Here is a 57,671-nt window from a genome sequence, read left to right as displayed (position 1 = left end):
GTAATCTTGAAAAATTATGCCGATTCTTTGGCGCAGTGTGCGCAAATCACTGCGACTAATGCCGTTTAAATCGCACAGGCAAACATTAAGTTCGCCACTTTTGATATCCATATCGCCGTAAAATGACTTCAAAAGCGTGCTTTTGCCACTTCCACTTTTGCCGGTGATTACGACAAAATCCCTTGCGCCTATGCCAAAGCTAGCATTTTTTATGACCTCACCGCTATCATATCCCAGTGTAAGCCCCTCGGCGGTGATTATGTTATTATCAGCTCCTATGCCTGCCATAACTCAAAAATCTCCATTATTTTTTTGTGTGCTTTGTAATTTTCGCTTGTGGCTAGCGGAGTTTTTAAAAAATAGTCCGTCTTTGCCCCGATGCGAATAAAGCATTGTTGCGGGAAGTCAAACGCCCCAAACGAGGTCAAAATCAAAACCTCATCGCTATCATCAAATTTGTAAATTCTCTCAAAATGCACGAAATATCCCTCGCCTTTGATAGTTAAATTTTTGAAATTTACCTCTATTTTTTGCGGGTTAAAATTTGAGAAATTCATATCAAATTTCGCTGGTTCTTCGCCGTTTTCATCGCTATTAGTAAAAATCAAATCAAAGATATTTTTATCCATTTTGCGCCAGCGATCCTCGTATTTCGAGCTCACGCTTAAATCTCTGTTTTTGAAATGCTCTATCGCGCCACGCCCTAAATTTTGCGCTACGCCAAATTTATCCAGCGCATATTCAAAATACATATCGCTATCTGTGCGAAGCTCAAATTTCGCCCCTTTTTTGAGAGTTCGCACGCATTGATGAACAAACTCATCGCTAATGACTCTGCGGTGCGGGGCATCGTCCCACGGAACAGGAAAGTGCAAAAATATGCGAGAGAGCAAATTTGCTGGCATTAGCGAGAGCAAAATTCGCGCGTCAGTGTTTATCAAAGCGACATTTTCCAAACCCTCTTTAATCGCTAGTTTTGCGACCTGCTCGATACTAGGTTTGTAAATTTCGATTCCAATTACCAGTGTTTGCGGATTTGTGCGAGCCTGATATAGCAGATGTCTGCCCGAGCCAAAGCCGATTTCGACGAAAATTTGGCTAAATTTCGTGGTTTTGAGTAAATTTAGCATTTCATCTTCATCTAGCACGAGCGGAGTTTTTTGGGTTAGGGATTTGCTTTTAAAGGCAAATGCACTAAAAATCACACCGCTTGCGAATTCTTTCTCGTAAATTTCAAGTGCGCGTTGCAAAATACCAATTTTGGCTGGTTTGGTGGTTTTTTCGCCTTTGACTACGACTTTGTCTTTGGCGTATTTAAGAGTGACGAAAAATTCGTTATCAAAGCACCTTGTGCGCACGAGAGTGCAACTCTCATCGCTAGCAGACTCCAAAAGCTCCACGCCCTCCTTGCTAAATGGAAGGCGCGGTAGTTCTACGCTTTTTGCAATAAAATTTGGCAATTTATTCCGCCATTTGACTTACTTGGATTGGCGCGCTTGGGATCGAGAGCATACCGGTTTGCGATTTTGCGATTATGCGGTATTCATATCCTGCGGTGTAATTTACATAATCAATATACTCTGCGCTAAGTCTGCCCGCGATATCTTTGACGCCACTCCACGAATCAGCGCCTTTTACCCTGCGCTCGATAGTGTAGCTTGCCACGCGCAAATCAGGGTGCGGACGCCAGATGATTTTCACGCGATCTGGCAGTGCGTAAGCCTGCGCAAACGGCACAGAATCAATCGTCTTTGTCGTGCTTACAATCGCGGCAGGCGAGCTCTCTCCCACGCCATTTATGCCATAAGCGCGCACAGTGTATTTATACGATGTGTTTGGCTCTAAGCGAGTATCGGCAAAGTGCGTAGTGTATGGATCGGCTAGGGTTGCGATTTTTTTCGCTTCGCCACCGCCCATATCAGCACGATAAACCACAAATCCTAAAAGATTAGGATATGAGCCGTAATTTGGCCACTCTAAGCCGATTTCGTTCGTGCCAGAGATACTTTTAATCCCCTCGACGCGTGGCAAGCTTGCGTCATTTCCGCCCGGCACACTATGAGAGGAGCAACCAGCCGCTAGTATCGCTAAACTCGCGCAAAATGCTACTTGGTAAAATTTTTTCATAAATTTCATCCTTTTTATCGTGATTTTGTATCAAATTATCAAACTCCACTGGCAAAGGCGCCGTAATCTGCATACGCTCGCCACTTCGCGGGTGCGTGAAATACAGCACATAAGCGTGAAGTAAAATTCTTGCTATTTTATCTTTTTCGCTCTTAAATCCGTATAAATAATCGCCGATAATATGGCGATTAATCGAGCCCAAATGCACGCGAATTTGATGCGTGCGCCCAGTAAAAAGCTTGGCTGCGATTAGGTTGATTTTGCCAAATTTATCGCTGCTACTCTGGCTAAATTTCGCCTGCCCCCAATCATCGCTAAAAATCGTATAAAACGCGCTTTTTGCCTCGCGACCGCCTGGAATTATCGCCTTTTTTAGGCGGTTGTTTGGGTTGCGATCAATCGGGCGATCTATCACGCAAGGCTCTTTTAAGGGTAAATCTGTTAAAGCTAGGTAAATTCGCCCCATGCTTTTATCGCTTAATTGCGCGCTTAGGGCTTGGTGAGTGGCGTTGTTTTTAGCCACGACCAAAGCCCCGCTAGTGCCCTTATCTAGGCGATGAACGATACCTGCGCGGATTTGACCATTTATCGTGGAGAGCATAAATCCTTTTTGGCGTAGCCACTCTACAATCGTGGCTTCTTTGACGCTTGGGGCTGGATGAACGACCACGCCAGCGGGCTTATTTAGCACTAGCAAATCATCATCTTCGTATAAAATTTCAATCTCGCCCTCAAAGCTAAATTTCGCCTCATCGCTATGAGTAGGCGCAGGGTAATTTACGCAAATTTCATCGCCTAAATTTAGCTTTTGCGATGATTTGGTTATGATTTTTTGGTTTATAAAAACACTGCCTGATTTGATTAAATTCGAAATTTGATTGCGCGAAATGCCCAAATTTTCGCTTAAAAAAACATCGATTCTCGCCACGCAATCTGCTGTAAAATTATCCAAATTTATACCTTTTTTTGTTATTATCGCCCAAAATTTATTAGGACTTACTTTGAAATTTGACAAAAAGATTTTATCATATTTTGATTATATTCAACCTTTGCTGATTTTGCCGATTATTATTTTTTCATACCTTTTAATCAGCGAGGCAAACACCACACTTGGCAACAAACAGCTTGTTTATTTTGGGGTTGGTTTTGTTGTTTTTATGGTCTTTTTTTTGTTTCCGATTCGCAAATTTTTGTATTTGATTCCGCTGTTTTACTGGGTGAATATCGTCCTGCTTTTAAGCGTGGAATTTTTCGGCATTAGCAAGCTTGGCGCGAAGCGTTGGTTGGAGCTGCCGTTCGTGCATTTTACCCTGCAACCAAGCGAGATTATGAAGCCAGCGTGCATGCTAATGCTAATGTATCTAATCCACAAAAATCCGCCACCGCCCGAGGGTTATGGCGTGAAGGATTTCGCTAAATTTAGCTTTTATATACTTTTGCCATTTGCGCTAATCGCCAAAGAACCAGACCTCGGAACCGCGCTAATTCTTTTTTTAATGGGGTTTGCGACGCTTTTTATCATCGGCGTGAATAAAAAAATTTGGATTGCGCTGGTGCTAGCTTTTAGCGTTAGCTCGCCCGTGCTTTATAATAACCTGCACGATTACCAAAAAAAGCGCATTACGGATTTTTTGAGCGAAGAGCACAACTATCAGGTCAAACAAGCTGTCATCGCTATCGGAAATGGCGGAATTCGTGGTAAGGATTTCGAAGAAGCCACCCAAACTCACTTTAAATTTTTGCCAATTGCCACGAGCGATTTTATCTTTGCCTATATGGTCGAGCGCTTCGGATTTGTCGGCGCACTCGCACTCATCGGCTTTTATGCGCTTTTAATCATGCACTTGCTTAGCCTAAATTACGACTTTGGTAGCGATTATCTCATACGGGTTTTTACCTCGGCTCTGGCGACGCTGATTTTTATCTACGCTGGGGTTAATATCTCCATGGTCATCGGATTTGCCCCTGTCGTGGGGGTGCCGCTGCCGTTTTTTAGCTATGGTGGAAGTAGTTTTATCACATTTATGATTTTGTTTGGAATTTTACAAAATTTGCTAACTTTTAGAAATAAAGACAATTACAAAACGATAAGTATTAGGCTGTAAATTTGAAAATTTGGCTAAATTTGGGCTAAATTTAGCGTGTAAATTTAGCCCAGAAGATTTAACTCTCTTTTAAAAGTTTCGTCGCTAAAATCGCGCCGTCATCGTGTTTGCGTGCAGATTTATAAATTTTGTTAAAGAAAATTTCCAAATACTCATGGTTATTAATGCACTCTGCTTCGTTTGCCACGCTAATTGCGCTATATTCGCCGTCGCTTCCAAGCTCGTAAGCAAGCTCGGTATCGCTAAGCTGTAATTTTAAAATTTCTTTTAATTTATTTTGCAAAGCCTCGCTATAAATCGGCGTCATAAGCTCCAATCTGCGCTCTAAATTTCGTGGCATCCAATCCGCGCTTGCGATATATAGGCAAGGCTCAGCATGTTTGAAATAAAAAATTCTAGCGTGTTCTAGGTATTTGCCGATAATTGAGCGGACTTTGATATTTTCACTTAGCCCCGCCACACCTGGGCGCAAACAACAAATTCCTCGGATTATGAGATCGATCTTAACCCCAGCTTGGCTCGCTTTGTAAAGCGCCTTTATCATATCGCTATCGACAAGAGCGTTCATTTTAGCGATGATTCTGCCGTCACTTCCCTTGCTCTCTTCGACCTTGATCATCTTTAAAATTCTCTCTTTTATCTGCATTGGCGACATTGAGAGATTGCCTAATTTGCGGTTTTTGTTATAACCTGAGAGTATGTGGAAAAAATTAGTCGTATCCTTATCGAAAGTATCCCCGCAAGTAAAAAAGCTCACATCGGTGTAGATTTTCGCACTGCTTCCGTTGTAATTGCCCGTGCCTAGGTGGATATAAAATTTAAGCTTGCCGTCTTCTTTTTTGATGATTTGAGTGACTTTGGCATGGACCTTAAAACCTGCGATTCCATAAATCACATGCGCGCCAGCGTCTTCTAGCGCCTTTGCCCAGTGCAGGTTGTTTTCCTCGTCAAACCTAGCTTTTAGCTCGACCATTACGGTTACTTGTTTGCCGTCGCTTGCAGCCTCGATTAGGCTTTGGACGATTGGAGAGTTTTTCTCCACGCGGTATAGCGTCATACGGATTGAGATGACTTTGGGGTCTTTGCTAGCTTCTTTTATGAGTTTTTGGACTGGATCGAAGCTCTCATAAGGGTGAAAAATCAAAATATCATCTTTTTCCATTGCACTCATTACTGAGGTGTTTTCGTTAAAGGGAGGCAGTGTTTTTGGCAGATACTGCGGATGAGCTAGATAGGAAAAATCCTTGTTGCCAGCTATCTCCCAAAGCCCGTCAAGTGTGAGCGGGATCGAGCACTCGAAAATGTCTTTGTAGAAAATTTTAAGATGTTCGTTTAAGAAATTTAGCAAATCAGGGTCTGCGTTTTTGGCGATTTGAAGTCGCACAAAAGCCCCTTTACGACGCAGTTTAAGACCGGCTTCGAGTATCATCATAAAATCATCTGCTTCCTCTTCTTCGATTACGATATCAGCGTTTCTTGTAACCCTAAACGCAGCCGAGCTAATTAGCTTATAGCCCGGGAAAATCTCCTCGGCGTGGCGATTTACGATTGAATCAATCGTTACATAGGTGTTTTTTGCGACCTGCACAAATCTAGGAAGCACACGCGGGATCCTAATCATACCAAAATGAATAGCCTCTGGCGCATTTGCATCGCAGAGTTTGACTGCAATCGAAAAGCTAAGGTTGTTTAGGTGCGGAAACGGGTGCGTCGCATCTACGGCGATCGGGATAATCACTGGCATGATTTGGTTGAAGAAAAACTCATCGGCACTTAGCTTTAAATCAGGGGTTAGCTCGTCGTAGTTTTTGATAAAAAGGCCGTTTTTACTAAGCTCCTCTTTGATAGCGATATAGTGCGCTTCTAGTTCGTTTTGCTCGTGTTTGAGATATGAGCGAATCTCGCGCAACTGCTCTAATGGCGTCATCTCATCATCGCCGCTAGCTGTTACACCAGCTGTGAAAAGCTGTTTAAGCCCAGCCACACGAATCATATAAAACTCATCTAAATTTGTGCTATAAATCGCTACAAATTTCAATTTTTCAATCGGTGGAATTTGCTTTTGACACTGAGTTAAAACGCGCGAATTAAAGCGAAGCCAACTCAACTCTCTATTTAAAAATTTGCTTTGTTGCTCCATTTTATTTCCTTTTTTTTGGATTAAAAATTTTAAGATTATAACTCAAAAAAGATTAAAATGTGTTTTTTAATGAAATTTAATTGCGCTTTAAATTTTTAAAGCAATTATCCAAATAAACGCAAAATTTCACGCCATTTAGATAAAAAATCCAACTTATGTAAATCCATAAAAAGAAAAATAACGCTACCGAAAACGAGCCGTAAATGCTAAGATAGGTTTTGTTATAAAACACATACTGCGCGAAAATAATCTTAGAAATCCACCATAATGTGGAGGCTACGAGAGAGGATATAAGCACGGCTTTGGGGCGAATTTCGCGGTTTATCGCCGTAGCGTAAGTGATAGCAAAAATAGCCCAAATGATAACAAATGGCAAAACCGAGAGCAAATTTATCCACCTAGAAAATTCGGTTTTATCGAGTAAATTTTGAAGTTCTGAGCTGATGAAAAACGACGCGCCAAGCCCCACGGGAGCTAGCGTCATCAGCGTCCAGTATGTGCTAAGGCCTTTGAAAAATCCGCGCTTTGGCGAGTGCGAAATCTGCGCGATAATCTCCTCAAAATCATCAAAAAACAAAATCGAAGTTACAAGCACCGCCAAAAATCCCAGTGCGCCAAGGCTTAGGCCGTTTGCCATAAACTCTTCCAAATACGGAATCAGGCTTTCTTGGTTGGCTGGAAGCAGGTTTGAGAAGATAAATGCCTTGATTTTGGCGTAATAATCGTGGAAACTAGGCAGCTGCATAAAGACGCTAAGTGAGACCATAAGCACAGGAAGCAATGCCAAAATAGTGTGAAAACTCAGCGACGAGGCGTAGTGCATGAGGTGCGGGTCGTAAATCTTGCGCCAGGATTTGATAAAAATTTTAAATTCGTCCAAAAATATCTTTAAATTTTTCATTTCGCAATTTTAGCTAAAATTTTAAAAATTTGGGTAAAATTGACGAATTTTTAGGCAAAGGTTTTAATGATTTCTTTAATTTTTTTTCTTATATTTCTGATATCATTATTTTTTATAAAATCAAATAAACTTAAAACTTTTTGCATATTTTTAACATTTTGTTTTTTAGTTATCACTCTTTTTAATTATACGATTTATTTTTATAGTGGAAATTTTCTAAATTTAGGACTCATAAATATTCTAGCAATCAGCCTAAAAGGTGCTCCATTGCTTAGTTTTTGGCGTGAGGCTTTGCTTGTTTTTTTAGTCCTTATCTGCACTATTTTGTTTTGTATCGCACTATGGAAAAGAATAAAAACTAGACAAAATTTCTTTAAATTTTCTGGCTTTATAGCCATTTTTTCTTTTATTTTAGCCCTTGTTTTCAACCCACTCACAACATCTGCTGTGCAAATTTTTCAAATCTTAAATCCTAAATATCACAAAGTCGCCCGTGCTAATCTGCAAAAATATATCGTAAAACCAAAAATAAATCAAAATTTCAAAACCAAAAATATAGTTTATATATATTTGGAGAGTTTTAGCAGGGATTTTACTACCAAATTCGACACCCTTACCCCACACATAAATTCTCTCACAAATCGACTAGAATTTACTAATATAAACCAAATTCCACAAGGCGCAACCGTTACAATCGAAGGTCTTTTTGCCTCACAATGTGCTTTACCGTTTGGGTTTTTTACTCCGGTTAAAAATGGCGATAAAATCATCTCAAAAGACAAAAATACAAAATTTCCTAAAAAAATTTTATGCGCTACCCAAATTTTACAAAATTATGGCTATCACACATTTTTTATGAAATCCGATGAAATAAGCTATCAACGCACCGATGAATTTTTGCAAAGCAGAAATTACGATGAAAGCAAAGGCGCAAGTGATTTCAAAAGCCAAGGCGCAAAAAGTGCGAACGAGTGGGGCATAGATGATGATGAGATGTTTGAGTTCGCGTGGCGTGATTTTGAGCATTTATCACAAAACAAAGACAAATTTATACAAGTTATCCTAAATATCGGCATGCACGCACCAAGTGGATTTATCTCTAAAACATGCGAAAATTTGCCTTTCCCATATAACGAAAAAATGCTAAAAGCCGCGCATTGCACGGATTATTTGGTCGGCAAATTTATAGATAGAATTCGCGCTTCAAAATACAGCAAAAACACAATCATAGTCCTTCAAAGCGATCATTTAATGCCATATCTTTTAGTAAGTGATTTAAGTAGTGGTATTTTAGAGGACTCCAAGCTGTTTTTTACTATTTTAGATGATGATTTAGAGGGTGTCCAAAGCGTGGAGGCGCAAGGCTCATCTCTTGATACATTTACCACGGTTTTAGGCTATATGGGGCTAGTCGATGAGATGAATTTGGGGCGAAATGTCCTAAAAAAACCAAGCTTAATTTCCGTGCCAAATATCACTACTATCTACAACACAGCCATTTTATCTACCGACGATTTGGACTATGATAAGCGATAAAAGATACATTAATGCGAAATTTTATTTTCTATCTCGTCATACGAAATTTCTGTTAAAATTCTAGAAGCTTTTTGATAAATTTCATCATTATTTTCAAATGGCATACTATCAACTTTTAATAAATTTCTACCAAAATTCATTTCATCTAAAATACCCAAGTATCCCAACACAGTTGTAAAACTATCAAATGAAGTTCCCTTTTTATCGATAGTTATGGTGCCGTTTATACTATCGTCAAGTATCATAAAAATATTTTTTGAATTTTTCGGATTTGTTTCGACGGAGCCACTATTGCTGTAAGGCAACGGATGATCGTTTTGCAAAATTATGATAGTATTTTTACTAAATTCAGACAATCGAATTTTATCTATAAATTTACCTACAAGATAATCTGTGCATTGAACAGCCCTAAGCATACCATCTTGACTAACAAAAGGCAAATTTTCACAAGTCTTTGACAAAAAGCCATCAGGTGCATGTGTAGAAATCGTCAAAAGCGTTTGCAAAAAATTATCTTTTTCTTTTGACAAACGCACAAAATCGTTCCACGCAACTTCAAGCATATCATCATCATTTACGCCCCAAGCGTTTAGACTTTTTTCGCCATCTTGCAATAGCTCGGTTTTACCTTTCATTTCATCATATTTTCGGTGTTTTAAAAAATTTCTCGTATCTTGAAATTCTAAATCCGCACCCTTCATAAAATATAGATAATAGCCTTGTTCTTTCAAAATTTCACTACCGCATTTTATATTTTCAGAAAAATTTTTATCTGTTTTATCTTTATCAAAAACATAGGTATAATTTATCCCGCAATGCGAACCAAATAGCCCTTTTAGCGTAAATTCAGTATCCACAACCTGCGTGATATTTGTAAAGTCGATTTTATTGTCTAAATTTGATAAATACGGCGTTAAATTTGGAAAAACCTGCGAATTTAGATAATCTCGGTTATAACTTTCTAAGTAAATATAAACGATATTTTTTCGAATTTTTGGTGTTTTTGAGTGCGGAACTTTAAGATATGGATAGGTTATTTTTTTAAATTTAGCCACAGGCGGATTATAAATTTCATAAAATTCCTTTGCATTTATGTAAAGCGGATTTGTCAAAAATGCTGTTATTAAAAATAATATAAATAAAAAAGCTAATTTAAAATTTTTACTTAAATTTGGAGAAATCTTTTGATACAAGATAACGCAAAATAAAACAATACCTATAACAACACAACTTAAAATAATCAACTCTCTTGCAAATGTAGAAATCGGAGCCCCGATAATCGAAGTTTTTACAAATACCACCACATAAAATCCAAAATGCTTACCAAGATAAATTAGCAAAATGGTATCAAAAACTAAAAATAATATATAAACAAAACACAATGCACACGCAACGCCCAAAAGCCATTTTTTATGCAAAAATTTTGCCAAAAACAAAGAAACAATAAAACAAAATACAGAAATATATGTCACTTTTGCACCTTTTTTAAATTCGCTTTTTCTATTTCATCGTAATCGATATGTGGAGCAAGGCGCGCCGCCTTGACATAGTATGGACTTGGCATACGAGTAAGAAGCGAATTGCGCGAAAGCGCACTTCGTCCAAGTTGCATAGCGTCCAAAACCCCAATATAATCAAGCACTGTGGTAAATGTATCGATTGTCGAGGTTTGGCGCGTGATATGGATATTGCGCTCAATTTTAGGGTCATTTATCACAAAATACAGCTTCTCTGAGCTTTTAACGAGGTTGTGGATTTTCGCACTTTGTTCGATCGCAGGAGCTGGGTGGTCGCTTTGGAGCACGACTATGGTATTATCGCTAAACTCGCTAGCACGGATTTTGCGGATGAGTGTGCCGACTAGTTCATCCGTGCAAGCAACCGCCCTTAACATCGTAATCTCCTCATCACTTCCGCTTTTATCGTAGAAATTTTCTTTAAAATTACCCTCTAAATTCTCACAAGACTTTGCCACAAATCCATTTGGCGTATGCGTAGAAATCGTCAAAATCGCCTGCAAAAACGGACTATTCTCACGCGATAATCGCAAGAAATCCTCCCAGGCGAACTCTAACATTTCATCATCATCTACGCCCCACTCGTTGTAGTTTTTTGCTCCTCGTTTGGCTAGCTCCGCTCTGCCGTTTCGCTCATCAAATTCCATAGCGTCTAGGAATTTATCGGTATTTTGAAACTCCAAATCCGCACCTTTGATAAAATACGAGCGATAGCCAAGATCTTGCAAAATTCCACTTGCGCATTTTATATTTTTTGCAAAGTTATTTTTATCAGTAAATTTGAAGTTAAACAGATACGGCACTCCACAAAACGAGCTAAATAGCCCCTCGATTGTGATTTGCGCCCCAGGAGTGCGCCCTACATCATCAAAAATCATAGAATTTTGTAAAGCCTTAAAATTTGGCGTCAAAGTTGGGAAAATTTCATCCTTAGTGTAGGCATCGTTAAAGCTCTCTAAAAATATATAGACGATATTTGGGCGCTTGGCGATACTGTGCGCGCGCGGAATTTCGATATATGGGTAGATATCTTTTTTGAGCGACCATACAGGCGGATACATTTGAAAATACAGGTTTGTAAGCGCGATTGTAAGGGGATTTACGCATAGTGCCGCAAGAGCGAAAACAAAGCACAAAGAGGCTAAAATTTTGGATTTTTTTAATCTTGGGAAAATTTTGCGACAAAAAATTACCAAAAATAAAATAATCGCCAAAATAGCCAAAACAGCGATTAAAATGTAGTTTATAAAGGTCAAAATCGGCGCACCCACGATACTGATGAAAAACATATTAAACGAAAATGGCGTGAGAGTGTTGCCAGTAAAATATACAAGAGCATAGTCAAACGCAAGGAAAAATAGATACAAAAAAACTAATGCACAATACGCCACTAAGGACTTTTTGCCAAGCAAAAATTTAGCCAAAAAAGCTGATATTATTAATAAAACTATTGATAGATAAATCATAAAACCTCGAATTTATTTATTGCTGAAATTTGCTAATTTACATAATGCAAAATAGTTAAATTATGCGTTATTTTACCATTTTTTGGCTTATAATTTTGATAATTTCGCTTCGCAACTTCTAAATACTGCGTCGAAATTTTGCCCAATCTGTCATTGCGAGGAGCGCGAAGCGCTTCGCAACTTCTAAATACTGCGTCTGAAATTTTACTTTTTAAGTGTCATTGCGAGGAGCGCATAGCGCGACGAAGCAATCTACAAAGCCCAAATTATCAACCGCGTAAATGGCGTAATTTTAAAATTCTATTGAATTCTTTGTCATTTACCCTACTCTTAATTTTGGCTTTGGTGATTGCTTCGCCAAAAAAGCGTCCCCGCGCTTTTTTGTGCTCGCAATGACACTTAAATGCAAAATTTGAAAATTTTTCTCACTATAATAAAATAAATTTTCGCCCATAAAAAAAGGCTCGAAGCCGAAGCCCCGAGCCTAAGAGTATTAGCTAAGCAAAGCTTAGATTAGAATACTACGCCTACACCGCTGATAGCAACTTCGCCAGCACCTGATTTTGCTGTCTCGTACTCAGCTGCTTTTGTGCTTGTAGCAGCAGTTTTGATTTTTTGATATTCAAATTGTCCTTTTAGGATTTTTTGAATTGAACCAGTGTCAAGAACTTTTTTGCAAACTGCTACATCTTTATTATCACCTTCAGTAACTGTTAGAACAGCTGGCTTGTTTGTAGCTGCATCATAATCTGTTAGTGCAACCTTGATGCACTCTTTACCAGCAGCTGCGATAACTCCTTCAACAGTGCCAGTTAGTTTGCCAGCTGAATCAACTGATCCAGTTGTTGGATTTTTCAACTGAACATTTGACATACCAGCAAATGAGCTAGCGAATTGTGCTTGTGATGTATAGTATGCACCCAAGTCACTGATTAATGTTGTTAAGTTTGTAGCTGCTTTGCTAACCTCAGCATCATCACGAGTAGCTGCCAATCTTGGGATAGCGATAGCTGCCAAAATACCTAAAATAACGATAACGAAGATCAACTCGATCATAGTGAAACCTTTTCTCATGGTTTCCTCCTTGTAAATAGATTTCATTTTACATACATATATGTAAAACTTGCGTGGATTATAGCAAAAAAAATTAAAAAATTCAATTGTTTTTGCAAAAAATTTGAAAAAAATTTAAAATTTTATAAAAAAAGCCCATTTTTGCGCTATTTTGTACAAGGAAAAATTTTTTATTTCATAGCCTCATTGCGCGGTTTAGGTTGCGTAGGTCGGATTTGTTTTCTAAAAAATGGCCGTAAATGCGGTTTATCATATCTAGATTCGCGTGTCCTAGCGTGCTGGCGATGAGCGGGGCTGGGACTTTCGCGCCCAAAAGGTGCGAACAAAAGCTGTGTCTGGTGCTGTGAAGCCCGCAGAGTGGGAGATCTAGTGATTTTAACAATTTTCTAAATTTATAATGTATAGCGAAATAATCCTCGCTAAAAATCCGTCCAGCACCCAAATTTAGCCCCAAAATGTGGTCTTTGAGCGGTTTTAGCAGATTTATCGTGCGTGCGCGACCGCTTTTGGGAGTGGTGAGCTCGAAGCGGGTCAGGTTCTTGCAAATGGTGATTTTATCGGACTTGAAGTCGAAATCCTCTCTGCAAAGAGCCAAAATCTCGCCACTTCTAGCACCTGTAAAAAACGCTATGTATAAAAATGTGGCTAACTCGCCTGTGGCGCGCTCTAAAAGGAGTTTGATTTGGGATTTGGAAAAGCAAAATTTGGGCTTTGGAAGCGTGGGTGGCTTGCGAATGAGCGAAAACGGATTTTGGGCGATTTGACCTGAGAATTTCGCCAAATTTAGGGCTTGGCGCGGGTATGAGAGGAGTAGATTTATGGTTTGTGGGGAGAGGTTTGCGCTTCGCATGGCGCAAATCGCGCTATATAGGGTCTGGGCGGTGTAGGAGGTGGCTGGTAGGTCTGGCGCGAAGTCGAAAAATCGCCTTATGGCGCACGAGGCGGTTTTGAGCGTGGTGAGCTTGGCGTGGAGGCGTAAATTTTGCAAATAAATGGCGCAAAAATGGCTTAAAAGGCGCGGTTTGAGCGGGATTTGGCGGGGCTCGTATGGGCGTGGGGCGTGTGGTTTTTCGCGGGCTTCGTTAGTTTGTGGGGCGTTGGTTATTTCGTGCGGTGCGTGGGTTTCGTGGGTGCTTCTACGCGCGTGTGGTGTGTGTGCCTGATATGACTGGACTGTGCGTGGCGAGGTGCTTCTGCGGGTTTCATAGGTGCGCCCTTCGGTGGCATGGTAAGCGCGTGCTTCGGGGGTCTGGAATACTGCGCCGAAATTTTATATTCGTAGATTGCTTCGTCGCTTCGCTCCTCGCAATGACAATGGTTCGCGTATCGAGGCAGTATCCCCGGCTTGCGAAGCGCAATGACAACATTAACTTATCGGCGCAGTATTTCGCAACAATAAATAAAAATCAAAAATTAAATAGAAAATATGAAAAAATCTGAGTTAGAAGTGGTGCGCCCGAAGGAATTCGAATCCCTGACCTTTTGAACCGCAATCAAATGCTCTATCCAGCTGAGCTACGAGCGCACAATCAAAAAGAACCTTGATTATACATTTTTATAGCTTAAATTTAGCAAAAACAGCCCAAATTTATCGTGCAAATTAAAATTCCGCCACAAATTTCACTAAATTTCGCGATTTTTCTTGACTTTTGATTTGTTTTTCTGTATAATACGAGTTCTTTTGCATTGGGGTATCGCCAAGCGGTAAGGCAATTGGTTTTGGTCCAATCATGCGGAGGTTCGAATCCTCCTACCCCATCCACACTTCTTTAAATCATTTTTGTATCGCAGGGTAGAGCAGTGGTAGCTCGTCGGGCTCATAACCCGAAGGTCGGGGGTTCAAATCCCTCCTCTGCAACCAATTATTCATTTTTAGGCATTTGCGAAACAACCACAAAGACACTTAAAAAAATCTGAATTTTATTTAAACCGAATTTATCAAATTTTCAATCAGTTCTTTTGACTTTTTAATATTAGTTGTTATATATTTTTGCGTTGTTATTATATTTGTATGACCTAGCGCAAAAGAAACCTGCTCCACAGGAATTTTAAGATAATTTATCGAATATGTTCCGATTAAATGCCTTATATCGTGTAATCTTATTTTTGGTAAATTATTTCGTTTTAAAAGAGAATTCCAAGAACGGCGCAAATCGGTAAATTTAGTATTTGTCATAGGATTTACAAAAATATAATTATCTAAATTTTTATCATTTTTCGCTTGAATATACAGTTTTAAAAGTCTTTTATAAAGCTCATCACTCATCGAATAAACCATATCTCGCTTTGCTTTATTGATTTTACAAGGTATTATATATGTTTTTGTTTTGAAATTTATATCGCACCAACGCAAATTTAAGACTTCGCCTTTTCTGCGACCGTGTAAAAGAAAAAAGAAAATATCGGCATTATAACCTTTATTTTCGCAAATTGCTTTAATAAATTTCTTTTGAATTTTTAAAGAATAATCAAAATATCGCTTATTATCAAATTTAGGCAATTCCACGAAGTCGCAAGGATTTTTATTTATAATTTCTAGCTTCATACCAAGCTTAAAAATAACACGCAATTTCGCAAGTATGTTTTTAACTGTTTTGATTTTATAGTCTTGTTTTATTAAATCATTGCAAAACTTTTGAATATCGATGAAATTTAGCTCTGTTATATCTTTTTCGCCGATTGTGCTTTTTATGTGCTTATTGTATGTGTAAATATCGCTTTTTAGCGTATGTTCTCGCAAAATCAGCTCATAAAAAACGACATAATCAGCAAATAAATCGTTCAATATCATCGTTTGCCTTAAAATGGAAAAGGTATCAAACCACGATTAGCAAATTCATTTTGCAAAAATTCAAAATCATCTTTAAAAGGCTCAATATGATTTTTAAATCTTTGCAAAAATCCGCGTTCAATCATTTCATTTTCTAATTTTGCAAAATCAATAAAATCAAAGCAATCATCACTAATCCAATATTTATTATCTTTATAATAGCGTTTTAATCGTTCATCGCTCATATTTTCCCAAGAAGTCCTAAAAATTTTATAAGGGTTATAATGCACGATTTTATTACGATCGGCATCTTTGATATCTTTTAACTCAAAAGGATTAATCCTAGAATTACCACGATTTACAATTCGCTCATCACCACTCGCTAAATGCACGACGACTTTATCTGACCGCTTATAAGCGATTTTATGTTCTAAATAATCAAATCCGTCAATGCTTACGACTATCGTATCAATTATATAATCAGTTGATTTTAGTTTTTCGCCACTGCAAAATTTACTATTATCAGCGATTAAATCACAACTTATTAAGCCGTCACGGAATAAATTTGTCATCTGTTTTAAATCTCTAAATTCGCTTTTATGGCGAATTTTTCGATAAAGTTCCATTGTTATTAAAGTCCTACTAGTGCTAAAACGACGGATATTATAATAAATATACCAATATGCTACATCGTTAATCGCTCCATTTTTGCCGTTTGTAAAGCTTTTTAAAACATATTTCAAAAGATAGGCTATCACGCCACCGCCGTTATCGTCAAATTCGCTTTTTATATCCGTTTTTGTTTTAAAATAGTTTTGTGCTAAATTCACAAATCTATCTTTAAATTTACTAGGCACAAAAGCGACGATATGACAGTGCGGACAGCCGTCTAAATGCGGTTCAAAAACCTTTAAAAACATAATGTTTTCATTAAATTCGCTTTTTATCTCTTTAAAAATTCGCTGTCTTAAAAATTTACGCCAACTCTCACTTATAAAATCTCTTGCACGAACTACAAAATCAGCAGAGCCGTCAAATTTAGGATTATCGACAAGCTTTATATTTTTTGATTTACCTAATTTTACCTGTTTTAACGGCTTTAAATACGACGGAGCCGTCAAAGTTATAAAAATAGGCGTATCAAAACCAAGCTCGGATGCAAATTCTTGCATAGTTTTAATGCGATTATAAATTTCAGCGTGATAGCGTTTAGGCTGAATATTTGCCGAAGTCGAAAAATCAAAAAATGATATTTGCTTTTCGCCGTTAATCTCAATATATGAATTTTTGTAAAAATTCAAAGTATTTAAAATTTTCTTGTCAATATCTTTTTTATCAATGACACTTATGCCGTAAGGTTCGTTAAAAATCTCATATTTTGAACTAAAAAGATATTTTATTCCGTCTTTGATATAAACTCTCATAAAAAATCCTTTATAAAATTTCAATCGAAAGCGTTAAAGTTGTATCTTTATTCTCTTTTGAACTAAAAGAGAATAAATTTCCAATAAACCAAATATCGCTTAAAAGCGGAATAGAATACTTTTTATCGTAAGTTATTTGCTTGTTTATACCGCTTAAAACAAGCAATTCGCCTTTTTTTATGATATATGAGCTTTTTAGCTCTTTTTTGCTTGTCATAGGTTTATCGTTTTCATTACTTATAATGTCTTCAACTATCAAATGAAGCGACAAATCAACGCTTCCGTCTTTTAAAATTATCGGATAAAGCGTAATTTTTAAGCCAATATCTCGGTATTCATAGCTACTAGTTACGCTTTGTCTGCTATCTGTAAATTCTTTATTTTGCATTAAATACGGGATATTTTCAACACTGCTAAAATAAAGCTCTTTACCGCTACGAATTGTAAAAAACGGGCTTGATTTTATGTCACTAAAATCCTTTAAATCTAAAAATCGCAATACGCCATAATAACCAGACTTTGAATTTGCAGTTACATTTGAAACCGCATTATATGGCATTGTTATCAAATTTAAAAAATAGTTAAAAGTATCGCTAGGAAATGACTTCAAATATGAAGTAATTTCCGAGCCACGATCTTTTAAATCTTTTAAATTTGTTTCCAAAATCGTTAATTTGATACTTGTTTGTTTTGGCGTATCATCGATTTTTTGTAAAGCACTTAAAATTTTGCTTTGTTTTTCATCATCTGCGATATAAAAAAGAGTATTTGAATTGTCGATATAAGTTGAGTTTATATCTAAAATTTGCAAAACTTGTTTTATATCATCTTTTACAAAATTATTCAATGAAACAGAATAAAAATCAAATTCTTTATTTTCTTCATTATAAAATTCAATAGTTTTTAAATTTTTGATATTGTTTTCCAAAAAATCAACAAGAAAAAAACTATCAAATTTAATCAAAGTTAAGCCCTGTATTAAAAGCATTTCACGCAACATATCAAGGCTTATTTTTGGCTCTTTTTCATCGCTAAAAAAATAAAATTCGCCCTCATTAGCTTTTTCACTTACAATAATATTAACATTATTATGAGAAGAAGCAAAAGAAACGAATTCAACTAAACTATGTTTAAAACTATCTGCGTTCAGTATCTGAACCCAAAACACCAATATTAAAATCAGAATTTTTTTCATAGGATACTCCTTGATTTTTCATCAAATTTGTAAAAATATTTTCTTTAAAAACAAAAAAATACTTAATCGAATTTATGCTTTTTATTCGCTTCGAATAAATAGGCTTATAATTTTCCAAAAGAGCCATTAAATAAGACATAGGAAAAATTTCATATTCTTTTGAAATTTCGCAGAAATTATCATAACAAACTATAAAGACAGCGAAGCCGTCTTTATAGTTATTTAATGGCTCTTTTTCAATATGAGTGCCCGATTGTAAATCTCCTCCCCCATTTCTTACAGAAACGCCACCGCCAACCCTATTAAAATTGCTTTCAGCGACCGCCTTTTCTTTTTCTACATTGCTACCAAAAGAAAAAAGCGTATAAATAAAACTACAAATAGCAATTAAAACAAGCAAAAACGCAAAAATAAGGTATTTTTGAACGAAGCTTTTAATTTTTGTATCGTTACCGCTATGATATAAATTAAAAATTTCAGTGCTAAAAGGTATATTTAATGCACCGCCTTGAATAATTGAATTTTGATACATACGATAATTTGAATATTGAATATATCTAAATTTCTTTGAAAATAGCCGTTTTCCACTATCGACAGCTTTATAAAAAAACTCTGCAATTCGTTTATATTCGTTTGGAACAAGTGATAGATCTTGCGTTATCAAAAATAAATCATGGTATAAATGGCGATGATATGTAAGCCACCAAATCAAAATTTCATCGTTTTTCTTAAAGATATTATGAACTTCATCGATAACAAAAAGAGCATTTTTAAAACTATTATTTTCGCAATATTCAAGTAATTTTTGGTCGTTTTCTTTGTTTTGATACATAGTATAAAGATTAGTTAAATGATACATTAAATCGTTAAAATCAAACTCTAAAACATTATCAAAAAGATTAAATTTGAACTCGTTTATATTTGTATAGCAAATTTTATATTTTTGCAAATTTTCATTATCGATTTTTGATTTTTTCTTTTTGTTTTTATAGAAAAATTCCCAAATTTTATAAACTGCTAAATATGATTTTCCGCTTCCTGGATTTCCTACAATATAAGTAATAGCCATATTATTCCTTTAATGCAATAATAAGGCTTAAAACACTTATACGAAGTTGCAAAAGAGCCTTTAAAATAATTTTTGTAAGAAAACCAACAAAAATACTAATAAAACCGACACTCAAAATAGAAAACGCATCGACTGCGCCGTCCCAAACACCGCAAGATTTTAAAACCTTAAAACCAAGCGACAAAATATCATCACTATCAACGCTACTAAATCGACGAAGCAAATCATTAAAAGAACTATAAAGCCATAAAATAGTAGAAATAAGAGCGCTAAAATATGCAATAAAAGAAACAACAATCAAACTATTAATTGCCACAATAACCGCAAATTGCGCCATTTTTTTAGCAAAACTTACAGCACGAAGTCCAAAGAATTTAAGCAATTCTGCAAAAAAAGCTAAAATAGCACCAATCATTCAGCACCGCCCAAATTAATTACTCGAACAAAAATGAACTTCAAACCAAAAAACAAACAAGTAACCAAAGTCAAAAAATATAAAACAGAATAAAGACGAGATAACCAAACACACAAATCAAAATTAAACTGATAAGTAAAAAATTTAAAATCGATAGTATCAGATTTCAAAGGGCAATTTAAAACCCTAGATTTTCCAAACTGAATAAAGCCACCATTTTTAATATCATCAATAGCCGACTTTGCTTTATCAATAAGTCCATCAAGTTCTTTTTTGGTATTACCATAAGCTCCGTCAAATTGTTTTTGAGCGTCATCAAGCATTTTAGAATAATCGCTCGTAATATCTTGCGGAGTGCAATTATCACCCACACAATCACCAGAAGGGGTTTCTGGATTTTCTGAATTTTCTGGATTTTCTGGATTTTCTGGGGCAGTAGTGCCAGAATCATCACTAGGATCACCAGAACTTCCACCGCCAGAACTTCCACCGCCAGAACTTCCACCGCCTGAACTTCCACCGCCTGAACTTCCACCGCCTGAACTTCCACCACCTGAACTTCCACCACCAGAATTTCCACCACTAGGATTTTCATTGTCATCATTATTTGGGTTATTATTGCCACCACCACTAGGATTTTCATTGTCATCGTTATTTGGATTATTATTGCCACCACCACTAGGATTTTCATTGTCATCATTATTTGGGTTATTATTGCCATTTGAACCAGTGCTAGTATCGGATTGTTCGCGCAAAGTATCATCAACACTACAATAAATTTCTTCTGCATCAAATTCGCCATTACTACAAGTAACCTTACAAACAGCCAAAGGCTCATCATCATCACCATTTGAAATATTTGCAACAATACGAGAAGAAACATAAGAGCCTAAATTTTTTTGTTTGCAATGACAATCGGCACGAAATTTTAAATTTGGGATAATTTCACAATCTTTGGAACATGAACCAGTATCAGAATTAAAATATTGTCCATTTCTACCATCACAAACAACACATTTTTGATTACCAAGAATACAAACGCCATTATTATCATATTTAATACAAGGATCAAAAACATTATCATAAATTAACAAATGTTCAGAATTGATAGCATAAACACCAGAAAATAGATTGTTATAAGTAATTTTAGTCCAAAGACCAGAAGAACTAGAACCATAAGTTATATAAGAAGTAGTATTATTTATATTGTTATTATTTTCATAAGCACAATATTTATAATAAGTAAGTTCAGGATAAGTAGAATAAGGATCTAATACATAAATTTCATTTTCTTTATTAGTTGTAAGGATATCCGAAACAGGAATAGGCTTTAATTGAATATCGCAAAAGGCTAAATTAAAAAACAGCGATAACAATAAAAAAATTTTTAAAATTCCAATTAAAATTTTCATTTATGCCACCGTTTCACTAGGATACTAATAACCGCAGAAATCGGAATTAATGAAACAGAAAACCAAAAAAATATAGAGAAAAAATAATCAAATGAATTAATACCAGTCAAAGGGACAACACTATACATATTAAATCCTTGACACGAAAAACAAAACTAAACTAGCGAAAACAAATCCGCACAAAATGCCACTAAGAGCCATTAAATAGTTATAATCGCTAAAATTAAGATTTAAATTCGTAAAAATGTCGTAAGAATTCATAATTCGCCTTTCAAAAATCCGATACTTTCAGAAACGATTTTTACAAGACCAAGAAAAGCTAAAAAAATAACAAAAAACGAATAAATAAAAGTTTGCAAATTTTCAAAAGGTATTGTCATTTTAAATCCTTATTTATTCGTTTTAAAGCCCCAAAATAGGGGCTTTATTTTAACCGCGTCTAATGAAGCTAATCGCCCATCTAACGACAACAATAGCACCAAGAGCCGTAAAAATCGCAGTAGCGACACCATAAAGCGGAGAAATGTCAAAATTTCCGCTAACTTTTCCGTCTGCTGACATTGTTACATCAGCCATAGCGTTATTAACGCCAACGAACGCCAAAGCTCCTAATGTTAGGGCTTTTGCCTTTGCAGATTTTGCAAATTTTTTTAGTTTTTCCATGAAAAACCCCTTTTATGGAATTAGCTATTTAATAGCTTTATTAAGCCGATTTTGTTTAAATCGGCTTGTAAAACTATTTTTTAGATTTTGTTTGATTTTTTATAAATTCTATAAATTCGGTTAAATTAAAATCATCTACAACATAAACTTGACTTTGATTTTTGATTAAATTCCGAGTATTATTTTTATACTCATAAACTGGCATTTCTTCCGTAACTGGTAAAGTTATAAAACGCTTACCAACGAAATAAGTGTTAAAAAAATCCTTTAATGCAATTCCATTTAAATTAAATTTACGCATATAATCATCTGTAAATTTGATAATAAGTGTTTTTGTAATAGCATTTTCGCCCTTTAAAACTTCGCCATTTTCATTGACAGCATCATAAGTAACTTTAAATTGTGCTACAAGCTGAAACCACGAAACATAAACGCCGTTTTCGTTTTTATCGCCCGAAGCATTAGCCTGATTTGGAAAAATGGTAATGTATGAAAATCGTTTAAATTGATTTTCAAAACTGAAAGGTAAATTCTCGTTTTGTGAGATAAAATCTGATATATAACTTGACATAGGATACTCCTTAATTTTGTCTTTTTAGGATACTTAAACTCGCCTTTGTAGTGAGTATCCTGGCAACTACAAAGGCGGAACAGTTTAAAGCCATATTCAGGGCAAAATACAAATTTGATATTTCAAATCTATATTTTCTCAATATTTTTAAGTAATAAATAGATAAAATAAAGGTGCATAAAAAAATTACTTTATAGTTTATTACTTAAATTATTTTAGTATTTTAGTAAAAAACTATAAAATTGTCAAGGTTTTTAATGATGAATAACAAAGATTTTTGCAAATTACTAAAAATTTCAGAGCCAACTCTATATAACTGGAAAAAAGAAAAAGAATTTCTATATAAAATAGTTATGGAATACAAAGAAAATTCAATAAATAAAACAGATAATGTAGAAACTGAATTTTTAAAATACTTCAATAATTTAAGCCAAACAGAGAAAGAATACTACATTGCAGACATTAAAGCTAGAATTCTCAAAAAAGAAATCGACAAGGAAAGTAAATGAAAAAAATCCTATTTTTATTTATTTTTACCTTGACTTTATCATCTGCAAACCAAGCCTTTGATTATGAATATAGTAAATTTAAGGCGTGGTATCAAAATAAATCTGCCTATGAGATCGGAAAATATATATTTGAAAGAGCAGAAAATGGATTATTTAATAAACTAAAACTAAAAGACAAATTTAGCTACAATTACGGCTACAAAGGCAATAAATTTTATTTCAAGTTAAAAGTCGATGACAAAAAGAAATTTTCAACGGCAGAATTTAGAAATGCGGTTGAAAGGCTAGTTTGCCAAGAGCCTTTATTGTCTGCTGCTATTTATACTGAATTAAAAATGGAATTTAGTATTTATAATCCATATATTGACTTCACACACTATAAATTCGGATTAAACAAAAACACAGAACCGCTTTGCATAGAACATAGACAAAACATAAAAAAGGTTAATAAATACTGGCAATAATTTTAATGGCGAACATTAGTATATAAAGACACAAGAGCAAACTAAGACGGGCGGTCGCAAGCTCCCGCCCATCTTAGTTTGCTGGAAGCCCCACCCCCCAATTTTATCTATTTTACTCATATAAACATAAAATTTCCCACCCTTTTAAAAATATGAGTGCCCGATTGTAAATCTCCTCCCCCATTTCTTACAGAAACGCCACCGCCAACCCAAGAAAAAGGGGTAAAGAGTTACCCACACGAATTTATAAATTGAAAGTTATAGGTAATTTTAAGATTATGTTTTTTGTTTTTAGGGGCGAAAATTCGACGACTGAAAATAAAATCACATTACGCCAATTGCAAATTTGACAAATTAAACTTGCAACACACGCTCGACGGCTACTCGCTACGCTCGTTTCACGCCGTCGGCGTTAGTATTTATGGGGCTTTGCCCCATACCCCACCCTATGCTATAAAAAGCCCATTTTAAGGGAATTATCAAAAGAAATTAAACGCACAAATTTCTCATAACCCGAAGGTCGGGGGTTCAAATCCCTCCTCTGCAACCAATCTTATCAATACTTACTAAATTTATTTATGAAAATTCTAGCGACAATGAAATAAAAAAGCCAAATTCACCAAAAATGGCAAATTTGGCTTATAGATAAAATTTAAATTTTGAAATTTTAATCCACTGCCTTTAAATTATCAGCGATTACAAAGGCAAGTTCGAGCGCTTGGTCTGCGTTTAGACGCGGATCGCACTGGGTTTCGTAGCGCTCTTTTAGCGTCTCTTCTGTCACATTAAATGCCCCGCCTGTGCATTCTGTAACATCTTGGCCTGTCATTTCTAGGTGGATTCCGCCAGCTTTCGTGCCCTCGGCCTTGTGGATTTCAAAGAAGCTTTGAACCTCTTTTAAAATCATATCGAACTCGCGCGTTTTGTAATTGCCCGCTTTGACGGTGTTTCCGTGCATAGGATCGATACTGTATAAAATTTCCCTGCCCTCGCTTTTTAGCTCGCGCAGTATTTTTGGCAGTCTATCGCCGATTTTATCCGCGCCCATGCGAATGATGATATTTAGCCTGCCAGCCTCGTTTTCTGGATTTAGCGCGTCAGCTAAGCGCAAAATATCCTGCGCACTGGCGTTTGGTCCGATTTTTACGCCGATAGGGTTTTTGATACCGCTCATAAAATGCACATGCGCATCACCAACTCCCCTAGTGCGCTCGCCTATCCAAACCATGTGCGCCGAGCAGTCATACCAGTCCCCGCTCGTGCTGTCTATGCGCGTAAGGCACTCTTCGTAATTTAGCAAAAGCGCCTCGTGCGAAGTGTAAAATTTCGTCTCATTGAGCATTGGTGCGTTTTGCGTATTTATGCCACATGCGTCCATAAATTTCAGCGCATTTGAAATAGAATCGCTTAGGGCGTTAAATTTAGCCTGCAACTCAGCCCTTTTCAAAAAGCCCAAATTCCATTTATGCACCTCGTGCAGATTGGCTAAACCACCGCGTGAAAACGCACGCAAAAGGTTCATCGTAGCCGCACTTTGGTGATATGCCTCGACCATACGCTCTGGATTTGGCACGCGCGCAGCTTCGTTAAACTCAAAGCCATTTATGATATCGCCACGATAGCTAGGAAGCTTCACACCGCCGACCTCTTCGTAATCACTGCTGCGAGGTTTGGCAAACTGACCTGCTAGGCGTCCAACCTTTACGATAGGCTTGCCAGCGGCGAAGGTCATTACAATCGCCATTTGAAGCATTACCTTAAACATATCGCGAATATTGTTTGCACTAAAATTCGCAAAACTCTCAGCGCAATCCCCACCTTGAAGCAAAAACGCCTCGCCCCTTGTGGCTCTTGCAAGATCGCTTTTTAAAGATCTGACCTCGCCAGCAAAAACTAGCGGCGGGAAGTTATAGAGCCTTTCTTTGACGGCCTCGACTGCGCCCATATCAGGGTATGTGGGCTGCTGTAAGATATTGAAATTTTTCCAAGACGATCTATCCCAACTCATAAATTCTCCTTTTTTGGTTTTAAAAATTTTGCCATTATACCTAAATATGACTAAATTTCATTTCAAAAATATAAATTTACTCCTAAATTTCACGCCAAAAATAAGCAGTTATTAATCAATTAAATTTTAAAATGCAAGCCTTTTAAATCAATCGCAAATTTAAGGAATTTTATGAAAGACGACCGCACAAAAGGGCTAATAATCGCGTTTTTGACCTTTTTTATGTGGGGCGTTTTTCCGATTTATTTCAAATTTATCCAAGATGTAGATGCCACGCAAATTTTAGCGCACAGGATTTTTTGGTCCTTTGTTTTGCTTTTTTTATTTTTGTTTTTTACAAAAAAGCTAAAAAATATCTCGCTTTTGTTATCAGATCGCAAAAAGGCATTAGCACTTCTTTGCACAGGCTGTTTGATTAGCATAAATTGGGGCATTTTTATCTGGGCGGTAAATCTGGGCGATATTTTATCCACGAGCCTAGGGTATTTCATAAACCCCCTATTATCGGTGCTTTTGGGCGCAATTTTTCTAAAAGAACGGCTAAGCCTAGCAGGAAGGGTTTCGCTATTTTTGGCATTTTTGGCGATTTGTGTGCAAATTTACGCACTTGGCAGACTGCCATTTGTGTCGCTGATTTTGCCGACAAGTTTCGCATTTTACGGATTAATTCGCAAAAAAATCGCCGTGCCTAGCTTCGAGGGGCTGTTTTGCGAAACCACGCTCATGCTCCCGCTTGCGTGCGCGTATTTGGGGTTTTGCGCATATTCTGGCACTAGCGCATTTGGGGCACACAGCACCGGCGCACTGCTCGCATTTAGCGGAGTTATCACGGTTTTGCCACTAATTACCTTTGCGATTTCTACTGCATATCTGCCGCTTTCGACAATCGGATTTATGCAGTATCTTAGCCCCTCGATGAGCATGCTAATCGCTGTGTTTTTATACGGCGAGGAGCTTAGTTTTTACAAAATTTTCAGCTTTTCGCTCATTTGGCTAGGGCTTGCGATAGTGGGATTTGATAGCTTAAAAAGGAGGAAAAATGGTTAATATAACGCTGATTTTGGCGGTTTTTTTGATAGTAGGTTTTATCGTTTATTCGCAGGTAATGCGCGCAGCCTCGCGCGCTGATATGATAGAGGAAGTGCCAAATAACGCCAAATATCTGAGCTTTTGCGACATACTTAATGGCGAAATTTTAGCTTTACAAAATTTAGAGCTAAAAGACGAGAGCCAAAGGGACGAAGCACTCGATGAAATCGCAAATCTTAGCAAGGAATTAGTCTTTATCCAAACCATGCACAAAAGCAACCAAAGCCCCGAAATTTGGGAGGAAAAGCTCTTTAAATTTTTGCAAAAATGCGAGGGCGTGATTTTAAAATACGCCAAAGAGGGCGAAAAAATCGCCGATAATTGGCGCGAAAAACTAGGAAATGAGTTTGCAAAATTAGTCTAAATTTAGAAATTTAGACTAATTTTGGCTTTGCAAATTTTCAAGTGCGCTAAAAATCGCAAGCGCATTTTCTTGCGTGGCTTTAAAATCTGCGATTTTAGCTAAATTTTCCTCGAAAATTTGCGAAATCTGCGCGCTAAAATCTGAGTAAATTTTATCCACAAACGAGCTAGACCCTACGAAGTCATTTTCGAACTCATAGTAATGAAGTCCCCCTAAAACCGCCTTTTCAAAGTCCTCATAAGAGGGATAAAAAAGCTGATAAAGTCCTGGTTCTTCCTCGTAATCGCTGATTGATTTTGCGATTTTGTTTGCGATGAAATTCGCGCTTAGGGTTACGGCGTTTGTGTAGTTTGAGGCGATTTTTATCATAATTTGCTCGAAAAACAGCGCGATTTTTTGGCAGATTTGAAAAACAGCCCTCTCGCCGTCTTTTAAAAACAACCCATAGACTTCGCTTGCGATTTTAGCGATATTTGAAGCCTCTATGATAGAGGCTAAATCGCTTTGGCGCTCGTAGTTTTCAAACCTACCTTTAAATAGCAAAATTTCCCTCTCAAACCCCGCATAAATGCGCTCTATCGCCTCGCTCATGGCGTTTTGTGTTTTGACTAGCTCGCCTTTGAAACGGCGAAAAATCACATTTAGCCTATCGTCGTTGTAAATCAGCTTCGAAAGCGCGGCGTCGGTGTTAAAATACGGCGCCTCGTAGGCTACCTTTTCGTATCCCTTCGAGGTTTGCGTGCCAAAAAAACTCTTTTTCGTCTGCGTCGCACTCACGAAATACTCGTTTTGCTTCGAGCTTAGGGCTTCTTGCATGGTTTTAGCGATAAATTTCGAGGTCTCTTTAATCGAAGCGTAAATTTTGCTAAATTCCTCTTTGTAAATTTCGCGCTCGCTGGCGCAAAATTCGGCGATTTTATCTTTGTTTGAAGCGATAATTTTTTCTAAAATTTTATGTATTTCCAAATACCCTGCCCGCTCGTTTTTGAGCTCGGTAAGTATGAAATTTAGCCTAGATTTGGCAAAGCTAATGCGGTTTTTATCAAGCTCGTCTAAAAACTCTCTAACCTCGCTAAACCCGCTGTTTTGGCCATCGCCAGCTTTTTCTAGCTTTGATGATATTGGCACGATAGAGGCAAAATTCGCGCCAAAAATCGTTTTAGCGTAATTATGCACACGCTCGATTTCTTCGGCGCCAAGTCTATCTTTTTGGCTTAAAATCGCAATGGAGTTTTTGCTTAAAAATTTTGGCAAAAGCGAAATTTGAGCTGTTTCGCTCTTTCTAGCGGCGTTGTCGATGAGTGAAATCCAAAGCACACCAAAAACCTCGTCGAAAATCTCCAAAGTCTCCCTAGTATCGGCGTTCGAGCGCGAATTTAGCCCTGGGGTGTCGATGAAATTTATCTTTTTCAAAAGCTCGTGCGGCAAAAACATATTTATATTTTTGATATCTTTTAGCTCCCGCCTTTGATCGACGAAATCCGAAATCTGCGAGCTTTCCAAGGTTTGGGTGTAGCCGTTTTTATACGCTACACTCATCATTTCATAAGGGGCGTATTTGATGTGAGTGGCCTTGGCAGTAACTGGCACGACGCCAGTTGGCAAAACTTCGCTAGAAAGCAAGGTGTTTAAAAATGTCGATTTACCGCTGCTAAACTGCCCCACAACCGCGATTTTAAGAGGCTCGGACTCGACGAGCAAAATTTCATCTAAAACCTTGCTTAAATGCGCGCTAGGGTGCAGACTCGGGTCTTTTAGCTCGCCCACAGCCCTGCTCATATCGCCCCAAAATCCCTGCTTCGTGCTGGGTAAAAATTTCGCCCTATACTCGCTGATAAATTCCCTTAGCATTGCTCGATCCTTTTAATTAATCCATTTACCAAATTTATTTTTTCTCGCACCAATCGCGCGTTTTTGGCGATTTGCTCGGCGTTTTCATCGCCTGCTTTAAGCGCGTTTTCAAGCTCGCTTTGGCGCAAATCTAGGCTAGATTTTTTGCTAGCAAAAAGGGCTAGGACATTTTCTTTAAACTCCGCGGTGCAGGTTTTGGCGATGTTTTCAAAGCTAGATTTTAAATTTAGCTTAGCGAAAAACTCGCTAAATAGCGCGTCAAAACTCGCCGATAATGCGCCAAAATCGCTGTTTTTGCGCACAATTTCACGCAGGCTTTCGTTAAATTTAGCGAAATTTGGCTGGGCGAAATTTTCGTCCATGTATTTTTTCGTGTCAAATTTAAGCGAATTTACCTCGCTAAAATCGCTTCCCAAAAGCTCTTTGATATCAGAAATATCGCGCGAAATCTTTTGCGAAAACGAGCGGAAAATGTCCGTGATGACATCTTTGACGCCAGAGTTTGCGATGACTTCTAGCCTAGAAAAATCAATCTGCTTTTTATTTTTTTTCGAGTAATTTATGTCGGTTAAAACCCTGTCTTTAATCGTCAAAATCGCTGATTTTAACGGCGCAAAAAGCGTGCTATCATCGTAGCTAAGCTTGCTAATCGCGCCGGTTAAATCGTTTTTTAGCTTAGCTAAATTTGCATTTAGCGCGCTAATTTCGGCGTTTATGTTCTCGCATTTTTGAGCCAGCTCGCTTTTATTCGCGCTAAAATCGGCGTTTTGCTCCTGCAAATCAGCCAAATACGCCTCGCAAATCAGCGATAACTCTTTTTTGTATGAGGATAAAATTTCATCTGCTTTGGCTGAATTTTCGCCGAAAAATCGCTCGAAAAGATGAGATTTCAGCTCGCCAATACCCCGTCCGCTGTGGCTATCTATGCAAAAATAGCTCACATTTTCTATCAGCCCCTCATCGAACCCAAAAGCCCCAAGCTCCTCGCAAATACTAGCCCTCGCGTATCTAAGCGCGTCGATTAGCTCGGTCTGGCTAAGCAAATCAGCGTGGGTTAAAACCACAATGAGCGAGTTGTTTTTCGAGCTTTTTAGGGTGCTTGCGATAAAGCTCATATCCTTTTTGGTCGAGCTTTGAGAGGCGTTCATTAGGTGGATTATCGCGTCGCTTGAAAACATAAAGTTTTTCGTCAGCTCCTCGCGCAAAACCACGCTATCGTCCAGCCCTGGGGTATCTACGACGGTGATTTTATCGCTTAGAAAATCACTTTTTATACCAAGTTCGATAAATTTGATAAATTTTGAAATTTCATACTTGGCAGAGGTGAATTCTTGCAGTTTTTCTGGCTCGATTATGGCTTCGCTTTGGTTTTGAAATTTCGAGCGAAATTCCTGCGCAAAACCCAAAATTTCAAGCTCCTCATCATCGTAGAATTTGACCTTAGCATAAGGCTTATCGCTACCTTTAAGAAGCGTTAAATTCGCCGTTTCAGGGATATTTGAAGTCCCTAAAATATCAAATCCCAAAAGGCGATTTAGCATGCTAGATTTTCCAGCGTTGATTACGCCAGTAACCGAGAGCGTGAAATTTGCATCTTTGGCGTTTAATTTGGCGGCGTTTGTGCGCTCAAAGAGTGAATTTTCAAATTCGCTCGCGCAAACGAGAAAACCTGCGCCTGGATTTGTATCTGAATTTTCGCTCGCATTTTTGCTCGCGCTAGTATCCAAATACTCGCCCAAATTTGCACCTGCGCCAGTATCCGCGCCTGAAACCAAATTTGCAAGCTCATCTTCGCTTTTGGCGCTCAAAAGTGCTTTTAGCTCATCGCTAATAATATCCAAACTCTCTAATTTGCCGTAAAATGCGAAATTTGCGGGCGAATTTGGGGCTTCGTTTTCGTTCAAATCACTTTGAAGTTGAAGCAAAAATTTTGAAATTTCATCATACTCGCTTTTGCTAATAATTCCTTCTTTGCTTAAATTTTCAACCATCATCAATACGCTTAATTTGGAAATTTTAAGCTTGCAAATCGCATTGATTGCGCCGATTTGCAGGGACTGAATCGCATAGATTCCAATCTCTTCGCCAAGCTCTTTTAAAATTTCTCTAAAACTTTGCAACGATTTAAATTTTTCGAAATTTTGCGAATTTGTGCATAACATAAGCGCAGCGATATCGCTAGGCATAGTGCGAGTTAGGCTCTCATCGATAAAAAGCCTCTTTGAACCCCAAATTTTACTCATAAAATTATTCATAAACTACCTTTTTTGGGTTGAAATGGTTAGAAATTTGATAAGTTTTGCAATAAAATTTCAAAATTTTATAAAAGTAGAAAGACGCCTGCAAAAATTTTGCAAGCGTCATAGGATTATTTGCCTTTTGCAGCAAGTTTTCTACGCATATAAGCAATGCGAGATTGTAATGGAAGGTGTTTAGGGCAGTTGTCTTCGCAACCTAGCAAACTCATACAACCAAACACACCGTCATCATCGCCGATTAACTCGTAGAAATCATCGTCTGTTCTGTTATCAAGAGCATCGATTTTAAATCTAGCTACGCGGTTGATACCAACAGCACCGATAAAATCCTCTCTCATAATCGCAGTTCCGCAAGCTGCCACACAGATACCGCACTCGATACAACGATCTAGCTCGAAAACCTCTTGTGCTACTTCTGGTTCGACTTTTTCCTCTAATTTAGAGATGTCAGTTACATGGTCAGTGTGGATCCAGCTCTCGACTCTCTTACTCATCGCGTTCATCCAGTTACCTGTATCTACGCTCAAATCTTTTAGTAGTTTGAATACAGGAAGTGGCATAAGCTCGATAACGCCCTCTGGATAGTCTTTTGTTAGTGTGCGGCAAGCAAGTGCTGGCTTACCATTGACTAACATACCGCAGCTACCGCAGATACCAGCACGACATACGAAGTCGAAGCTTAGCTCTGGGTCAAATTTTTCGCGGATGACATTAAGTGCGATAAATAGTGTCATACCATCTGTTTCTTCAAGCTCATAAGTCGCAAAGTGAGGTTTAGAAACCTTGCTTAGCGGATTAAATTTAAACGCTTTAATTGTGATTTTTCTACTCATATCCTATACCTGCTCTTTCATTTGGTGCTTTATATTTTGGTTGCAACTCATAATGCATTAGTGCTTCTTGGATTTCATAGCGTCCTCTGCCCTCTGATTCCATTTTTGCTCTAATGTCATCAACTTCTTTTTGGCGTTTAGCACTATCTGGGTGCTCTATAATATTACCTTTCGCGCCATATCCACGGAATGCTGGTGGGATTTCCATTTTCATAATGTCTAGTGGCTCGTAAGTTAGAGTTGGCAATGTATCGCCGTCTTTCCAAGTCGCTAGTGTGCGTTTTAGCCAGTTTGCGTCATCGCGTTTTGTGAAGTCTTCGCGGTAGTGAGCGCCACGGCTCTCTGTGCGATCTAGTGCGCCTTTTGCAACGCAAAGTGCAAGTTTAAGCATCATAGGAACACGATAAGCCTCTTCTAGCTCTGGGTTTCCAAATAGCTCTTTGTTTGAAATTTTAACATTTGTTGATTCTTTGTAAAGCTCTTCTAGCTCTTTTACAGCTTTTGCCAAGCCCTCACCTGTGCGGAAAATCGCAACATGTTCCCACATGATATCTTTCATTTTGTTTTTGATCTCAAATACATTGTATTTGCCGTCTTTATCAAGTAGGCTTTGTAGGTAAGCTTGTGATTTATTTACAAATTTTTCAATTGAAGTTGTTTTGATATCGATTTCGTGGCTTGCACAGAAATCTGCGAAATAATCACCTACAATCATACCAGCGACAACTGTCTCAGAAACTGAGTTTCCACCCAAGCGGTTGAATCCGTGCATATCCCAGCATGCAGCCTCACCAGCTGAGAATAGACCAGCTAGCGTTGGGCTTTCGCCTGTTGCTTTTGTTCTAATTCCACCCATTGAGTAGTGTTGCATCGGAAGGATTGGAGCCCAACCTTTACCTCTTTTGCGACCATTTTCATCTGTGTAAGTCTCTGTATCAGCAGGATCGATACCGTTGAAAATTTGGCAAATTTCTTGAACATCGCGAAGGTTTTTCTCGATATGCTCGCGACCCAAAATAGAAATATCAAGCCAAACATGGTATCCATAAGGGCTAGGAACGCCTTTACCATTTCTGATGTGCTCCATAATACGGCGTGAAACAACATCGCGGCTAGCTAGTTCTTTTTTCTCTGGTTCATAATCAGGCATAAAGCGATATCCATCGACATCACGCAAGATACCACCATCACCACGGCAACCCTCAGTTAGCAAGATACCACTTGGAACGATTGGAGTTGGGTGGAATTGAACTGCTTCCATATTTCCTAATTGAGCTACGCCTGTTTCTAGTGCGATAGCAGCACCAGTTCCCTCACAAACAACAGCGTTTGTAGTGTGGCGATATACACGACCATAACCACCAGTTGCGATTAGTGTGCCTTTTGCAACATAAGCTGTAAGCTCGCCAGTTACTAAATCGCGAACAATCGCGCCATAACAGCGGTTGTTTTCGTGGATTAGAGCGATTGCTTCTTTTCTATCGTGGATATCGACATTGTGTTTTAATGCCTCGTTTGCAACAGCGAAAAGCATAGTGTGACCAGTAGCGTCAGCTGTGTAGCAAGTTCTCCATTTTTTTGTTCCACCGAAGTCACGGCTGTGAATTAGACCATGAACTTCTTCTTTTTCTTCGATTGTTGTTTTTTGAGCGTTGATAATCGCGCTTCTTTTACCTTTTGTGATACGAGTCCATGGAACGCCCCACGCAGCTAGCTCACGAATAGCTTTTGGAGCTGTTTGAGCAAACATTCTAGCTACATCTTGATCGCAACCCCAGTCGCTACCTTTTACGGTATCAGCGAAATGCACATCTTCATTATCGCCTTCACTCATTTTAGAATTACCAAGACTTGCTTGCATACCACCTTGTGCTGCTGCTGAGTGCGAGCGTTTAACAGGAATAAGGCTTAAAACTACTGTGCTAAGCCCTTTTTCGCCAGCAGCTACCGCAGCGCGTAGGCCTGCAAGCCCACCACCGATAACTAATGCATCATAATATTTAACATTCATATTTCAATTCCCTATTTTATAAATTTACACCGATTTTGATAAATGCAGCCAAAGATAAAAGACCTAAAATTAAGAAGAAAGCCGAAACAATCCATTTTAATTTTTTAAGTTTTTTACGACTTTCTTTTGCATCAGGACCTTCGAAAATACCCCATTTAACGCATAGTCTGTATAAACCAATGCTACCGTGAAGTTCAACAGCGAAAAGCAATACTAGGTAGAACAACCACATAAAATGGCTTACTACACGAGCACCTGACATATCACCTGAAATTTTATCAGAGTTTGTGATGATGAAAATAAGGTGTGCAGCACCCAAGAAGAACATAATAAAGCCAGTGATTGCTTGAACCCACCAAAGTGAAGTATCTTCGTGTTTGAAGCGTTTCATGTGAGCACGATATGATTGCCATTGGCGGAAATTGATTGGCATTTTTCTCATACCTAGCGCAGCGTGAATAAAGAAAATGATAAATACAGCAAGAGCTAAGAAAGATGTAATATAGCTCATAGAAGGGCTGTCGCTCAAAAATCTTAATTCTAAGAATTCAACAACTTTGGTAAAAAAGTCTCCACCGAACAATACAGTAGAAACAAACATCATATGCACCCACATAAATAGACCCAAAATTCCACCACTGATACTTTGGATTAAGTCTAGGCGCGCTGGCATACGGCTTTTTGTGCGATCCGTGCGGATACCTAAGAAGCCTTCGATTTGCTCGCTCATGAGCTCTCCTTATAGAAAATTAGTTAGTTAAATTACTAACAATTTGTAAATTTAACTTTAACAGGACATTATAGTATTTTTTAACTTTAAGTAAAGTTAATTACGCCCTATTAGTTGAAATTTCAAAGAAATTTTTAATATAACGCCCGCCAAAAACATAACGAGCGATAAAATTTGCCCCATTGAAAATCCAGCGATTACAAACCCAATCCCAGCGTCTGGTTCTCTGAAAAATTCGCTCACAAAGCGCATAAATGTGTATAAAATAGCATAGTTGCAAATCAGTTCGCCGTCGAATTTCTTAAATTTCCTGCTAAAAAATAAAATCACAAAAATCAAAATTCCTTCGAGCAAACCCTCGTAAATTTGGCTAGGGTGGCGAAGCACGCCATCTACAAAAATCCCCCAGCTCACATCGGTTGCGCGCCCGATTAGCTCTTGGTTTAAAAAATTCCCAATCCGCCCGAAAAAATACCCAAGCGGCACGCTAAGCGCGACAAGATCGAGTAGCGCCCACTGGTTTTGGGCGTGGCGACGGCAAAACGCTATTGTGGCGATGATAAATCCAACCACCGCCCCGTGGTAACTCATACCGCGAATTCCGATAAATTCGCCATTATAAAAAGGGTTGAAAATTTGCCACGGGTGAGTGAAATACCACAGCGCCTCGCCTGAATAAATCGCGATATATCCGAGCCTAGCGCCCAAAATCACGCCGATTTCGACCCAGATGAAATAATTATCCAGCACCGCACTGCTAAATTTCAGCCCGTCGCGCTTAGCAATCCATTTGGCCATAAAGAGTGCGATTAGCAGGGCCAAAACATACATTATGCCATACCAATGCACGCTAAAACCGGCGACGCTAAACGCAACTGGATCAAATTTTTCGTAAATGTGATTCCAAAACTCCAACTCTCGCCCCTAATTAAATTTGTAAATTTGGCTAAATTTTAAGCCCCAAACTATTTTTCACAACCACGCAAAAATCCGCCAAAAAATACCCAAATGCCTTGTAATAATCGCTTTTAGCATTGATTTGCAAATGTCCGGCTAGCCCACGCAGGCTTGGCATGATAAAATTCGTCAAATACTCGCCCAAAATATTGTGCGATTTTTCGTTTGTATCTTGCTTGAAAATCATCGCCAACAGCCCTAGCATGTTTGCAGCGTGTGTATCTGGCAAATCCGCAAATGGCTTTTTGAAGCGACATCTTTCGTAAAAAACGCTCACTTCGCTCGCACTTATTAGCTTGAAATAGCTCATATCAAAGGCCTCTTTGAGATTTTCAAAATCAGCGCAAATGGCCTCATAATCGCTATTTTTAACCCCAGCCCAAAGCTCTTGGCCCTTTTTGTTTTCCTCATTTTCGTTGATTATAATCCATTTGCTAGCAAGTTTTTCGAAATTTTCCTTGCTTATCGCGCCCTTAAAATTCGTCGCGAAAATTATACACATAACCGAATAAAGTTCCCCTACTTTCATCTTTTCTCCTTAAATTTCACTAGCTTTTTTAATTTTTTCCACACCAAATTTTGACCAAATTTGATTCATTGATTTATCCAAACTTTGGCGTTTTTTATCGATTTCATCGAAAAGCAGCGTCGCGCACTCTGCGCTATTTGCGCCAAAATTTGACAAATTTAGCGACACATGAATTATTGCATCGCCCCTATGCACATCAATAGCTTCAAAAAGCAAAAGCGCCGTCTCATCGAGCAAATCTAGACTAAAAGGCCTGTGCTGACTAAGCCTTTTAGAGCTCTCATCGCGCGATTTGTAGCGGATTTTGACCTCGTAAGTAAGCGGATTTAGCCCACCCTCTAAAACCTCGCTAGCTAGGTGGCGAGAGAGGATTTTAATGCGCCTTTTGATCTCGTCCCTATCGAAGCACGGCTCGAAACTGCGCCCAAGACCGATACTTTTGCGCTCCCTGCTAACCTGCACCCGCTCGCTCGTATCGCCACTGATTTGAGCGAAAATTTGCTCGCCGTTTTTGCCCATTTTTTCGAAAATTTCCCTATGTCCCCACGCGTCGCCAATGCTCTTAATCCCGTATTTTGCGAGCGTTTTTTGCATAGATTTTCCCACGCCTGGAAATTTTGAAATTTCGACATCTCTAAGCTCGGTTTTAAGGCGCGAGATTGGTATTTCACGCACCCCAAAAGGCTTGGCTAAATCGGTGGCTAGCTTGGCGATAAATTTCGCCTCGCTTAGCCCCACACTGCTAGGAAGCCCGAATTTCGCCTTGATTTCGCTTTGCAAAAAGAGCGCAAACTCGCGCGCGTTTTCGTTGTATTTCGTGCCACGCAAATCCAAAAAAAACTCATCAACGCTAAATTTTTCGATTTCTGGCGTGAAATTTAGCAAAAATTTGTGAATTTGGTTTGAAATCTTGCCATACACGCCGTGCTTTGCCGCATCCAGCACCAGCTCTGGACAGGCTAGAAGCGCCATTTTTAGGGGTTGGGCTGAATGCACGCCAAATTTTCTAGCCTCGTAACTAGCGCTTAAAACCACCCCTTTTTGCAAAGATTTTAGCCTTTTTTGCTCATCGCCGAAATTTTGCAAATTTTGCTCTTTTTGGGCTTGAATTTTAAAATTTTGCGCACTCTCATCGAAGTGAAATTTCGCTCCAAAACCCTCATCTTTATTAGCGAAAATTTCCTCATTATTTCCGCCGATAACTGCGACAGGAAGTCCGCTAAGAGCGGGATTTATCAGCCTTGCGACAGATACAAAAAAGCAGTCTAAATCGATATGAGCTATCAAACTATATCTATCCCAAATCCACTAAGTCCAGCGTATTCCTTCGGGCTGGAATTTGACAGAATTTTGATTTTTTTAATCCCCAAATGCGCTAAAATCTGCGCCCCGATACCATAGCTTTTGAAATCGCCCTTGTGCGAAGCCGAATTTAGCGCCACAATCACGCCACCACTCGTGCTTAAAATTTCTAAATTTTGCATAAAATCATCGTAATTTTCATCTTGCATAAACTCTAAATCACTTGAAATTTTATGAAATTTTACATTGCAAATTTCGCCAATTTCGCCGAAAATAAAGACTTTGTGAGCGTTGTCATCGTGGTCTGTGATTTCGCAAACTCTGCAAGGCTTACCGCAAATTTTGCCCTTGCTAAATTCGCCAAATTTAACCAAAGTTTCGTGTTTTAATCTGTATTCGACGATTTGGGCGATTGAAATCATATTTATGCCAAATTTTTCGCAGAATTTCTCCAAATCATCGCGCCTTGCCATTGTGCCGTCTTCTTTTACGATCTCGCAAATCACCGCACTTGGCGCGATTCCAGCGAGCTTGCACAAATCCACAGAGCCCTCTGTGTGGCCTGTGCGCACGAGCACTCCGCCTTTTTTGGCGATGAGCGGATTTATGTGGCCAGGGCGCACGAAGTCGCTTGGGGTGGAGTTTGGGCGCGCCATAAGCTCGATTGTCATATTTCGCTCATACGCGCTCACGCCCGTGGTTGCGTCTTTTGCGTCGATTGTGATAGTAAATGCTGTCTCGTGCGAAGATGTGTTTTTATCGACCATTAGGGGCAAATCTAGCCTTTTGGCGATTTCCTCGTCCAGTGCGACGCAAACCACGCCACGAGCGTGTGTGATAGCGAAATTTACCTTCTCCGCGCTCGTAAAAGTCGCAGGAAAAATCAAATCGCCCTCATTTTCGCGATCAACATCATCGACCATGACAATCATCTTGCCATTTTTCATATCTTGTATAGCTTGTTCTACACTTACCATTTTTAATCCTTATTCAAATTTTCAAATCCAGCTTTTATTTTTTCATAAAGTGGGGCGAAGCTCACGCCATTTACGCGCACATTTGCGATCGTAGTGATGAAATTCGTATCTCTCTCCCAGCGCGGAACTAGATGATAATGCACATGCTCGGCTATCCCAGCCCCAGCAGCGGAGCCTAGATTCATACCGATATTTACCCCCTTTGCGCCAAGAGCGGTTTTTAGCACTCGCACACCCTTTTGGACATATTCGCTCATCTCTAACCACGCTTCTAGCGGTAAATTCTCGATATTATCGGTGTGCTCGTAAGGAATCACCATAAAAGCCCCGGGATTGTATGGATATAAATTCATAAGCCCGAAGCAAAATTTAGCGCGAAATACCACACCTACACACTCTGTTCCTTCTTTGGCTTTCGCAGCTACGCAAAACGGGCAACCGCTGCGTTTTTCGGTAAAATAATCACTTCTCCACGGCGCGCAAATATAATCCATATTTTCCCCCTATTTTTCGCCAAATTTCACAGCTCTAAGCGCCGCGCCGACATCATCTTGACGCATAAAACTCTCACCGATTAAAAACGCATCGACCCCGCGTGCGCTTAATTCGAGTAGCTGTTCGTGCGAGCCTAGCCCACTTTCAGCCACGATAATTTTGCCATTTGGGATAAGCGGGATTAAATTTGCCGACAAACTCAAATCAACCTCGAAAGTCTGCAAATTTCGGTGATTTATGCCGATTATATCAGCCCCCGCGAAAATCGCCTTTTTCAAATCATCTTTATCGTGAATTTCAAAAAGCGCTTCAAGCCCCAAATGCCTAGTAAATTCCAAAAGTCTTTTAAGCTCTTTTTGCTCCAAAGCCTTTGCGATTAAAAGCACAAAATCCGCCCCATACACGAGTGCTTCTAGGATTTGATACTCATCGATTATAAAATCTTTGCGCAAAATCGGCGTGTTTGTATAGCGCCTGATTTGCGAAATGTAGCTAATATCGCCCTTAAAATAGTGTGGCTCAGTCAAAATAGAAAACGCACTCGCGCCTGATTTTTCATACTCCATAGCGATTTTAAGCGGATCGAAATCCTCTCTGATGACGCCCTTGCTAGGGCTTGCTTTTTTCACCTCAGCGATTATGCGGAGCGGATTATCCGGGGTGCTTTTTAGCGCGTTTTTCGCGTCGCGCGGTATCATGGGATTGGCACTTAGCGTGCGACCAAGCATATCAAAGCTAAATTTTTCTTTGCGCCTAGCCAAATCCTCGCGCGTTTTTTCTAAAATTTCATCTAAAATCATTTTTGCGCCTTTATTCCACCTGCGATTTCACCTATTTTTTGGATATTTTTATCTATCACACATTTTTCTATCGCGCTTACATGCCCCTTGCCCTCGTCGCTGGTGTAAAACTCATCGTCTTTTATCTTATCCATCCACTCTTTGGCTTTTTCGCACTCGCCAAGTTTATAAAACCCCCATGCTAGCGAGTCTATATAATAAACCGAATTTGGCTCGTCTTTTAGGGCGCGCTCGACATAATCAATGCCCTTTTTGATATCCAAATCATGATCGATTAAAATATATCCGTAGTAATTCAAATGCACCGGATCTTTTAGTTTGCTAGCTATGTTTTCAAATTTCGCCACGACTTCGTTAATTTGATCTGGCGTTTTTTTATCGCCAAAAGATTCATACAAATAAATCGCCTCGTTCGCCAAATAATCGTAATTTTCGGTTTTCGAAAACTCCTCGCGCGCTAATCTCATAGCTGTGGCGAAGTCCTTTTTCTGGGCGTAAGCGTCCATTATGAGATCTTTTTTATAATCATATTTTTGCAAAATTTCGATGATTTTATCAAATTCCTTCATATAATAATAAATCCCAATCATATCGTCTATGAATTTTGTATTTTTTTTGCTCTCATACAGCGCCTCATCGAGTTTGGCGACCTCGAAGTATTTTTTTTGCATACGATACACATCAGCCAAAACCTCGCACACCATACCACTAGCGCACCCGTAAATTCGCCTATGTGTCTCCATGATACGCACCGCAGCGTCGCTACTATCAAGCCTATTTAAAAGCACATCACTAAGGCGGATTAAATTTTCCTCTGATTTTTCCAGCTCATAGGCCTTTTCGAAATACTGCTTGGCTAGGGCGAAATTATCCATAGCATAATATGTCGCGCCCAAAATCGAATAATTTCTCGAATTTACCTCTAAATTTGCTAAATGAAGCGCGGTAGTGTTGGCTTTGAGTATCTCTCCCTGCCCCATATAATACCCCACTTTTACGCGCAAATACTCGCTATCATCAGCCAAAATTTTATCGCCCAAAGCTAGGTAGCGCGCGGTTGCTTTGCTATCTTTTAAGAAAAACGCAAGCTTTAAGGCTTCTAGCAAATACACCTGCGAATTTGTCTTTAAAAAGGCTTTTTCGTAGAGTTTCATCGCGCTTTGCGGATCTTTGTTGGCTAGTTCTAGCGCAGTTAGCAGATCGAAATTCAGCTCAGCCTCATCGTAAGCCTTCATCGCCTCTTTTAACTTTTGCGGTGTAGTGGCCTTTTGCGCTACATTTTCACTAGCGTTTTTCTCGGGTACCGGCGCAGTATTTGTGATAACCGAGCTTTTATTCATATCTTTTATCGCGTCGCTTTTGGTTTCACTAGCGCCCAAATTTATGGCACCAAGAGCCAAAAAAGCGGTTAAAATTTTACCCCAATACATTCTTTCTCCAATTCATCTTTATGCTCTTTGAAATATTCCCAAAATGGAAAGGTTCTACATTGATTTGGTCTGTATTCATAAATCCCGCAGTTTCGGTGCTTTTCGTCAAAAAACACACACGCCATACCGTTAAGGTATGGTTTTTCTTTTATGCTAAATTTATTCCCAACTCGCTGCAAAAATACGCGGATAAAATTTGCCTTATCTATCCCCATAAATTCGCTGAGTTTCTCGATTTCTGCGTCATTTATCCAAATATATCCGCTCTCGCCCGTGCAACACTTGCCGCCGCAGCTTTCGCAGGCGCTATTATCGAAGGTATAGTCAAACTCACTCAATATCGACACTTTCTAAACCAGCTTTTTCATAAATTTTAGCCGTTATTTTACTTTTTTCACCATTAAGAAATGTATAAATCGGCGCACAAATTTCACAAAGTGAGCGCGAACTTTTTTGCGCCAAAAAAAGTGCGAGTTTGGCGGGCTTGTTTTCGTTAGGATAGATGAAAGCAAGCTTTGTCAAATTTAGCTTATAGGTTTGTAAAATTTCGCAAATTTGCGCGATTTTGCCCGCCTCGTAGCAAAAAATTAGCGCGCCTTTTGGCTTTAAATGAGTGTTGCTAACACGCACGAAATCGCTAAGGCTTAGGCTTGTGGCGCTTTTGCTTAGCGCGATGTGCGAATTTTGGCTAGTTAGGATTTTTTCCCTGTAAAATGGCGGATTTGAAACGATTAAATCAAATCTTTGCTCGCTTTTAAAATTTGCGAAATTTTCGTGCAAAATTTGCGCCCGTAATGAATTTTGCTCGCAATTTTTACGCAAAATTTCTAAATTTTGCTCTTGGATTTCAAGCAAGCTTAAATCTAAATTTGGAAAATCCCGCTTCAACATCAGCCCCAAAATCCCGCACCCTGCCCCAACATCTAAAATTTTAAGAGAATTTGTGGCGCGAGAGTTAAGCCAGTTTTCGCAGATAAAATTCCATAAAAAAATGGTATCGCTAGTGTAGCGATACCCACTTTTTAGCTGGAAAAGTCTCATAAATGCAGATTTTCTACGATTGTGTGAGCATGGTTAAAGGCTACGACGATCGAACCGCCGTTTCTGGTAATCAAATCTCCACCCACAAAAAGCCCTTTTGTGGCTGTTTCGCACCTCTCATCGACGCTTGGCACGCCGTTTTCGTCGAATTCTACGCCACATTTTTTAAGGAAATCCACAGGGCTCGTGCCACCGATTGCATAGATTATGCGATCATAAACTAACTCCATGCCGTTTGTGAATTTCACTAGCACCTTGCCACTTTCGTTTTCTAGCGCTTCGATATCAAGCCCAAGGCGCAAGATAATGTCGCCGTTTCTGGCCTCTTTTTTGATATCTTCTTCGTTAATTTCATTTAGCCTTGTAAAGCTCTCTTTGCGGTAGCATAGGGTAACGGTGTTCGTTTTGCATAGCGAGAGCGCGTATTCGGCGGCTGAGTTGCCACCGCCCACGACTAGGACTTTTTCATTGACGCTACATTTATCGAGGTTGAAATTTACCCTTTGTGTGATTGATGGCGGGATTTTGTAGCTTGGTTTGTTTGGTTTGCCCATACGGCCGATTGAGATGATGACATTGCGCGCTACAAATCCAGCTGAGGCTGTGGTTATGCAAAATAGCCCATCGTCCTTTTTTTCGACCTTTTCGACCTCGCTATTGAAGTAAATATCGATATCGCCGTGATCTAGCAAGCTATCGAAATAATCCAGCACGCTCTCTTTCGTGCCAGTCTCGAAGCTAATCGTGCCCTTTGTTTCGCTATCCATGCCCTTGTATTCTTTATCTACGCGTTTTTTGTCTTTGTAAAATTGTCTGATTGTTTGAGAGTGATTATCGCCTTTTTCTAGCAAAAGCACCTTGGCTACGCCTTTTCTTTTGGCCTCGACCACGGCTGCGATTCCGCAAGGACCGCCACCGATGACAACTACATCATAAACATTTATCATTTTTTTCCTTTGTGTTAAATTTTACAACCTTTGATTATAATCAAAATTTATTTATAAATGGTAAAAATTATTAAAATTTTAAAGATTTAATTAGTCTGTTTTATTTTTACCCAAAACTTAGCCCAAAAATGCTAAATTTAGAAAAAATTTAAAGGAAAATAATGATTTTAGCCATTGAAAGTAGCTGTGATGACAGCTCAATTGCTGTGCTAAACAGCTCGAATTTCGCATTAGAGTTTTACGAAAAAATCTCCCAAGAACTCGAACACTCCAAATACGGCGGTGTCGTGCCAGAACTAGCTGCGCGTCTTCACACAGAAGCACTGCCTCGCATTTTGGAGCGCGCAAAGCCCTTTTTTGGCTCTCTTAAAGCCGTCGCCGTAACGCACGCGCCAGGCCTTAGCGTGAGTTTGATAGGGGGCGTGAATATGGCAAAAACGCTCAGCCTTGCTCTAAATTTGCCACTAATCGGCGTAAATCACCTAATCGGGCATATTTATTCGCTATTTTTGGACAAAGAAGCAGAATTTCCGCTTGGGGTTTTGCTAGTAAGTGGCGGGCACACGATGATTCTTGATATTGACGCAAATGGCGCAATCAGCGTGCTTGCAAGCACCAGTGATGATAGCTTTGGCGAGACATTTGACAAATGCGCCAAAATGCTAGGACTTGGCTATCCAGGTGGCGCGATAATCGAAAATTTAGCCAAAAATGGTAAGCCAAAATTTAGCTTTCCAGTGCCTTTAAAGGGCGATAAACGCCTACAATACAGCTTCTCAGGCCTTAAAAATGCCGTTCGAGTGCAAATCGAAAAACTATCCCAAAATGGCGAACTAGCGGGGCAAGATAAGTGCGATATCGCCTACGCCTTTCAAAAAAGTGCTTGCGCGCATATCATGGATAAACTCTCGCGGGTCTTTGATGAGCGCAAATTTAAGCGTTTTGGCGTCGTGGGCGGGGCTAGTGCGAATACGCATTTGAGGCAAAATTTGGCAAATTTATGCGACGCGCACGAGTGCGAACTTTTATTTGCGCCACTGAAATTTTGCTCGGATAACGCTGCGATGATAGCTAGGGCTGGGCTCGAAAAATACCGCAACCACGACTTCATTGCACCGCAAAATTTACAAATAATCCCGAGCCTAAATTTAAACTCTGCATTTGAGTGAAAATTTAAAATTTCGCCTAAAATTTAAAAAATCGTTCAATGCTAAATTTAAGTAGAATTTTGCTCTAAATTTTACTGGATTGCTTCGGCAAAGCGTCTTGACGCTTTGCTTTACTCGCAATGACAGCAAATTTAGAGCAAAGAATTTTAAATTTCGATTTCATACTCGATTGGATCTTTTACGCCGGCTTTTGCAAAGCCATTTAGGCGTAATTGACAGCTATCACACACGCCACAAGCCTTGTGTGAGTTTGTGTAACAGCTCCAAGTAAGCCCCAAATTTACGCCGTTTTCAAGCGCACGCGCCACAATCTCACCCTTGTTTAAATGCACCAAAGGCGTTTTAATCTCCACGCTAAAATTCGGCGAAGTGCCCGCATTTATCGCGCTTTGCATTTTTGCGATAAATTCCGTCGTGCAATCAGGATATCCGCTACTATCCTCCTGCACCACGCCGATGAAAATCGCCACACACTCTTCGCGCTCGGCAAGCGCGCCCGCGATACTCAAAAACACGCCGTTTCGAAACGGCACATAGGTGTTTGGGATCTCGTTTTTATCGATGTTTGCGCCCTTTCGCACGCTAAGGCTAGTATCTGTAAGCGAGTTTGCGCCGATTTGCGCGATAAATCTAGCATCCAGCGTGTATCGCCTCGTAACGCCCAAATCATCGCAAATTCTCTCGAAACACTCGCGCTCTTTATCCTGCGTGCGCTGAGCATAATCAAAATGCACTCCAATGACCTCATAACCTGAATTTTTGGCGATATACGCGCAAGTCGCGCTATCCATACCGCCGCTGATGATACATAAAGCTTTTTTCAAATTTAATCCTTTTTTTGGTAGAATTATAGGCAAATTTTGATTTAAAGGGCTTGAAATTGATACTTTGTGAAGAAAATTACCCAAAAATTTTGGACGAAATTTTAGCCACGCTTAGCACGGGTGCGGTCGAGCTAGTCTTCGTGCGAAGCGAGGAAATGCGCGAAATCAACAAAAGCGCGCGCGGGGTTGATAAAACCACCGATGTGCTTAGTTTTCCGCTTGAAAATGTGCCAGGTGGTGCGAATACTGCCCCGATAGGCTCTGTTGTGATAAATTTGGATTTAGTAGAGCAAAAAGCGTTAGAATTTTCGCACTCAAATAGCGATGAAATCGCGCTTTTATTCACACACGGACTGCTTCATATCTTAGGCTTTGACCATGAAATTGATAACGGGCAAATGCGCGAAAAAGAGTGCGAAATCATCGCTAAATTTGGGCTTCCAAAAAGCCTGATTGTGAGAACGCTAGAATAAAGGATAAATTTTGAGTAGAAAAAGAAAAATTTTAAACATATTTTTGATGATTTTTTTGATTTTATTAATTCTCATGTCGGGAAGTATGTGGATGACAACTGGAATGAATAGACTGATTTTTTGGGCTAACCAATCCGAAAAACCATATCCGTTTCCAGGGCGTGAATTTTATATCAAAATTCCCGATGAAAAAATTGTTGATATTACATCAAACAAAAATAAAGAAAATTTACTCATCATAACGGACGCTGATGAATACGGCGGATTTTTAAAAAATCTAAAATGTGGTTTTACGCCAGAAAGTTCCAAAGAGCCGTTACCGTGCAAACACTATTATTATAAAGAAAACGGAAAAATAAAAGCTATAAGCGATGATGATTTCAAAATACTATCCGAGCAAAATATTACAAAAGTCATCATTAGACACAAATATTTATTTTGAAAATTTAAGAAAAATTAATCGGATCCATATCGATCTCAACGGGCAAATGTGCTAGAAGTGCGCCGGCCCTTAAAAGTGGCGTGTGCGTGGTAGCACGAAGCAGTATTTCGTAGCGAAATTTGCCCGCAATCAGCGCAATTCCAGCTTTGCCGTGCCCTATAATCTGCAAATCGGCTAGTTTTTTGGCTTTTAGCGCGCCGTGCAAAATTTCAAGCCCGCTAGCGCAAATTTTAGCCGCCTCTGCCTCGTTTTTATGCGAGATTAAAACACGCAAAAGCCTAGTGTATGGCGGATACAGCGGATCTCGATCCTCGCTTTCTTCTTCTAAAAACGCGTCATAATCCTGCAAAAAATCCTCGAAAAACGCCCTTTGCAGAGTCTGTATCACGACCCTGCCTTCGCCCTTCCTGCCAGCTCTACCTGCTACTTGCATGCCAAGGGCTAGGGTCTTTTCGCGCGCCCTAAAATCAGGGTAATTCAAATGCTCATCAATCCCCATAATCACCGCCAAATCCACGCCATGGTAATCATGCCCCTTACTAAGCATTTGTGTGCCTACCAAAATGTCGATTTTATGGGCGTTAAAGTCGTTTAGTAGGGTTTCTAGCTTTCTTTGGGTTGTAATCTCATCGCGGTCAAATTTAGCGATTTTTGCCTCAGGGAAATTTGCTTTTAACTCCTTTAAAAGCTCGCTAGTGCCCATTTTTTTGGCCTCGCTTACGCTTTTGCCACATTTAGCGCAAGGCTGTTTGTAAAACGCGCTGTATCCACAATAATGGCATTTTAGCGCCTTTTCCTTTTCGTGGTAGCTCATACCCACCGAGCAAAACGGGCATTTAATAATCTCGCCACAACTCTTGCAAACCATATATTTGAAATTTGCGCGTGTAGGCAAAAAGACCACCACTTGGCGATTTGCGCCTAGACTTGCGCTGATTTCTTTTTTTATTTTGGGCGTGAGGGAAGTTTCGCTCTCGTCGTAAATGTAGCGTTTGTGTGTGGCATGATAAGTACCTTTGAGCCTGAAATTTGGCTGTTTCGCAAAGCTCGTAAGAGAGGGCGTGGCTGAGCCAAGCACGGTTTTAACGCCACATTTGTGCGCGGCAAAAATCGCGAGATCTCGGGCATTTATGCGTGGAGCGGAGGCTGATTTGTAGCTATCATCGTGTTCCTCATCGACGATAATCGCGCCAAGGTTATGAAACGGCAAAAACAGCGCCGAGCGCGCGCCTGCGATAAGGCGAATTTTGCCTGCGAAAAAATCGGCTAAAATTTGGCGTTTTTTAGCGGGGGTGATTTTGGAGTGCCACACGCCAAGAGCCTCGCCGAAATACCCTTGCAAGCGCTTCGTCATTTGCGGTGTGAGCGAGATTTCTGGCATTAAAAATAGCGCTTGTTTGCCAGAGTTTAAAATTTCTGCTATGAGCGAGATATAAACCTCGCTTTTGCCACTTCCCGTATCGCCAAAAATCAGCGAAACGGCGTTTTGTTTGGCAAAATTTAGAGCTTTTGTCTGCTCTGGGGTCAAATTTGGCGTTTTTGTGAAATTTAGCTTTTCGCAAGGCGCGCAATTTATGCTCGAATTTGGCTCAAAAACCCCAAACGCCACGCCGATTTCGCAGATATAAAAATGCGAAATAAACTGCGCCAACTCCACTTGAAACGGCGTGAAATTTAGGGGCAAAATTTCGCTGATTTCTTTCGTGCAAAACTCAGGTTTTGGCACTTCACGCAAAACTACACCGCGTTTTTGGGCGTTTTTTACGGGAATTTGGACTATTTGGTATGGTGAAATTTGTGAATTTGAAAAATAGGTAAGCGGTTTTAGTCTTGCCCCTAAAACCGCGATTTCATAGTAATACAAGCTTATTCTGCTAATGTTTGGCAAGTTGGTTTTGAGTGGTCACAATCAAATGTGCCAGCCTTGTGAGTAGCGTCTGCTGTTTGATAATATGTAAAATCAACGCAGTTGCCAGCTACACACGCTTCATAAGTTTTATTTCGTGTTTTAACTTTCCAGCCGTTTTTGCCAGTGCTTGCAGTTAGGTCATTTTGCAAAACATTACCAAACATATCAGAGCCACTGCTGTTTAAATCAGGCCATGCACTCTTGCCTTTTAATTGCTCTTCGCCTCTTTTTAGCGAAATTCCACTTCTAATCGAAGCCAAATCGCCTCTCATTTTTGCGACCGTAGCGTCATCTCTGGTCATAGCTAGTCTAGGCACAGCAACACCTGCTAAAATGCCGAGCACAACGATAACAAAAATCAACTCAATCATAGTAAATGCGTTTTTCATATTAAATCCTTTGATTTAAAATAGATTTAAGTATAGCTAAAATTAAATTAAGCTAGCTTTAAATTATTTTAAGCTAGCGATTTTTTGCGCAAATTTTACTCTCTGCCCTTGCGAAATTTCAAACTCCAAAAATTCCTTCTCGGCAATCATCACTATCGTAGAGCCAAGCTCGAAATTTCCGATATGTTCGCCCTTTTTAAAGCTCACGCCTTCGCCATAATCGAATTTATTATAATCAAAATTCAAAATTTCCCTAGCCTTATCGTTAGCCTTAGCGTTAGTTTGAATCCTGCTATCAAAGTCAAATTTCATTTTGCCTACATTTAGCGCCCCTACAAAAACCAGCCACAAAAGCCCGCCATTGCTCATTTTACAGAGCAAAACCACGCGCTCATTTTTGGCATAGAGATTTGGCACTTTTAGCAGATATTTTTTTGCCACGCTGTGAAGCTCGCCCGGGATATATAGCGCACCAATGACGCTAAGATCGCATGGAGCGTGATAGTGATGATAGTCTTTTGGGCTTAGATAGATGTTTGCGTATGTCAAATCCGCCGACATTTTAAAATCTCTGGAAGTTTTCATATCATCTAAATTTAGCAAACTAATAAAAATTTCGGAATTTTGCTTTTGCAAATCCCCAGCCCAAGATTTAAGCCCCAAAAGCTCCCAAATATCGTATTTATGCCCCTTTATACTAAACGCGCTAAAATCACTCGTGCGCCCGCACTCAAAAATCACTCCATCGCTCGGGCTCAAAACCGCGCTAGGCTCAGCGCAAATTTCACGCTCCCTCACCAAACGCCTCGTAAATAGCGCATTTAGGCTATCGTAATCACCTGCGCCTAAAAATTCGCTCATATCAATCTCAAAAGCGTCAATGTATTTTTGATTTATAAACCTTTGCACAGGGCGCGGAAATTTAATCCCAGCAATCACCCCAAAACAGCGTGAAATTAGCTTTTTCATCACTCTCTCCTTAGTCTTAGTAGCGCGATTTCTGCGTCGGCAAAAATCCTCATCGGTGGTCCCCAAAAACCGACCCCACTACTCACATAAATTTGCTTTGCTCCGTCATTATATAGCCCATGGACATATTTTTGATCGAGTGCTACAAGCAGGCTAAATGGGAAAATTTGCCCGCCGTGCGTGTGTCCGCAAATACACAAATCCACCTCATCTTTTACATGTAAATTTATAAATTTTGGCTGATGAGCTAGCAAAATTTTAGGTTTATTTGGATCTGCCATTTTTAGGGCTGCCCTGAAATTTGGCTCTAATTCATTAAATCTCGCACCGCTTAAATCGTGCGTGCCAAGCAGATTTACCCCCATAAACTCCACGCTCTCGTTTTGCAAAACCCTCACGCCCTCGCGCTCCAAAGCTTCGATTAGCCCCTTTGCGCCTCTGTAATACTCGTGATTTCCTGTCACGAAAAACACAGGCTTTTTTAGTTCGCGCAAAGGCTCCAAAATATCGCCTAGCTCGTGAGAACGCAAATCAAACATATCGCCCACGATACACACAGCATCGTGGCTGGTAGCGTTTATCTGCGCTACGATAGTCTGCAAAAAATCTTTTTTTAAAAATTCGCCCAAGTGTATGTCGCTCACCACAGCCAAATTCAGATCTTGGCTTAGATTTTTGATTTTGATATCGACCTCGTTAATTTTCGGAGTTTTAAGTGCGTTGTAAAAGCCCTTAAAAAGGTAGCTAAACGCCATTATTACGAAGGTTACATCTACGCAAATTTTAATAAATTTGCGCCTGCTCTCGCTAAATTTAGCAAATTTTGCGCTCACATTTAAAATATCATAGGCTAGGCACAAAAAGAAAAGCGAAAAGCTACTAGCCACGCAAACGACGCAAATTTTGTATAAAATTTCATCTTTTAGCGCGCCGGCAAAAACGCTTCTAGTAAAAAACATACCCTCGAAAATCACCAAAAATAGGCAAAAAACTATCAAAAATGGCTTTATTTTTTTGAATTTATCGTAAATTTCAAACCTAGCTGAGATTGATTTGTAAATGTATAAATTCAAAAAAACAAAGAGCGTCGTCGCTACAATCGGAAAAATATATGGGATTTTCACTCTTACTCCAAATCAGATAAATTTTTCTAATTTTTCTCTATCAAAGCCCGAAATTTCGCCGTCTTTATCGAGCAAAAGCGCGCCAGATTTTTTAAATTTCGTAATCGTGCGAGAAAATGTCTCGGGGGTGATATTTAAAATTTTGGCGATTTTAATGTGTTTTGAGCTGGTAAAAATATCAAAATTTTCGATGATAAACTTTGATATTTTTGCCTCGCTAGGTAGCACGACGCTGTTTTCAAACGCAAATTCTAGCGCCCTTAACTTCGCCGAAATTGATTTTATAATGCTAATGCAAAACTCAGGCTCGCTCAAAAACTCTTCGACAAATTTTTCATAATCTATTTTTAAAACCTCGCCACCGCTAGCAAAGCGCGCGCTGGCTGGATAGGGGATATTTTCGAAATTTACAGCCTCAGCCACGAAAGACATTGGGCGGATTTCGTGGATATAGATTTCCTTGCCACTGGGGGCTGTTTTATAAATCTCGATTGTGCCTTTAAGCAAGATGATTAAATGAGAGCTTGTATCGCCCTCATAAAATAAAATTTCTCCCTTTTTAAAAGCCTTTTTACTACTAATCTGCGCTAATCGCTCGATTTTGGCCTCATCAAGCCCCTTAAAAAAAGGGATAAATTTCAAAATTTCCATATTATTTTTTTAGTAAATCCCTGATTTCGCTTAGAAGTTTGATATCTTCGCTAGGCTCAGCTGGCGCCTCAGGCTCGGCTGGTTTTTCTTTTTTAAGCTTGTTAATCGCCTTAATCGCGCAAAAAATACAAAATGCGATAATGATAAAATCAACCGCTGTTTGGATAAACGAGCCGTAATTTATCGTCACGGCTGGTGTTTCGCCCACAGCCTCTTTTAAAACGATTTTTAAATCGGTAAAATTCATACCACCTGTGATAACTCCGACGATTGGCATAATGACATCGCTTACTAGCGAAGTTACGATTTTGCCAAAGGCTCCACCGATGACCACACCCACTGCCATATCGATGACATTGCCTTTCATTGCGAATTCTTTGAATTCTTGAATAAAGCTCATTACAAGCCTCCTTTGGGAAATAAAAGGATAGATAATAACCTAATTTTGCTTACTTTTTGCTTTTTATTAGGTAGAAAAAAGTATAATGGCAAATTTTGAAATTTAATAAAGAAAAGGAAAATTTATGTATAGATTTGCGCCATCACCCACAGGCGATATGCACATTGGAAATTTACGCGCCGCGATTTTTAACTATATCCGCTCGCTTCAAGATAAAAGTGGATTTATTTTGCGTATCGAGGATACCGATACTGCCCGCAATATCGAAGGCAAAGACAAAGATATAATGGAAATTTTAACCCTTTTTGGTATCAAATGGCAAACACTTTATTATCAAAGCAAAAATTTAAAATTTCACCAAGAATTCGCCGCAAAGCTTCTGCAAGAGGGCAAGGCGTTTTGCTGCTTTTGTAGCGAAGAAGAGCTTGCCGCCAAAAAAGAAAAAGCCAAAGAAAAGGGCGTAGCGTATCGCTACGATGGGACTTGCGAGCATTTAAGCGACGCTGAGGTCATAGACAATCCAAAGCCATTTACAATTAGACTTAAAAAACCAACCAGAGTTTTGAAATTCACAGACGCTATCAAAGGCGAGATTAGCTTCGAGCCTGAAAATATCGATAGTTTCGTCATTATGCGCGCAGATAAAACCCCGACATACAACTTCGCTTGCGCCACTGATGATATGCTAGAAGGCGTTACCTTCGTAATCAGGGGCGAGGATCATGTCAGCAATACTCCGAAACAAAACTGGATTAGGGAGTGTTTGGGATACACAGACGAGATTTCATACGCGCATTTGCCGATTATTTTGGGGCCTGATGGCAAGAAAATGTCCAAACGCGACGACGCAAGTAGCGTAAAATGGATGCTAGATACTGGATTTTTGCCTGAGGCGATTGCAAATTATTTGGTTTTGCTTGGAAATAAAACCCCATGCGAGGTTTTTAGTATCGAAGAAGCGGTGGAGTTTTTCGATATCGCCAAAATTTCAAAGGCACCGGCGAAATTTGACATCGACAAGCTCGCATTTATCAACCGAGAACATATCAAAAGAGCAAGCTCTAAGCGCATTTGCGAGCTTTTTGGCGTAGATGAGAGCAAGGTAGAGTTAGTGAAATTTTACACCCAAGAATCCAGCCTAATCCCAGAAATCAAAGCAAAAATTAGCGCAATTTTTGGCAAAAAAGAAATTCCAAGCGAATTTATCCAAAACGCTGAAATTTTGCGAAATGAAATTTTAAATTTAACCCAAATTCCAGCCGAATTTAACGAGTTAAAAACAATCCTTATGGAAAAAACTGCTCTCAAAGGCAAGGCGTTTTTTATGCCACTTAGATTGCTTCTTACAGGCGCGCCTCACGGACCAGAGCTAAATGAACTTTACCCGCTCATAAAATCATCAATCAAGGAAATCCTAAATGCTAGCAAATAGCCTAATTTACGGCGTTTTAATCACTCTGCACTACGCCATACAAGCCTACATTTTGCTTGTCTTTGTCGCCTGCGTGCTTAGCTTCATACGCCCAAATCCGTTTAATAAATTTGTCCAAGCGATCTACAAGCTTACAACCCCAGCTTTCAAGCTCGTGCGCAGGTATATCCCAACCACGCTTGGCGGATTTGATTTCGCCCCGCTTGTGATTTTAATCGGCCTTAGCGTGATTGATAATGCGATAATTTATGCCTTACAAAGGAGTGTTTTTTGAAAATTTTATTTAAATTTAGCCTAGTTATGGCTCTTTGCGCAAATTTTGCCATAGCAGAGGTCAAAAGTTATAACGAAATAAAAAACGAACCAAAATCTCTGGCAAAAGATTATTACATTTACCGCCTAGCCACCGAGACCAAATACGATAAAAACGAGCTAAAAGCCCTTAGAAAGGCTGGAATTTACCGATATCGTGGCAAGATAAAAAAGGAACTTGATAAAATTTTAGGCGCGTTTAAAGCTCTGCCAAAGCCAGATAAGTGCGCAGGGATAAGTAGCGCGAATATACTAGATGCGAATTTAACCTGCCAAAAAGCAAGAAGCTATCCAGCATTTGTGGCAAAGCTAAGCCCCAAAACTCGCTTGGCGTTAATTAGCAAATTTGAAAATAGCGGAAATTTAGGCGCGATGAGTGCGATAAATTTACTAAAAGGCTTCAATTCAGGTTCGCCGGCGCAGTATTTTAAAGAGAGCGGTCATGCGCAAAATTATTTTTCATACTACCAATTTAAGGGCGACGAGAGCTTGCTAAACATAAACGCAAGCCCTGCTTTCATCACAGATATGGCGCAACTCTCTGGCTTTAAAAGCGTGCTTGAAGACGCCGTAATCAAGCGCAAATATCCAAATTTGCGCCAATCCATGCTAGGAATTGATCCGCAAAAAGTGGATAAAGAAATCGCGTTTTTGCTCGGCGTAAATGCCGTAACTTATGGCGATGAGGCGCAGGCTTTGGCGTATTTTGGGCGCGCAGCAGCTACGATAGAGAGCGTGCATAACTCGCACAATGCGAAATTTTGGGTCTATTTGCTAAGCAAAGACGAAAATATCTTGCGCGAGCTTGCCAAAAGCAACTATTATAGCCTCTATTCGCTTTACGCAAAGGAAATTTTGGGCGATAAAAGCCTAAATATCATCAATCCAACCCCAGCGCGCGATAAAATTTCAAACTATGATATCAAAAACCCATTTAACTGGGTTCGCACCAAGGCCAAAGCCGATAAAATGGGCAAAGCAGAGCTTTTGGAGTTTGCGAAGAAATTCGACACCAAAGAGAGCCTTGGCGAGTGGGCGTATATAATGAATAAAGCTAATGGTGGGCGCGACAACTACTATCTAACGCCATTTATGGAGCATATCGGCACTACTGATTTGCACCGCCAAGCGCTGATTTTAGCTCTTGGCCGCCAAGAATCACGCTTTATCCCAAGTGCCGTTTCGACATCGTATGCGCTTGGTATGATGCAGTTTATGCCATTTGTAGCGAACGATATCGCCAAAAAGCAAATTAGTATCGAGGGCTGGGATCAAGATATGATGTTTGATCCAAAAATCGCCTATAAATTCGCCAATATCCATATCGACACACTCGAAACAAAGCTACTTAGCCCCGTTTTTATCGCATACGCATACAATGGCGGACTAGGATTTACGAGCAAGCTTCTAAAACGCGCAGATTTGTTTAAGAGGGGCAAATACGAGCCATTTTTGTCAATGGAGCTAGTAACATTTGCTGAGAGCAGGGATTATGGCAAGAAGGTTTTGGCAAATTATGTGATTTATTCGCATATTTTAAACCCAAATTCAAAGGTAAGCGTGCGTGAGGAGCTAGATAAGCTCTTAATCCCAAGCAAGAGTGATAAAATTCGCTAAATTTAACCAAATTTAGCGAATTTATTAAAATTCAAAATTTGGCGAAATTTTAAATTTCGCCAAATTCACTAACTTTCCAATCCGCTTTTGCACGCTTCTAGCGAACCGCTTTTAAAGCCTTTGTAAAACCACTCTTTTCTTTGTGCGCCACTTCCGTGCGTGAAAGAATCCGGCACCACATACCCACGCGCCTTTTTTTGCAAGGTATCATCGCCTATCATCGTAGCGGCATTTAGTGCCTCTTCCAAGTCGCCATCTTCTAAAATTTTGTATTGATGATGTCCCCAAATACCCGCCAAACAATCGGCTTGAAGCTCCACTCTAACCTGAATCGCGTTTGCCCCAGCTTCGTTTGTTCTGGCCTTTAATTTATCGGCGTTAGATAAAATTCCTAGCAGGTTTTGCACATGGTGTCCCACTTCGTGCGCGATGACATAGCCTTGCGCGAAATCGCCCGCTGCGTGGTGTTTTTTCGCCAAATCAGAGAAAAAATCCGTATCCAAATAAATCCTAGTATCAGCCGGGCAGTAAAACGGCCCAACTTGCGAGCTAGCATACCCACACCCGCTTCTTGTCGCGCCGTGAAATAAAAGTAGTCTTGGCTCAGAGTATTTCGCGCCGTATTTCGCAAAAATCGCACCCCAAACATCTTCGGTTTGCCTTAGCACGGTAGAGACGAAATCCTTGGCTTCCTGCGCTGCTTCGTTATTTTCAAATTTACTAGCCGCAGCTCCACCGCCAGCAGAGGTGAAATTTAGCAAATTTAGCGGATTATAACCCATAAACGCCGCTACAACGCCGAGAGCTAGGACGATTCTGCCAAATTTCGTTTTTACCAAAAATTTCACCACAGGAATCAAAAGCGCGAGATTTACTCCGCCTCCGCCACCACCGCTACTAGCCCTCATATCGTCGATATTTGAGCTTTTATTTCCACCACGCCATTTCATTTTTTATCCTTCAAATTTGAATTTCTGAAATTTTATCACAAATTTCATTTCTAGCAAAATTTGCGCCCACTCTAATCATCGAGTTTGAGCTTAGGGTGCCAATACATCGATTTTGAGACCTTGCGAAATTTCACGCTCGCATTTAGGTCGTTCGAGGTCGTAAAGCTAAGCACGAGATCGTCTTTTTGCGTTTTTGGCGCGCTGATTTTGTAGCGATTAGACCACGCGATTTTAAAAACCTCTTTGCTAGCTAGTTCGCTCTCATCGGCGATTAGCTCCACGCTAACATTTTCGTCGCTTCCATTTACACGCACATTTTTGATCTCGATCTCTTTTGGATACGAGGTTAGCAAGAAAAACTCATCTTCTCTTTCGTTACGAATTTCTGGCATTGTGGGGTTTAGATAGGTCGCCACGCCCAGGTATCTATCGCCCTCTTTGACGCTTTCGAATTTTTGCGTATATGCCATAAACTCGTTTTTGACCGGGTCGTGAGGGACTTTTTCTTTGTTAGCGCACGAGCAAATTCCTAGTGCAAACAGCCCTAAAATCAGAGTGCGCGCAAATTTTGAAATAGTTAAATTTTGCATTTTTCTTCCTTTAAATTTTGGCGTATATTATCAAATTTTGCTTTTTAAAAGGCTAAATTTGATACAATCAAGGTTTTTTAAGGAAGAGAGATGAAAAGACTAGCCATTGCGTTTTCAGGTCCGTCAAACACCGGCAAAACAACGCTAATTTGCAAAGTAGCGCAAATTTTTATCGAGCAAAATTTAAAGGTCGCTATCGTCAAGCACGACCCCAAAGACAAGGCCAAATTTGACACTGAGGGCAAGGATAGCGCGAAATTTAGCGCAGTTGGCGCAGATGTGGCGGTCGTAAGCCCTACGCGCACGACATATTTTTTGAAACAAATGCGAAATTTAGACGAGATTATCGCTGGATTTGGTGATTTTGATATTTTGATTGTGGAGGGTCTAAAAACACTGCCCCTGCCACGAATCAGCCTATTTAGGGATAAAATCGACGAGGCGTATTTGCCATTTTCGCAAGCCATTGCGACAAATTTGCCAAAAGCGCAAATGGATAAAGCCTGCCCCGTAAATTTCGACATAAACGACGCGCAAAGTATCGCAAAATGGATACTTGATAATGCTAAAAAAGTTTAAAAAGGAGAGAGTATGCAAGAAATCGTAAAAACAATAGAAAAAATCGCCGTTTTAATCAGCGAAGAGCTAAAATACGCTGATTTCGGCTACGCTAGCACGCAAAATTCCACAGGCGATACACAGCTTAAACTCGATGTGCTAAGCGATATGATAATCGAGCGCGAATTTCGTGGCGTAGAGTGCGTAAAGGCGCTAATTAGCGAAGAAAAAGAGGAAATGCTAAGCATTAATGAAAATGGCAAATTTATAGTAGCTTACGATCCGCTCGACGGATCTAGCCTAGTAGATGTAAATTTCGCCGTGGGCTCGATTTTTGCGATTTATGAGGGCAAAATTTCACCAAGCTCATTGCGCGGAGCAGTATATAGCGTGTATGGCCCTAGAATCGAGCTTTGCGTATGTTTAGGCGATACTCCGAAGCTATACAGGCTTGGCAGGGACGGCAAATTTGCCTTCGCAAAAGAGCTAGTTTTGAACGAAAAAGGCAAACTAAACGCCACGGGAGCTACACAAAAAGGTTGGAGCGATACGCACAGAGTGCTCGTAAGAACGCTATTTGACGAGGGTTATCGCCTCAGATACTCAGGAGCTATGGTCAGCGACCTGCACCAAATCTTGCTAAAAGGCGGTGGGCTATTTAGCTACCCAGCCACGAGCGATCACCCGCAGGGCAAGCTTCGCATGGCGTTTGAAGTGTTGCCGTTTGCCTATATCTACGAGCACGCAAATGGTGCTACTAGCGACGGAAAAAACGATTCGCTTTTAGAGCTTGAAATTTCAAAAATTCACCAAACCACACCGTGTTTTTTCGGCTCGAAATATGAAATTGCTAAAATGCACGAAATTTATCAAAGCGAAAAA

Annotated in this window: 57 protein-coding genes, 3 tRNA genes and 1 pseudogene (2 of these 61 running past the window's edge); 17 read left to right on the top strand and 44 right to left on the bottom strand. The window is 39.5% G+C overall.

The window, feature by feature from the left end; genetic code table 11:
* The 4 genes in view from OFN98_RS00935 to OFN98_RS00920 are tightly spaced (at most 1 nt apart) and all read right to left on the bottom strand, a layout consistent with a single transcriptional unit that may run on beyond the window.
* Window positions 1–288, bottom strand: the 5' portion of a protein-coding gene (locus OFN98_RS00935) for a cell division ATP-binding protein FtsE (RefSeq protein WP_270859346.1). It extends 399 nt beyond the left edge of the window; only the first 288 of its 687 coding nucleotides appear in the window; its start codon is at window positions 286–288; the stop codon falls past the left edge of the window.
* On the bottom strand, window positions 276–1,460 hold the full coding sequence (trmB, locus tag OFN98_RS00930) for a tRNA (guanosine(46)-N7)-methyltransferase TrmB (RefSeq protein WP_270874072.1): 1,185 nt from the start codon (window positions 1,458–1,460) through the stop codon (window positions 276–278). Before trmB ends, OFN98_RS00935 begins: the two co-directional genes overlap by 13 nt.
* 1 nt (window position 1,461) lies before the next feature.
* On the bottom strand, window positions 1,462–2,127 hold the full coding sequence (locus tag OFN98_RS00925) for a hypothetical protein (RefSeq protein WP_270861959.1): 666 nt from the start codon (window positions 2,125–2,127) through the stop codon (window positions 1,462–1,464).
* Window positions 2,057–3,079, bottom strand: coding sequence for an RluA family pseudouridine synthase (locus tag OFN98_RS00920; protein ID WP_270874073.1), 1,023 nt, complete (start codon window positions 3,077–3,079; stop codon window positions 2,057–2,059). The genes OFN98_RS00925 and OFN98_RS00920 overlap by 71 nt, the downstream gene beginning before the upstream one ends.
* Window positions 3,080–3,128: 49 nt before the next feature.
* On the opposite strand from OFN98_RS00920, the gene OFN98_RS00915 reads away from it, so the two are divergent.
* Entirely contained in the window at window positions 3,129–4,232 is a 1,104-nt protein-coding gene (locus OFN98_RS00915) for an FtsW/RodA/SpoVE family cell cycle protein (RefSeq protein ID WP_270874074.1), read from the top strand.
* Window positions 4,233–4,290: 58 nt separating this feature from the next.
* On the opposite strand, the gene OFN98_RS00910 is transcribed toward OFN98_RS00915, so the two are convergent.
* A complete protein-coding gene (locus OFN98_RS00910) occupies window positions 4,291–6,372 on the bottom strand; it encodes an RNA degradosome polyphosphate kinase (protein WP_270874075.1) in 2,082 nt (693 codons plus the stop codon).
* Between the two features lie 76 nt (window positions 6,373–6,448).
* Window positions 6,449–7,273 (bottom strand): YihY family inner membrane protein, encoded by an 825-nt coding sequence (locus OFN98_RS00905; protein WP_270861963.1) that lies wholly within the window; start codon window positions 7,271–7,273, stop codon window positions 6,449–6,451.
* Between the two features lie 267 nt (window positions 7,274–7,540).
* Here OFN98_RS00905 and OFN98_RS00900 point away from each other — a divergent pair, with 267 nt between their 5' ends.
* Window positions 7,541–8,809, top strand: coding sequence for a sulfatase-like hydrolase/transferase (locus tag OFN98_RS00900; protein WP_270869060.1), 1,269 nt, complete (start codon window positions 7,541–7,543; stop codon window positions 8,807–8,809).
* Window positions 8,810–8,817: 8 nt separating this feature from the next.
* On the opposite strand, the gene OFN98_RS00895 is transcribed toward OFN98_RS00900, so the two are convergent.
* The 4 genes from OFN98_RS00895 to OFN98_RS00880 form a co-directional block, all read right to left on the bottom strand.
* Window positions 8,818–10,281 (bottom strand): sulfatase-like hydrolase/transferase, encoded by a 1,464-nt coding sequence (locus OFN98_RS00895; RefSeq protein WP_270874076.1) that lies wholly within the window; start codon window positions 10,279–10,281, stop codon window positions 8,818–8,820.
* Entirely contained in the window at window positions 10,278–11,792 is a 1,515-nt protein-coding gene (locus OFN98_RS00890; protein ID WP_270874077.1) for a sulfatase-like hydrolase/transferase, read from the bottom strand. The genes OFN98_RS00895 and OFN98_RS00890 overlap by 4 nt, the downstream gene beginning before the upstream one ends.
* Before the next feature lie 513 nt (window positions 11,793–12,305).
* Window positions 12,306–12,866: a type II secretion system protein gene (locus tag OFN98_RS00885; RefSeq protein WP_270874078.1), complete on the bottom strand. Its 561-nt coding sequence runs from the start codon at window positions 12,864–12,866 to the stop codon at window positions 12,306–12,308.
* A 175-nt stretch (window positions 12,867–13,041) separates the two neighbouring features.
* Window positions 13,042–13,854, bottom strand: a complete 813-nt coding sequence (locus OFN98_RS00880) for a tyrosine-type recombinase/integrase (protein ID WP_270874079.1) — start codon at window positions 13,852–13,854, stop codon at window positions 13,042–13,044.
* 34 nt (window positions 13,855–13,888) lie between these two features.
* On the opposite strand from OFN98_RS00880, the gene OFN98_RS00875 reads away from it, so the two are divergent.
* A complete protein-coding gene (locus tag OFN98_RS00875; protein WP_270874080.1) occupies window positions 13,889–14,029 on the top strand; it encodes a hypothetical protein in 141 nt (46 codons plus the stop codon).
* Window positions 14,030–14,314: 285 nt separating this feature from the next.
* Here the strand turns inward: OFN98_RS00875 and OFN98_RS00870 are convergent.
* Window positions 14,315–14,391: transfer RNA gene (locus OFN98_RS00870), tRNA-Arg, on the bottom strand.
* 162 nt (window positions 14,392–14,553) lie between these two features.
* On the opposite strand from OFN98_RS00870, the gene OFN98_RS00865 reads away from it, so the two are divergent.
* A tRNA-Gln gene (locus OFN98_RS00865) sits at window positions 14,554–14,628 on the top strand.
* A gap of 24 nt (window positions 14,629–14,652) precedes the next feature.
* Window positions 14,653–14,727: transfer RNA gene (locus OFN98_RS00860), tRNA-Met, on the top strand.
* A 63-nt stretch (window positions 14,728–14,790) separates the two neighbouring features.
* On the opposite strand, the gene OFN98_RS00855 is transcribed toward OFN98_RS00860, so the two are convergent.
* The 8 genes from OFN98_RS00855 to OFN98_RS00820 form a co-directional block, all read right to left on the bottom strand.
* The gene (locus OFN98_RS00855; protein ID WP_270874081.1) at window positions 14,791–15,657 is read right to left on the bottom strand and encodes a tyrosine-type recombinase/integrase; all 867 of its coding nucleotides are present in this window, start codon (window positions 15,655–15,657) and stop codon (window positions 14,791–14,793) included.
* 8 nt (window positions 15,658–15,665) lie between these two features.
* Window positions 15,666–17,060 (bottom strand): replication endonuclease, encoded by a 1,395-nt coding sequence (locus tag OFN98_RS00850; protein WP_270876568.1) that lies wholly within the window; start codon window positions 17,058–17,060, stop codon window positions 15,666–15,668.
* Between the two features lie 10 nt (window positions 17,061–17,070).
* On the bottom strand, window positions 17,071–18,255 hold the full coding sequence (locus tag OFN98_RS00845; RefSeq protein WP_270872452.1) for a type II secretion system protein GspD: 1,185 nt from the start codon (window positions 18,253–18,255) through the stop codon (window positions 17,071–17,073).
* The gene (locus OFN98_RS00840) at window positions 18,197–19,324 is read right to left on the bottom strand and encodes a zonular occludens toxin domain-containing protein (protein WP_270872453.1); all 1,128 of its coding nucleotides are present in this window, start codon (window positions 19,322–19,324) and stop codon (window positions 18,197–18,199) included. The genes OFN98_RS00845 and OFN98_RS00840 overlap by 59 nt, the downstream gene beginning before the upstream one ends.
* Window position 19,325: 1 nt before the next feature.
* Window positions 19,326–19,739, bottom strand: coding sequence for a hypothetical protein (locus OFN98_RS00835; RefSeq protein ID WP_270872454.1), 414 nt, complete (start codon window positions 19,737–19,739; stop codon window positions 19,326–19,328).
* Window positions 19,736–21,151 carry a hypothetical protein gene (locus tag OFN98_RS00830; RefSeq protein ID WP_270872455.1) on the bottom strand — a complete coding sequence of 472 codons (1,416 nt, stop codon included), beginning with the start codon at window positions 21,149–21,151 and terminating at the stop codon, window positions 19,736–19,738. The genes OFN98_RS00835 and OFN98_RS00830 overlap by 4 nt, the downstream gene beginning before the upstream one ends.
* A gap of 429 nt (window positions 21,152–21,580) precedes the next feature.
* Window positions 21,581–21,814, bottom strand: coding sequence for a hypothetical protein (locus OFN98_RS00825; RefSeq protein WP_270872457.1), 234 nt, complete (start codon window positions 21,812–21,814; stop codon window positions 21,581–21,583).
* A 73-nt stretch (window positions 21,815–21,887) separates the two neighbouring features.
* Window positions 21,888–22,385 (bottom strand): hypothetical protein, encoded by a 498-nt coding sequence (locus tag OFN98_RS00820; RefSeq protein WP_270874084.1) that lies wholly within the window; start codon window positions 22,383–22,385, stop codon window positions 21,888–21,890.
* Window positions 22,386–22,642: 257 nt separating this feature from the next.
* On the opposite strand from OFN98_RS00820, the gene OFN98_RS00815 reads away from it, so the two are divergent.
* Complete coding sequence (locus tag OFN98_RS00815; RefSeq protein ID WP_270872459.1) at window positions 22,643–22,894, top strand: hypothetical protein; 252 nt, start codon at window positions 22,643–22,645, stop codon at window positions 22,892–22,894.
* The gene (locus OFN98_RS00810; RefSeq protein WP_270874085.1) at window positions 22,891–23,358 is read left to right on the top strand and encodes a hypothetical protein; all 468 of its coding nucleotides are present in this window, start codon (window positions 22,891–22,893) and stop codon (window positions 23,356–23,358) included. The genes OFN98_RS00815 and OFN98_RS00810 overlap by 4 nt, the downstream gene beginning before the upstream one ends.
* 667 nt (window positions 23,359–24,025) lie before the next feature.
* Here OFN98_RS00810 and OFN98_RS00805 read toward each other — a convergent pair.
* Window positions 24,026–25,366 carry a class II 3-deoxy-7-phosphoheptulonate synthase gene (locus OFN98_RS00805; RefSeq protein ID WP_270874086.1) on the bottom strand — a complete coding sequence of 447 codons (1,341 nt, stop codon included), beginning with the start codon at window positions 25,364–25,366 and terminating at the stop codon, window positions 24,026–24,028.
* Between the two features lie 171 nt (window positions 25,367–25,537).
* Here OFN98_RS00805 and rarD point away from each other — a divergent pair, with 171 nt between their 5' ends.
* On the top strand, window positions 25,538–26,413 hold the full coding sequence (rarD, locus tag OFN98_RS00800; protein WP_270861973.1) for an EamA family transporter RarD: 876 nt from the start codon (window positions 25,538–25,540) through the stop codon (window positions 26,411–26,413).
* On the top strand, window positions 26,406–26,819 hold the full coding sequence (locus OFN98_RS00795; protein WP_270874087.1) for a hypothetical protein: 414 nt from the start codon (window positions 26,406–26,408) through the stop codon (window positions 26,817–26,819). Before rarD ends, OFN98_RS00795 begins: the two co-directional genes overlap by 8 nt.
* Before the next feature lie 15 nt (window positions 26,820–26,834).
* Here the strand turns inward: OFN98_RS00795 and OFN98_RS00790 are convergent, their stop codons facing one another.
* The 15 genes and pseudogenes from OFN98_RS00790 to OFN98_RS00720 form a co-directional block, all read right to left on the bottom strand.
* A complete protein-coding gene (locus OFN98_RS00790; protein ID WP_270874088.1) occupies window positions 26,835–28,670 on the bottom strand; it encodes a dynamin family protein in 1,836 nt (611 codons plus the stop codon).
* A complete protein-coding gene (locus tag OFN98_RS00785; RefSeq protein WP_270874089.1) occupies window positions 28,664–30,925 on the bottom strand; it encodes a dynamin family protein in 2,262 nt (753 codons plus the stop codon). Before OFN98_RS00785 ends, OFN98_RS00790 begins: the two co-directional genes overlap by 7 nt.
* A 113-nt stretch (window positions 30,926–31,038) precedes the next feature.
* Entirely contained in the window at window positions 31,039–31,761 is a 723-nt protein-coding gene (locus OFN98_RS00780; RefSeq protein ID WP_270858184.1) for a fumarate reductase iron-sulfur subunit, read from the bottom strand.
* Entirely contained in the window at window positions 31,754–33,772 is a 2,019-nt protein-coding gene (locus tag OFN98_RS00775; protein WP_270874090.1) for a fumarate reductase flavoprotein subunit, read from the bottom strand. Before OFN98_RS00775 ends, OFN98_RS00780 begins: the two co-directional genes overlap by 8 nt.
* Before the next feature lie 28 nt (window positions 33,773–33,800).
* A pseudogene (locus OFN98_RS00770) lies at window positions 33,801–34,502 on the bottom strand (fumarate reductase cytochrome b subunit); the annotation flags it as partial.
* Window positions 34,503–34,598: 96 nt separating this feature from the next.
* Window positions 34,599–35,417 carry a prolipoprotein diacylglyceryl transferase gene (gene lgt / locus OFN98_RS00765; protein ID WP_270858186.1) on the bottom strand — a complete coding sequence of 273 codons (819 nt, stop codon included), beginning with the start codon at window positions 35,415–35,417 and terminating at the stop codon, window positions 34,599–34,601.
* A gap of 31 nt (window positions 35,418–35,448) precedes the next feature.
* On the bottom strand, window positions 35,449–35,988 hold the full coding sequence (locus OFN98_RS00760; RefSeq protein ID WP_270874091.1) for a hypothetical protein: 540 nt from the start codon (window positions 35,986–35,988) through the stop codon (window positions 35,449–35,451).
* A gap of 9 nt (window positions 35,989–35,997) precedes the next feature.
* On the bottom strand, window positions 35,998–37,275 hold the full coding sequence (locus OFN98_RS00755; RefSeq protein ID WP_270874092.1) for a DNA polymerase Y family protein: 1,278 nt from the start codon (window positions 37,273–37,275) through the stop codon (window positions 35,998–36,000).
* Window positions 37,272–38,267, bottom strand: a complete 996-nt coding sequence (locus tag OFN98_RS00750; RefSeq protein ID WP_270874093.1) for a bifunctional 3,4-dihydroxy-2-butanone 4-phosphate synthase/GTP cyclohydrolase II — start codon at window positions 38,265–38,267, stop codon at window positions 37,272–37,274. The genes OFN98_RS00755 and OFN98_RS00750 overlap by 4 nt, the downstream gene beginning before the upstream one ends.
* Window positions 38,268–38,269: 2 nt before the next feature.
* Entirely contained in the window at window positions 38,270–38,761 is a 492-nt protein-coding gene (locus tag OFN98_RS00745) for an HIT family protein (RefSeq protein ID WP_270874094.1), read from the bottom strand.
* A 9-nt stretch (window positions 38,762–38,770) separates the two neighbouring features.
* Complete coding sequence (gene trpC / locus OFN98_RS00740; protein ID WP_270874095.1) at window positions 38,771–39,562, bottom strand: indole-3-glycerol phosphate synthase TrpC; 792 nt, start codon at window positions 39,560–39,562, stop codon at window positions 38,771–38,773.
* Window positions 39,559–40,992 carry a tetratricopeptide repeat protein gene (locus tag OFN98_RS00735; protein ID WP_270874096.1) on the bottom strand — a complete coding sequence of 478 codons (1,434 nt, stop codon included), beginning with the start codon at window positions 40,990–40,992 and terminating at the stop codon, window positions 39,559–39,561. Before OFN98_RS00735 ends, trpC begins: the two co-directional genes overlap by 4 nt.
* The gene (locus OFN98_RS00730) at window positions 40,971–41,333 is read right to left on the bottom strand and encodes a YkgJ family cysteine cluster protein (protein WP_442868113.1); all 363 of its coding nucleotides are present in this window, start codon (window positions 41,331–41,333) and stop codon (window positions 40,971–40,973) included. The genes OFN98_RS00735 and OFN98_RS00730 overlap by 22 nt, the downstream gene beginning before the upstream one ends.
* The gene (locus tag OFN98_RS00725; RefSeq protein ID WP_270876567.1) at window positions 41,323–42,033 is read right to left on the bottom strand and encodes a tRNA1(Val) (adenine(37)-N6)-methyltransferase; all 711 of its coding nucleotides are present in this window, start codon (window positions 42,031–42,033) and stop codon (window positions 41,323–41,325) included. The genes OFN98_RS00730 and OFN98_RS00725 overlap by 11 nt, the downstream gene beginning before the upstream one ends.
* Window positions 42,030–42,980, bottom strand: coding sequence for an NAD(P)-binding domain-containing protein (locus OFN98_RS00720; RefSeq protein ID WP_270866023.1), 951 nt, complete (start codon window positions 42,978–42,980; stop codon window positions 42,030–42,032). The genes OFN98_RS00725 and OFN98_RS00720 overlap by 4 nt, the downstream gene beginning before the upstream one ends.
* 161 nt (window positions 42,981–43,141) lie before the next feature.
* Between OFN98_RS00720 and tsaD the strand changes: the two genes are divergently transcribed.
* Window positions 43,142–44,149 carry a tRNA (adenosine(37)-N6)-threonylcarbamoyltransferase complex transferase subunit TsaD gene (gene tsaD, locus OFN98_RS00715; protein ID WP_270876566.1) on the top strand — a complete coding sequence of 336 codons (1,008 nt, stop codon included), beginning with the start codon at window positions 43,142–43,144 and terminating at the stop codon, window positions 44,147–44,149.
* A 146-nt stretch (window positions 44,150–44,295) separates the two neighbouring features.
* Here the strand turns inward: tsaD and queC are convergent, their stop codons facing one another.
* Complete coding sequence (gene queC / locus OFN98_RS00710; RefSeq protein ID WP_442868104.1) at window positions 44,296–44,973, bottom strand: 7-cyano-7-deazaguanine synthase QueC; 678 nt, start codon at window positions 44,971–44,973, stop codon at window positions 44,296–44,298.
* A gap of 56 nt (window positions 44,974–45,029) precedes the next feature.
* On the opposite strand from queC, the gene ybeY reads away from it, so the two are divergent.
* On the top strand, window positions 45,030–45,446 hold the full coding sequence (gene ybeY / locus OFN98_RS00705) for an rRNA maturation RNase YbeY (RefSeq protein ID WP_270876565.1): 417 nt from the start codon (window positions 45,030–45,032) through the stop codon (window positions 45,444–45,446).
* Window positions 45,447–45,537: 91 nt separating this feature from the next.
* Window positions 45,538–45,888 (top strand): hypothetical protein, encoded by a 351-nt coding sequence (locus tag OFN98_RS00700; RefSeq protein ID WP_270876564.1) that lies wholly within the window; start codon window positions 45,538–45,540, stop codon window positions 45,886–45,888.
* A 4-nt stretch (window positions 45,889–45,892) separates the two neighbouring features.
* Here the strand turns inward: OFN98_RS00700 and OFN98_RS00695 are convergent, their stop codons facing one another.
* The 6 genes from OFN98_RS00695 to mscL form a co-directional block, all read right to left on the bottom strand.
* On the bottom strand, window positions 45,893–47,767 hold the full coding sequence (locus OFN98_RS00695; RefSeq protein ID WP_442868112.1) for a primosomal protein N': 1,875 nt from the start codon (window positions 47,765–47,767) through the stop codon (window positions 45,893–45,895).
* Window positions 47,755–48,186, bottom strand: a complete 432-nt coding sequence (locus OFN98_RS00690) for a type II secretion system protein (protein ID WP_270869081.1) — start codon at window positions 48,184–48,186, stop codon at window positions 47,755–47,757. The genes OFN98_RS00695 and OFN98_RS00690 overlap by 13 nt, the downstream gene beginning before the upstream one ends.
* A gap of 63 nt (window positions 48,187–48,249) precedes the next feature.
* On the bottom strand, window positions 48,250–49,155 hold the full coding sequence (gene asd / locus OFN98_RS00685) for an archaetidylserine decarboxylase (RefSeq protein ID WP_270876562.1): 906 nt from the start codon (window positions 49,153–49,155) through the stop codon (window positions 48,250–48,252).
* On the bottom strand, window positions 49,155–50,279 hold the full coding sequence (locus OFN98_RS00680; RefSeq protein WP_270876561.1) for a metallophosphoesterase: 1,125 nt from the start codon (window positions 50,277–50,279) through the stop codon (window positions 49,155–49,157). The genes asd and OFN98_RS00680 overlap by 1 nt, the downstream gene beginning before the upstream one ends.
* Window positions 50,280–50,291: 12 nt before the next feature.
* Window positions 50,292–50,930 (bottom strand): Crp/Fnr family transcriptional regulator, encoded by a 639-nt coding sequence (locus OFN98_RS00675; RefSeq protein ID WP_270876560.1) that lies wholly within the window; start codon window positions 50,928–50,930, stop codon window positions 50,292–50,294.
* A 1-nt stretch (window position 50,931) separates the two neighbouring features.
* Window positions 50,932–51,330, bottom strand: a complete 399-nt coding sequence (mscL, locus tag OFN98_RS00670) for a large-conductance mechanosensitive channel protein MscL (RefSeq protein ID WP_270869085.1) — start codon at window positions 51,328–51,330, stop codon at window positions 50,932–50,934.
* A gap of 124 nt (window positions 51,331–51,454) precedes the next feature.
* Here mscL and gltX point away from each other — a divergent pair, with 124 nt between their 5' ends.
* Genes gltX through OFN98_RS00655 form a run of 3 tightly spaced genes read left to right on the top strand, consistent with a single transcriptional unit; the run spans window position 51,455 to window position 54,691 of the window.
* Entirely contained in the window at window positions 51,455–52,762 is a 1,308-nt protein-coding gene (gene gltX / locus OFN98_RS00665) for a glutamate--tRNA ligase (protein WP_270872275.1), read from the top strand.
* Entirely contained in the window at window positions 52,749–53,036 is a 288-nt protein-coding gene (locus tag OFN98_RS00660; RefSeq protein WP_270858206.1) for a YggT family protein, read from the top strand. Before gltX ends, OFN98_RS00660 begins: the two co-directional genes overlap by 14 nt.
* Window positions 53,033–54,691, top strand: coding sequence for a transglycosylase SLT domain-containing protein (locus OFN98_RS00655; RefSeq protein ID WP_270874106.1), 1,659 nt, complete (start codon window positions 53,033–53,035; stop codon window positions 54,689–54,691). The genes OFN98_RS00660 and OFN98_RS00655 overlap by 4 nt, the downstream gene beginning before the upstream one ends.
* A 68-nt stretch (window positions 54,692–54,759) precedes the next feature.
* Here OFN98_RS00655 and ypfJ read toward each other — a convergent pair whose 3' ends face one another.
* Both ypfJ and OFN98_RS00645 read right to left on the bottom strand, forming a co-directional pair.
* Window positions 54,760–55,641 carry a KPN_02809 family neutral zinc metallopeptidase gene (gene ypfJ / locus OFN98_RS00650; protein ID WP_270868723.1) on the bottom strand — a complete coding sequence of 294 codons (882 nt, stop codon included), beginning with the start codon at window positions 55,639–55,641 and terminating at the stop codon, window positions 54,760–54,762.
* Window positions 55,642–55,712: 71 nt separating this feature from the next.
* Window positions 55,713–56,231 (bottom strand): hypothetical protein, encoded by a 519-nt coding sequence (locus OFN98_RS00645; RefSeq protein ID WP_270865127.1) that lies wholly within the window; start codon window positions 56,229–56,231, stop codon window positions 55,713–55,715.
* A 90-nt stretch (window positions 56,232–56,321) separates the two neighbouring features.
* On the opposite strand from OFN98_RS00645, the gene mobB reads away from it, so the two are divergent.
* Window positions 56,322–56,810, top strand: a complete 489-nt coding sequence (gene mobB, locus OFN98_RS00640; RefSeq protein WP_270874107.1) for a molybdopterin-guanine dinucleotide biosynthesis protein B — start codon at window positions 56,322–56,324, stop codon at window positions 56,808–56,810.
* A 12-nt stretch (window positions 56,811–56,822) separates the two neighbouring features.
* Window positions 56,823–57,671 carry the 5' portion of a class 1 fructose-bisphosphatase gene (locus OFN98_RS00635; RefSeq protein WP_270876559.1) on the top strand. Its footprint extends 3 nt past the window's final position, so the window shows 849 of its 852 coding nt (coding positions 1–849); the start codon lies at window positions 56,823–56,825; the stop codon falls past the right edge of the window.

Origin of the sequence: Campylobacter sp. JMF_15 NE4, from assembly GCF_027737645.1 — a bacterium.
Lineage (GTDB): Bacteria > Campylobacterota > Campylobacteria > Campylobacterales > Campylobacteraceae > Campylobacter_B.
Note: the sequence above shows the minus strand (reverse complement) of the source record. Positions and strands in the feature narration are given on the sequence as shown.

Bases quoted from the DNA above. Each gene is read 5' to 3' on its own strand.
- OFN98_RS00925 (WP_270861959.1), bottom strand. From the start codon at position 2,127: ATGAAAAAATTTTACCAAGTAGCATTTTGCGCGAGTTTAGCGATACTA.
- OFN98_RS00910 (WP_270874075.1), bottom strand. From the start codon at position 6,372: ATGGAGCAACAAAGCAAATTTTTAAATAGAGAGTTGAGTTGGCTTCGC.
- OFN98_RS00905 (WP_270861963.1), bottom strand. From the start codon at position 7,273: ATGAAAAATTTAAAGATATTTTTGGACGAATTTAAAATTTTTATCAAA.
- OFN98_RS00890 (WP_270874077.1), bottom strand. From the start codon at position 11,792: ATGATTTATCTATCAATAGTTTTATTAATAATATCAGCTTTTTTGGCT.
- OFN98_RS00885 (WP_270874078.1), bottom strand. From the start codon at position 12,866: ATGAGAAAAGGTTTCACTATGATCGAGTTGATCTTCGTTATCGTTATT.
- OFN98_RS00855 (WP_270874081.1), bottom strand. From the start codon at position 15,657: ATGATATTGAACGATTTATTTGCTGATTATGTCGTTTTTTATGAGCTG.
- OFN98_RS00850 (WP_270876568.1), bottom strand. From the start codon at position 17,060: ATGAGAGTTTATATCAAAGACGGAATAAAATATCTTTTTAGTTCAAAA.
- OFN98_RS00845 (WP_270872452.1), bottom strand. From the start codon at position 18,255: ATGAAAAAAATTCTGATTTTAATATTGGTGTTTTGGGTTCAGATACTG.
- OFN98_RS00840 (WP_270872453.1), bottom strand. From the start codon at position 19,324: ATGGCTATTACTTATATTGTAGGAAATCCAGGAAGCGGAAAATCATAT.
- OFN98_RS00835 (WP_270872454.1), bottom strand. From the start codon at position 19,739: ATGATTGGTGCTATTTTAGCTTTTTTTGCAGAATTGCTTAAATTCTTT.
- OFN98_RS00830 (WP_270872455.1), bottom strand. From the start codon at position 21,151: ATGAAAATTTTAATTGGAATTTTAAAAATTTTTTTATTGTTATCGCTG.
- OFN98_RS00825 (WP_270872457.1), bottom strand. From the start codon at position 21,814: ATGGAAAAACTAAAAAAATTTGCAAAATCTGCAAAGGCAAAAGCCCTA.
- OFN98_RS00820 (WP_270874084.1), bottom strand. From the start codon at position 22,385: ATGTCAAGTTATATATCAGATTTTATCTCACAAAACGAGAATTTACCT.
- OFN98_RS00815 (WP_270872459.1), top strand. From the start codon at position 22,643: ATGATGAATAACAAAGATTTTTGCAAATTACTAAAAATTTCAGAGCCA.
- OFN98_RS00810 (WP_270874085.1), top strand. From the start codon at position 22,891: ATGAAAAAAATCCTATTTTTATTTATTTTTACCTTGACTTTATCATCT.
- OFN98_RS00805 (WP_270874086.1), bottom strand. From the start codon at position 25,366: ATGAGTTGGGATAGATCGTCTTGGAAAAATTTCAATATCTTACAGCAG.
- rarD (WP_270861973.1), top strand. From the start codon at position 25,538: ATGAAAGACGACCGCACAAAAGGGCTAATAATCGCGTTTTTGACCTTT.
- OFN98_RS00795 (WP_270874087.1), top strand. From the start codon at position 26,406: ATGGTTAATATAACGCTGATTTTGGCGGTTTTTTTGATAGTAGGTTTT.
- OFN98_RS00790 (WP_270874088.1), bottom strand. From the start codon at position 28,670: ATGCTAAGGGAATTTATCAGCGAGTATAGGGCGAAATTTTTACCCAGC.
- OFN98_RS00785 (WP_270874089.1), bottom strand. From the start codon at position 30,925: ATGAATAATTTTATGAGTAAAATTTGGGGTTCAAAGAGGCTTTTTATC.
- OFN98_RS00780 (WP_270858184.1), bottom strand. From the start codon at position 31,761: ATGAGTAGAAAAATCACAATTAAAGCGTTTAAATTTAATCCGCTAAGC.
- OFN98_RS00775 (WP_270874090.1), bottom strand. From the start codon at position 33,772: ATGAATGTTAAATATTATGATGCATTAGTTATCGGTGGTGGGCTTGCA.
- OFN98_RS00760 (WP_270874091.1), bottom strand. From the start codon at position 35,988: ATGAAAGTAGGGGAACTTTATTCGGTTATGTGTATAATTTTCGCGACG.
- OFN98_RS00750 (WP_270874093.1), bottom strand. From the start codon at position 38,267: ATGGTAAGTGTAGAACAAGCTATACAAGATATGAAAAATGGCAAGATG.
- OFN98_RS00745 (WP_270874094.1), bottom strand. From the start codon at position 38,761: ATGGATTATATTTGCGCGCCGTGGAGAAGTGATTATTTTACCGAAAAA.
- trpC (WP_270874095.1), bottom strand. From the start codon at position 39,562: ATGATTTTAGATGAAATTTTAGAAAAAACGCGCGAGGATTTGGCTAGG.
- OFN98_RS00735 (WP_270874096.1), bottom strand. From the start codon at position 40,992: ATGTATTGGGGTAAAATTTTAACCGCTTTTTTGGCTCTTGGTGCCATA.
- OFN98_RS00725 (WP_270876567.1), bottom strand. From the start codon at position 42,033: ATGAGACTTTTCCAGCTAAAAAGTGGGTATCGCTACACTAGCGATACC.
- OFN98_RS00720 (WP_270866023.1), bottom strand. From the start codon at position 42,980: ATGATAAATGTTTATGATGTAGTTGTCATCGGTGGCGGTCCTTGCGGA.
- tsaD (WP_270876566.1), top strand. From the start codon at position 43,142: ATGATTTTAGCCATTGAAAGTAGCTGTGATGACAGCTCAATTGCTGTG.
- OFN98_RS00700 (WP_270876564.1), top strand. From the start codon at position 45,538: ATGACAACTGGAATGAATAGACTGATTTTTTGGGCTAACCAATCCGAA.
- OFN98_RS00690 (WP_270869081.1), bottom strand. From the start codon at position 48,186: ATGAAAAACGCATTTACTATGATTGAGTTGATTTTTGTTATCGTTGTG.
- asd (WP_270876562.1), bottom strand. From the start codon at position 49,155: ATGAAAAAGCTAATTTCACGCTGTTTTGGGGTGATTGCTGGGATTAAA.
- OFN98_RS00675 (WP_270876560.1), bottom strand. From the start codon at position 50,930: ATGGAAATTTTGAAATTTATCCCTTTTTTTAAGGGGCTTGATGAGGCC.
- mscL (WP_270869085.1), bottom strand. From the start codon at position 51,330: ATGAGCTTTATTCAAGAATTCAAAGAATTCGCAATGAAAGGCAATGTC.
- gltX (WP_270872275.1), top strand. From the start codon at position 51,455: ATGTATAGATTTGCGCCATCACCCACAGGCGATATGCACATTGGAAAT.
- OFN98_RS00660 (WP_270858206.1), top strand. From the start codon at position 52,749: ATGCTAGCAAATAGCCTAATTTACGGCGTTTTAATCACTCTGCACTAC.
- ypfJ (WP_270868723.1), bottom strand. From the start codon at position 55,641: ATGAAATGGCGTGGTGGAAATAAAAGCTCAAATATCGACGATATGAGG.
- OFN98_RS00645 (WP_270865127.1), bottom strand. From the start codon at position 56,231: ATGCAAAATTTAACTATTTCAAAATTTGCGCGCACTCTGATTTTAGGG.
- mobB (WP_270874107.1), top strand. From the start codon at position 56,322: ATGAAAAGACTAGCCATTGCGTTTTCAGGTCCGTCAAACACCGGCAAA.